Annotated in this window: 53 protein-coding genes, 1 tRNA gene and 1 riboswitch (2 of these 55 cut by a window edge); of the genes, 41 read left to right on the top strand and 13 right to left on the bottom strand. The window is 67.0% G+C overall.

Annotation, left to right across the window (positions count from 1 at the left end; genetic code table 11):
• The 4 genes from ugpE to glpD form a co-directional block, all read left to right on the top strand.
• A protein-coding gene (gene ugpE / locus FQU96_RS26395; RefSeq protein WP_146544342.1) for a sn-glycerol-3-phosphate ABC transporter permease UgpE crosses the window boundary here: on the top strand, positions 1-306 show its final stretch. Its footprint begins 543 nt before the window's first position; only the last 306 of its 849 coding nucleotides appear in the window; its start codon lies beyond the left edge, outside the window; its stop codon occupies positions 304-306.
• 115 nt (positions 307-421) lie between these two features.
• Positions 422-1,516, top strand: a complete 1,095-nt coding sequence (locus tag FQU96_RS26390) for a sn-glycerol-3-phosphate import ATP-binding protein UgpC (protein WP_146544341.1) — start codon at positions 422-424, stop codon at positions 1,514-1,516.
• Positions 1,517-1,531: 15 nt separating this feature from the next.
• Positions 1,532-2,359: an endonuclease/exonuclease/phosphatase family protein gene (locus tag FQU96_RS26385; protein ID WP_146544340.1), complete on the top strand. Its 828-nt coding sequence runs from the start codon at positions 1,532-1,534 to the stop codon at positions 2,357-2,359.
• A 51-nt stretch (positions 2,360-2,410) separates the two neighbouring features.
• Complete coding sequence (gene glpD, locus FQU96_RS26380; RefSeq protein ID WP_146544339.1) at positions 2,411-3,958, top strand: glycerol-3-phosphate dehydrogenase; 1,548 nt, start codon at positions 2,411-2,413, stop codon at positions 3,956-3,958.
• Positions 3,959-4,137: 179 nt separating this feature from the next.
• On the opposite strand, the gene FQU96_RS26375 is transcribed toward glpD, so the two are convergent.
• Complete coding sequence (locus FQU96_RS26375; protein ID WP_178130714.1) at positions 4,138-4,962, bottom strand: IclR family transcriptional regulator; 825 nt, start codon at positions 4,960-4,962, stop codon at positions 4,138-4,140.
• Between the two features lie 132 nt (positions 4,963-5,094).
• Between FQU96_RS26375 and FQU96_RS26370 the strand changes: the two genes are divergently transcribed.
• From FQU96_RS26370 to FQU96_RS26335, 8 genes are all read left to right on the top strand, one after another.
• Positions 5,095-7,419, top strand: a complete 2,325-nt coding sequence (locus FQU96_RS26370; RefSeq protein WP_146544337.1) for a xanthine dehydrogenase family protein molybdopterin-binding subunit — start codon at positions 5,095-5,097, stop codon at positions 7,417-7,419.
• A 7-nt stretch (positions 7,420-7,426) separates the two neighbouring features.
• The gene (locus FQU96_RS26365) at positions 7,427-9,508 is read left to right on the top strand and encodes a hydantoinase/oxoprolinase family protein (protein ID WP_146544364.1); all 2,082 of its coding nucleotides are present in this window, start codon (positions 7,427-7,429) and stop codon (positions 9,506-9,508) included.
• A complete protein-coding gene (locus FQU96_RS26360; RefSeq protein WP_146544336.1) occupies positions 9,505-11,187 on the top strand; it encodes a hydantoinase B/oxoprolinase family protein in 1,683 nt (560 codons plus the stop codon). The genes FQU96_RS26365 and FQU96_RS26360 overlap by 4 nt, the downstream gene beginning before the upstream one ends.
• A 26-nt stretch (positions 11,188-11,213) precedes the next feature.
• Positions 11,214-11,684 carry a cupin domain-containing protein gene (locus FQU96_RS26355; protein WP_146544335.1) on the top strand — a complete coding sequence of 157 codons (471 nt, stop codon included), beginning with the start codon at positions 11,214-11,216 and terminating at the stop codon, positions 11,682-11,684.
• 20 nt (positions 11,685-11,704) lie between these two features.
• A complete protein-coding gene (gene glpK / locus FQU96_RS26350; RefSeq protein WP_146544334.1) occupies positions 11,705-13,192 on the top strand; it encodes a glycerol kinase GlpK in 1,488 nt (495 codons plus the stop codon).
• Positions 13,193-13,320: 128 nt separating this feature from the next.
• Positions 13,321-13,935, top strand: coding sequence for a hypothetical protein (locus FQU96_RS26345; RefSeq protein ID WP_146544333.1), 615 nt, complete (start codon positions 13,321-13,323; stop codon positions 13,933-13,935).
• A gap of 183 nt (positions 13,936-14,118) precedes the next feature.
• Positions 14,119-15,108, top strand: coding sequence for a VCBS repeat-containing protein (locus tag FQU96_RS26340; RefSeq protein ID WP_146544332.1), 990 nt, complete (start codon positions 14,119-14,121; stop codon positions 15,106-15,108).
• A 174-nt stretch (positions 15,109-15,282) separates the two neighbouring features.
• Positions 15,283-16,080, top strand: a complete 798-nt coding sequence (locus tag FQU96_RS26335; RefSeq protein WP_146544331.1) for a Hint domain-containing protein — start codon at positions 15,283-15,285, stop codon at positions 16,078-16,080.
• Here FQU96_RS26335 and FQU96_RS26330 read toward each other — a convergent pair whose 3' ends face one another.
• Both FQU96_RS26330 and FQU96_RS26325 read right to left on the bottom strand, forming a co-directional pair.
• Positions 16,081-17,292, bottom strand: a complete 1,212-nt coding sequence (locus FQU96_RS26330; protein WP_146544330.1) for a GTP-binding protein — start codon at positions 17,290-17,292, stop codon at positions 16,081-16,083. It lies immediately after the preceding gene.
• Positions 17,289-18,374 carry a CHAD domain-containing protein gene (locus FQU96_RS26325; RefSeq protein ID WP_146544329.1) on the bottom strand — a complete coding sequence of 362 codons (1,086 nt, stop codon included), beginning with the start codon at positions 18,372-18,374 and terminating at the stop codon, positions 17,289-17,291. Before FQU96_RS26325 ends, FQU96_RS26330 begins: the two co-directional genes overlap by 4 nt.
• Positions 18,375-18,606: 232 nt before the next feature.
• On the opposite strand from FQU96_RS26325, the gene FQU96_RS26320 reads away from it, so the two are divergent.
• A complete protein-coding gene (locus FQU96_RS26320; protein WP_146544328.1) occupies positions 18,607-19,104 on the top strand; it encodes a MarR family winged helix-turn-helix transcriptional regulator in 498 nt (165 codons plus the stop codon).
• 14 nt (positions 19,105-19,118) lie between these two features.
• On the opposite strand, the gene FQU96_RS26315 is transcribed toward FQU96_RS26320, so the two are convergent.
• On the bottom strand, positions 19,119-19,619 hold the full coding sequence (locus FQU96_RS26315) for a YcxB family protein (protein ID WP_178130713.1): 501 nt from the start codon (positions 19,617-19,619) through the stop codon (positions 19,119-19,121).
• Between the two features lie 164 nt (positions 19,620-19,783).
• Here FQU96_RS26315 and FQU96_RS26310 point away from each other — a divergent pair, with 164 nt between their 5' ends.
• The 4 genes from FQU96_RS26310 to FQU96_RS26295 all read left to right on the top strand — a co-directional run bounded on the left by FQU96_RS26310 (position 19,784) and on the right by FQU96_RS26295 (position 22,982).
• Positions 19,784-20,836 carry an LLM class flavin-dependent oxidoreductase gene (locus tag FQU96_RS26310; protein ID WP_146544326.1) on the top strand — a complete coding sequence of 351 codons (1,053 nt, stop codon included), beginning with the start codon at positions 19,784-19,786 and terminating at the stop codon, positions 20,834-20,836.
• A gap of 179 nt (positions 20,837-21,015) precedes the next feature.
• Positions 21,016-21,522: a flavin reductase family protein gene (locus tag FQU96_RS26305; RefSeq protein WP_146544325.1), complete on the top strand. Its 507-nt coding sequence runs from the start codon at positions 21,016-21,018 to the stop codon at positions 21,520-21,522.
• Between the two features lie 54 nt (positions 21,523-21,576).
• Positions 21,577-21,783: riboswitch (cobalamin riboswitch) on the top strand.
• Positions 21,784-21,887: 104 nt separating this feature from the next.
• On the top strand, positions 21,888-22,877 hold the full coding sequence (locus FQU96_RS26300; protein WP_146544324.1) for a fatty acid desaturase: 990 nt from the start codon (positions 21,888-21,890) through the stop codon (positions 22,875-22,877).
• Positions 22,878-22,907: 30 nt separating this feature from the next.
• Positions 22,908-22,982 (top strand) — tRNA-Gln (locus tag FQU96_RS26295).
• A 159-nt stretch (positions 22,983-23,141) separates the two neighbouring features.
• Here the strand turns inward: FQU96_RS26295 and FQU96_RS26290 are convergent.
• A complete protein-coding gene (locus FQU96_RS26290) occupies positions 23,142-24,128 on the bottom strand; it encodes a methyltransferase (RefSeq protein ID WP_146544323.1) in 987 nt (328 codons plus the stop codon).
• Between the two features lie 252 nt (positions 24,129-24,380).
• Here FQU96_RS26290 and FQU96_RS26285 point away from each other — a divergent pair, with 252 nt between their 5' ends.
• Positions 24,381-26,399 (top strand): molybdopterin-dependent oxidoreductase, encoded by a 2,019-nt coding sequence (locus FQU96_RS26285; protein ID WP_178130712.1) that lies wholly within the window; start codon positions 24,381-24,383, stop codon positions 26,397-26,399.
• Here the strand turns inward: FQU96_RS26285 and FQU96_RS26280 are convergent, their stop codons facing one another.
• Complete coding sequence (locus FQU96_RS26280) at positions 26,400-27,569, bottom strand: arabinose transporter (protein WP_146544321.1); 1,170 nt, start codon at positions 27,567-27,569, stop codon at positions 26,400-26,402.
• A gap of 291 nt (positions 27,570-27,860) precedes the next feature.
• Between FQU96_RS26280 and FQU96_RS26275 the strand changes: the two genes are divergently transcribed.
• The 5 genes from FQU96_RS26275 (at position 27,861) to FQU96_RS26255 (ending at position 32,905) form a co-directional block, all read left to right on the top strand.
• Positions 27,861-28,850 (top strand): tripartite tricarboxylate transporter substrate binding protein, encoded by a 990-nt coding sequence (locus FQU96_RS26275; RefSeq protein WP_146544320.1) that lies wholly within the window; start codon positions 27,861-27,863, stop codon positions 28,848-28,850.
• Between the two features lie 180 nt (positions 28,851-29,030).
• Complete coding sequence (locus FQU96_RS26270; RefSeq protein ID WP_146544319.1) at positions 29,031-29,528, top strand: tripartite tricarboxylate transporter TctB family protein; 498 nt, start codon at positions 29,031-29,033, stop codon at positions 29,526-29,528.
• A gap of 17 nt (positions 29,529-29,545) precedes the next feature.
• On the top strand, positions 29,546-31,036 hold the full coding sequence (locus FQU96_RS26265) for a tripartite tricarboxylate transporter permease (RefSeq protein WP_146544318.1): 1,491 nt from the start codon (positions 29,546-29,548) through the stop codon (positions 31,034-31,036).
• 213 nt (positions 31,037-31,249) lie between these two features.
• Positions 31,250-31,801, top strand: a complete 552-nt coding sequence (locus tag FQU96_RS26260; RefSeq protein WP_146544317.1) for a hypothetical protein — start codon at positions 31,250-31,252, stop codon at positions 31,799-31,801.
• A gap of 60 nt (positions 31,802-31,861) precedes the next feature.
• Positions 31,862-32,905: a helix-turn-helix domain-containing protein gene (locus FQU96_RS26255; protein ID WP_146544316.1), complete on the top strand. Its 1,044-nt coding sequence runs from the start codon at positions 31,862-31,864 to the stop codon at positions 32,903-32,905.
• A 46-nt stretch (positions 32,906-32,951) separates the two neighbouring features.
• Here FQU96_RS26255 and FQU96_RS26250 read toward each other — a convergent pair whose 3' ends face one another.
• The gene (locus FQU96_RS26250) at positions 32,952-33,569 is read right to left on the bottom strand and encodes a DUF488 family protein (protein WP_146544315.1); all 618 of its coding nucleotides are present in this window, start codon (positions 33,567-33,569) and stop codon (positions 32,952-32,954) included.
• 62 nt (positions 33,570-33,631) lie between these two features.
• Between FQU96_RS26250 and FQU96_RS26245 the strand changes: the two genes are divergently transcribed.
• The 3 genes from FQU96_RS26245 to FQU96_RS26235 are packed head-to-tail and all read left to right on the top strand — an operon-like array spanning position 33,632 to position 35,037.
• Entirely contained in the window at positions 33,632-34,114 is a 483-nt protein-coding gene (locus tag FQU96_RS26245) for a PaaI family thioesterase (protein ID WP_146544314.1), read from the top strand.
• Between the two features lie 5 nt (positions 34,115-34,119).
• On the top strand, positions 34,120-34,641 hold the full coding sequence (locus tag FQU96_RS26240; protein ID WP_146544313.1) for a PaaI family thioesterase: 522 nt from the start codon (positions 34,120-34,122) through the stop codon (positions 34,639-34,641).
• A 12-nt stretch (positions 34,642-34,653) separates the two neighbouring features.
• A complete protein-coding gene (locus tag FQU96_RS26235) occupies positions 34,654-35,037 on the top strand; it encodes a RidA family protein (protein WP_146544312.1) in 384 nt (127 codons plus the stop codon).
• A gap of 127 nt (positions 35,038-35,164) precedes the next feature.
• Here the strand turns inward: FQU96_RS26235 and FQU96_RS26230 are convergent, their stop codons facing one another.
• Positions 35,165-35,920: a helix-turn-helix transcriptional regulator gene (locus FQU96_RS26230; protein WP_146544311.1), complete on the bottom strand. Its 756-nt coding sequence runs from the start codon at positions 35,918-35,920 to the stop codon at positions 35,165-35,167.
• Positions 35,921-36,126: 206 nt separating this feature from the next.
• Between FQU96_RS26230 and FQU96_RS26225 the strand changes: the two genes are divergently transcribed.
• Entirely contained in the window at positions 36,127-37,167 is a 1,041-nt protein-coding gene (locus FQU96_RS26225; protein ID WP_146544310.1) for a MerR family transcriptional regulator, read from the top strand.
• Between the two features lie 21 nt (positions 37,168-37,188).
• On the opposite strand, the gene FQU96_RS26220 is transcribed toward FQU96_RS26225, so the two are convergent.
• Positions 37,189-37,539, bottom strand: coding sequence for a DUF6285 domain-containing protein (locus tag FQU96_RS26220; RefSeq protein ID WP_146544309.1), 351 nt, complete (start codon positions 37,537-37,539; stop codon positions 37,189-37,191).
• The gene (locus FQU96_RS26215; RefSeq protein WP_146544308.1) at positions 37,540-38,589 is read right to left on the bottom strand and encodes a phosphotransferase family protein; all 1,050 of its coding nucleotides are present in this window, start codon (positions 38,587-38,589) and stop codon (positions 37,540-37,542) included.
• Positions 38,590-38,750: 161 nt separating this feature from the next.
• On the opposite strand from FQU96_RS26215, the gene FQU96_RS26210 reads away from it, so the two are divergent.
• The 11 genes from FQU96_RS26210 to FQU96_RS26160 all read left to right on the top strand — a co-directional run bounded on the left by FQU96_RS26210 (position 38,751) and on the right by FQU96_RS26160 (position 51,353).
• A complete protein-coding gene (locus FQU96_RS26210) occupies positions 38,751-40,175 on the top strand; it encodes an amidase (RefSeq protein WP_255468557.1) in 1,425 nt (474 codons plus the stop codon).
• Positions 40,176-40,192: 17 nt separating this feature from the next.
• Positions 40,193-40,633, top strand: a complete 441-nt coding sequence (locus tag FQU96_RS26205) for a MaoC family dehydratase (protein WP_146544306.1) — start codon at positions 40,193-40,195, stop codon at positions 40,631-40,633.
• A 30-nt stretch (positions 40,634-40,663) separates the two neighbouring features.
• Positions 40,664-41,632, top strand: a complete 969-nt coding sequence (locus FQU96_RS26200; protein WP_255468555.1) for a bifunctional riboflavin kinase/FAD synthetase — start codon at positions 40,664-40,666, stop codon at positions 41,630-41,632.
• A gap of 33 nt (positions 41,633-41,665) precedes the next feature.
• Positions 41,666-42,619: an endonuclease/exonuclease/phosphatase family protein gene (locus tag FQU96_RS26195; protein ID WP_146544305.1), complete on the top strand. Its 954-nt coding sequence runs from the start codon at positions 41,666-41,668 to the stop codon at positions 42,617-42,619.
• 89 nt (positions 42,620-42,708) lie between these two features.
• Positions 42,709-43,683 (top strand): endonuclease/exonuclease/phosphatase family protein, encoded by a 975-nt coding sequence (locus FQU96_RS26190; RefSeq protein ID WP_178130711.1) that lies wholly within the window; start codon positions 42,709-42,711, stop codon positions 43,681-43,683.
• A gap of 20 nt (positions 43,684-43,703) precedes the next feature.
• The gene (locus tag FQU96_RS26185; RefSeq protein WP_146544303.1) at positions 43,704-44,111 is read left to right on the top strand and encodes an Ivy family c-type lysozyme inhibitor; all 408 of its coding nucleotides are present in this window, start codon (positions 43,704-43,706) and stop codon (positions 44,109-44,111) included.
• A 266-nt stretch (positions 44,112-44,377) separates the two neighbouring features.
• Positions 44,378-47,200, top strand: coding sequence for an isoleucine--tRNA ligase (ileS, locus tag FQU96_RS26180; RefSeq protein WP_218574867.1), 2,823 nt, complete (start codon positions 44,378-44,380; stop codon positions 47,198-47,200).
• 121 nt (positions 47,201-47,321) lie between these two features.
• The gene (gene lspA, locus FQU96_RS26175; RefSeq protein ID WP_218574865.1) at positions 47,322-47,819 is read left to right on the top strand and encodes a signal peptidase II; all 498 of its coding nucleotides are present in this window, start codon (positions 47,322-47,324) and stop codon (positions 47,817-47,819) included.
• Positions 47,820-47,831: 12 nt separating this feature from the next.
• A complete protein-coding gene (locus FQU96_RS26170; RefSeq protein ID WP_146544301.1) occupies positions 47,832-48,416 on the top strand; it encodes a DUF3035 domain-containing protein in 585 nt (194 codons plus the stop codon).
• Positions 48,417-48,525: 109 nt separating this feature from the next.
• Positions 48,526-49,902 (top strand): pitrilysin family protein, encoded by a 1,377-nt coding sequence (locus FQU96_RS26165; protein WP_146544300.1) that lies wholly within the window; start codon positions 48,526-48,528, stop codon positions 49,900-49,902.
• Between the two features lie 98 nt (positions 49,903-50,000).
• Entirely contained in the window at positions 50,001-51,353 is a 1,353-nt protein-coding gene (locus FQU96_RS26160; protein ID WP_178130710.1) for a pitrilysin family protein, read from the top strand.
• Positions 51,354-51,457: 104 nt separating this feature from the next.
• Here FQU96_RS26160 and queG read toward each other — a convergent pair whose 3' ends face one another.
• Positions 51,458-52,639 carry a tRNA epoxyqueuosine(34) reductase QueG gene (gene queG, locus FQU96_RS26155; RefSeq protein WP_146544298.1) on the bottom strand — a complete coding sequence of 394 codons (1,182 nt, stop codon included), beginning with the start codon at positions 52,637-52,639 and terminating at the stop codon, positions 51,458-51,460.
• A gap of 142 nt (positions 52,640-52,781) precedes the next feature.
• On the opposite strand from queG, the gene FQU96_RS26150 reads away from it, so the two are divergent.
• Positions 52,782-53,072, top strand: a complete 291-nt coding sequence (locus FQU96_RS26150) for a hypothetical protein (protein ID WP_146544297.1) — start codon at positions 52,782-52,784, stop codon at positions 53,070-53,072.
• A gap of 13 nt (positions 53,073-53,085) precedes the next feature.
• On the opposite strand, the gene FQU96_RS26145 is transcribed toward FQU96_RS26150, so the two are convergent.
• Positions 53,086-53,694, bottom strand: a complete 609-nt coding sequence (locus FQU96_RS26145; protein ID WP_178130709.1) for a M35 family metallo-endopeptidase — start codon at positions 53,692-53,694, stop codon at positions 53,086-53,088.
• A gap of 232 nt (positions 53,695-53,926) precedes the next feature.
• On the opposite strand from FQU96_RS26145, the gene FQU96_RS26140 reads away from it, so the two are divergent.
• Positions 53,927-54,640, top strand: a complete 714-nt coding sequence (locus FQU96_RS26140; RefSeq protein ID WP_146544295.1) for a gamma-glutamyl-gamma-aminobutyrate hydrolase family protein — start codon at positions 53,927-53,929, stop codon at positions 54,638-54,640.
• A 12-nt stretch (positions 54,641-54,652) separates the two neighbouring features.
• Here the strand turns inward: FQU96_RS26140 and FQU96_RS26135 are convergent, their stop codons facing one another.
• Positions 54,653-55,735 (bottom strand): calcium:proton antiporter, encoded by a 1,083-nt coding sequence (locus FQU96_RS26135; protein WP_146544294.1) that lies wholly within the window; start codon positions 55,733-55,735, stop codon positions 54,653-54,655.
• A 67-nt stretch (positions 55,736-55,802) separates the two neighbouring features.
• Between FQU96_RS26135 and FQU96_RS26130 the strand changes: the two genes are divergently transcribed.
• Positions 55,803-56,419: the 5' portion of a DMT family transporter gene (locus FQU96_RS26130; RefSeq protein WP_146544293.1), read on the top strand. Its footprint extends 337 nt past the window's final position; 617 of the gene's 954 nt are visible here — the first part of the coding sequence; it begins with the start codon at positions 55,803-55,805; its stop codon lies off the right edge, out of view.

Below are 56,419 nucleotides of genomic sequence, written 5' to 3'. Positions count from 1 at the left end.
GGCGCCGGCCCGACCCGGTTCTTCTTCGACATTCTGCTGCCGATGAGCCGCACGAGCATCGCCGCCTTGTTCGTGATCCAGTTCATCTACGGCTGGAACCAGTATCTGTGGCCGCTGCTGATCACGACCGAGGAGAGTTTCTACACCGTGATCATGACGCTCTCGCGCCAAGCCAACGTGGTGGACGGCGTGCCGCAATGGAACCTCATCATGACGGTCGGCATGCTGGCGATGCTGCCGCCGGTGCTGGTGGTGGTTCTGATGCAGCGCCAGTTCGTGCGCGGCCTCGTGGAGACAGAGAAGTGAAAGCGAAGTGCCTGTCATTCCGAGCGCAGCGAGGAATCTTCTGCTTGCGGGGACACTGTTGCCACAAGATGTCTCGCTGCGCTCGACATGACGGACTGTACGCGGAGGAAGCGATATGGCCGGCGTGAGCCTGCGCGGCGTCAAGAAGTCGTACGATGCCAAGATCGACGTCATCCACGGCATCGACATGGAGATCACCGACGGCGAGTTCATCGTGATCGTCGGTCCCTCGGGTTGCGGCAAATCGACCTTGCTGCGCATGGTTGCCGGTCTGGAACGCATCACCGGCGGCGAGGTTGCGATTGGAGATCGCGTGGTCAACACGCTGGAACCCAAGGATCGCGATATCGCCATGGTGTTCCAGAACTACGCGCTCTATCCGCACATGAGCGTGTACGACAACATGGCTTACGGCTTGCGCATCCGCGGCATGTCGAAGGCCGAGATCGATCAGCGCGTCCAGAAGGCAGCCAAGATCCTGGAGCTGTCGGCTCTGCTACAGCGCAAGCCGCGCCAGCTGTCGGGCGGCCAGCGCCAGCGTGTCGCCATGGGCCGCGCCATCGTGCGCGAGCCGGCCGTGTTCCTGTTCGACGAGCCGCTCAGCAATCTTGACGCCAAGCTGCGCGTGCAGATGCGGCTGGAGATCAAGCGGCTGCAGCGCGAACTGGGCACCACCAGCATCTACGTCACGCACGACCAGGTCGAGGCGATGACCTTGGCGGATCGGTTGATCGTCATGAATGCCGGCCGGGCCGAGCAGATCGGCTCGCCGATGGACGTCTATGAACACCCGGCATCGACGTTCGTGGCCGGCTTCATCGGCTCGCCGGCCATGAACTTCCTGTCCGGCACGATCGGTGCCGACCGGCGTTCTGTGGAGTTGGCAACCGCTGATGCGCAGCGCGTGACTCTGTCGCTGAGCAAGGCCGCCGAAGGCGAGGCCGGCAGCGCGGTGACCCTGGGCGTGCGTCCCGAGCACCTGCTGGCCGACGGCGGTACCGGTGCCATCGCGCTGCAGATCGAGATGGTCGAGCCGTTGGGCGCCGACACGCTGCTGCATGGTCATTTCGGCGAGTCGAAGGAGGGCGTTACCGTCCGCATGCCGGGTCACGTCCAGGTGAAGGGCGGCGAGCAGCGCCGATTCAATGTCGATGCCGCCAACGTTCACCTGTTCGACGCCGGCAATGGCCGGCGCATTGCGCTGGCGTGATCCATCCGGCTGCCGATGCTTTTCGCCAGCTACAACATTCACTATGGATTGGGCCGCGACCACCGATACGACGTGGGCCGTATTGCCGACGTCGTGGCTGATGCCGACGTGATCTGCCTGCAGGAAGTCGTGCAAGGCTGGGCGTTGAACGCTTTCGCCGACCAGGCCGCGGAGATCGCCGACCGGCTGAACCGCTACGTGTGGTTCCACGGTGCCTTCGACGCCGACGCCAGCGCGGTTGGCGCCGATGGCCGGATCACCAACCGCCGCCGTACGTTCGGCAATGCCGTTCTGGCGCGCTGGCCGATCCGCGAGGCCCGCGGCCACCTGCTGCCCAAGACCATCCTGTCGGCCGAGTTCGACCTGCAGCGCAGCGTGGTCGAGGCCGTGATCGCGGCGCCGTCCGGCGCACTGCGCGTCTACAGCCTGCATCTGTCGCATCTGGCGCCGTGCCAACGGTTGCCGCAGATCGCGGCCCTGCTGGAGCTGGTGCATGGCGCCGCCCGTCGCGGCGGAGTCTGGGACAATGCCGCCACGGATCTGCTCGTCTTCAGCGAGCCGGCGCCGCCGGTGCCGGCGTCGGCCGTCGTGATGGGCGATTTCAACTTCACGCACACCGATCCCGAGTATCCGGTGATGGGCCGCGCTGTGGCCGGTGACGGTCTGGTCGATGCCTGGAGCCAGGCCGGCAATGCCGAGGATCGCGAGAGTTTCCCGGACTACGGTCGGATCGACCACTGCTTCGTGACGGCGGACCTGGCAAGCCGCGTCCGGCGGGCCTGGATCGACGACACCACGCCGGCTTCCGACCACTACCCGCTGTTCGTCGAGATCGAGGCATAATGCCACCCCGGCATCGCCGTCACGTACGGAACGCGTTACAGTTGTCTTACAATGTCGGCTGATTCTCCCAATTCACCCTTCGTGCTCGATCTGTTCGTTGTCGGCGGCGGTGTCAACGGCGCCGGGATCGCCTGCGACGCGACGGGCCGCGGACTGAAGGTCGGGCTGTGCGAAATGAACGATTTCGCCAGCGCCACCAGCTCGGCCTCGTCCAAGCTCATTCACGGCGGCCTGCGCTACCTCGAACACTACGAGTTCCGGCTGGTGCGCGAGGCGCTGAAGGAACGCGAACTGCTGCTGGCCAAGATGGCGCATATCGCCCGGCCGCTGCGCTTCGTGCTGCCGCACGAGCCGCATCTGCGCTCACGCTGGATGCTGCGGCTGGGGCTTTTCATCTATGACCATCTCGATCGGCGCATGCGGCTGCCCAAGACCGAAAGCGTGCAGTTGCGTAAGAGTCCGTACGGTGCCGGACTCAAGCCGGACTTCACCTTCGGCTTCGCCTACTCGGACGGCTGGGTCGACGATGCGCGCCTGGTGATCGGTAACCTGAAGTCGGCGCGCAATCGCGGCGCCAGCATCTTCGCCCGCCACAAATGCGTTGCCGCGCGCCGCGTCGAGAATGGCGCGCGCGGTCGTGTGTGGGAGATCGTGCTGGAGGAGGTCGGTACCGGCCAGTCCGTCACCGTGCGCGCCAAGGGCCTGGTCAATGCGTCGGGTCCCTGGGTCAAGCAGTGGTTCTCCGACGTCGGCCACGTCGAGACCAAGAAGCGCGTTCGCCTTGTGAAGGGCAGCCATATCGTCGTGCCCAAGCTGCATGATGGCGATCACGCCTTCATCCTGCAGAACAGCGACCAGCGCATCGTGTTCGTCATTCCCTACGAGCGCGATTTCTCCCTGATCGGCACCACCGACATCGAACTCGATGTCTATGCGCCGGGTCCGGTGACGATCGCGCCGGAGGAGGTCACCTACCTGTGTGATCTCGCCAACCACTACATGGAGAAGCAGATCACGCCAGCCGATGTCGTGTGGTCGTACGCCGGCGTGCGGCCACTGTTCGACGACGGCACCGATGATCCGTCGGCGGTGACACGCGACTACGTCCTGGAGGTCGACGATGTCGATGGCCAGGCGCCGCTGCTGAGCGTCTTCGGCGGCAAGATCACGACCTATCGCAAGCTGGCTGAGCAGGCGATGGACGACCTCGGGCGCTACTATCCCAGCATGGGCGGCCGGTGGACCGACCAGGAGCCGCTGCCCGACGGCGAGATCCCGCACGCCGACTTCGAGTCCTTCGTGCAGGGGCTCTTCGGCGTGCGCGCCGGCCTGCCGCAAACCTATCTCTACCGGCTGGCGCGCCGCCACGGTGCCGGTTGCGATGATGTGCTGGGCACGGCCAAGACCCCAGCCGATCTCGGCCGCCATTTCGGCGGCGACCTGTACGAGGTCGAGGTCGACTACCTGATGCGCGACGAGTGGGCGCGCGAGCCTGACGACGTGTTGTGGCGCCGCACCAAGGAAGGCCTGCACATGACCGCAGCCGAACGTCAGGCGTTCGCCGACTGGATGAACGCCCGCCGGCGCAATGCAGCGTAAGGCTTCCCGCTCGCATGGTTGTCCTCCCCAGCTTCGCTGGGGAGGTGCCCCGAAGGGGCGGAGGGGAGCTGACGTGGCCTTGATAACTGAGACCACGTCGGCTCCCCATCCGACCTTCGGCCACCTTCCCCGCAAGCGGGGAAGGGACAGGCGCCGGCGAGACGCCCGCGCTCCCAGGTTCAGCGCGGGGATGTCGATCGCTTGGCTGGCGCCTGGCGGGGTGGGGTTGCCAGGCCGCCCAGTCCGGTCGAGATCCGGGCGGCCACCGCGGCCAGCCTGGTGCGGAAGCGGGCAACAGCCGGTTCGGTGAAGCGGCTGACGGGGCCCGAGACGTTCACGACGCCGAGGAAGCCGTTGGTGTTGAAGATGGGTGCCGCGACCGATGCCGTCTGCGGATCGCTGAGTCCCGCGGTGGCAACGCACAGGTCGGCGTAGTCGACCAGGGCGTCGGGGCGGGTGGTGGTGTTCTCGTACTGCCGCAGGATGCGGCTCGCGGCGGCCTGGTCGAGGTCGAGGATCTGTCCAGCGACGATGACGTGCCGCACGGCCTGGGGCGAGTCGACGCGGAACAGGCACTGTCGTTGCGCGCCCGCGCGGACATAGAAGGCGGCACTTTCGCCGGTAGCGGCCGACAGCGCCGCCAACGCAGGCTTCATCACCTCCTCGAGCTGGAAGGAGGCGGCATAGCCCGATCCCAACTCGTGCACGATCCCGCCGATGCGGTACTGCCCATCGGCCAACCGCGTCACGTAACCGTATTGCTCGAGTGTCGCCAGGATGCGCAGCAAGGTGCTTTTGAACAGGTTCGTTTGCCGTGACAGTTCGCTGAGTGTCAGGCGGGGAGCCGTGCGGAACGCGCTCAGCACCTGCAAGGCCCGTTCGACTGCCGCGATCGGCTTGCTGTCGGCCCCGGTCCGGCGGTCATCGTCCTGCGCTGCCAACCGGGCTGCACGTCGTGATCCGTGAGGCTTGCGCTCTGGTTGTTGGATGGTTTTGCGGGGCATCGGGATGTATCGATCGAATCGCCGACAGCGCTTCGATGTCAAAATAGAACGTTGTTCTTTTTCTAGACACCCCAGTAGGCGCATGCAAGGCTCGTGGTGCCGGTCAAGCCCTGAACGTTGCGGAAGGTTCCGATGCCGGACCGCTATCTAGGACAGTCCCTGGACCGACTGGAGGATGCGCGGTTCCTGACCGGGCGCGGGACCTATGTCGCCAATCTCCCGGCGCCGGATTGCCTGCACCTGCATGTGCTGCGTTCGCCGCATGGCCATGCCCGCATCGAGAGCGTCGATATCACCGCCGCGGCTGCCATGCCCGGCGTTGTGGCGGTCGTGACGGCAGCCGATCTGGCGGCCGACGGCATTGGTGACCTACCCTGCATCACCGTGTTCGATGCCGTCGAGCCGCTGATCGTGCCGCCGCGTCCGGCCCTGGCTCGCGATGTCGTGCGCCATGTCGGCGATCCCGTCGCCTGTGTCGTGGCGACATCGGCGGCGGCGGCGCTCGAAGCCGCCGAAGCGATCGTGGTCGCCTACCATCCGCTGCCCTGTGTGACCGATGCCGCCGCGGCGCTCGCAACAGGTGCGCCGCAGCTCTGGCCCCAGGCGCCGGGCAATTCGGCGTTTCTGTTCCGCCGCGGTGATCGCGATGCCGTTGCGGCCGCGATGGCCTCGGCGGCGCACGTCGTTGAATGCACCCTGGTCAACAACCGCATCGTGGTGGCGTCCGTCGAAACGCGGGCAGCGATCGGCATCTACGATCCCGATGCTGACCTCCTGCACCTGACGCTCACGGGGCAGGCCGTGCACGGCATGCGCCGCCAGCTGGCTGATATGATCTTCCATATTCCCGTGGAGCGCATGCGGCTGACCGTGCCCGATGTCGGCGGCGGCTTCGGCATGAAGAACGTGGTCTATCCGGAGTACGTGCTGGTGCTATGGGCGGCACGCCGGCTGCGTCGTCCTGTGCGCTGGGTGGCCGAACGGATCGAGGATTTCGTCAGTTCCACGCACGGCCGGGACAATCTTTCACGTGCCCGCCTGGCGCTCGATGCGGCCGGCCGCTTCCTGGCGCTCGATATGCAGACCATCGCCAACATGGGCGCCTATCTCGCCCCCAACGGGCCGGTCAGTTCGACAAACGCCGCCGCCAGCGCCACTGGCGGCGTCTATGCCATTCCCGCGGTGTGCACCGAAGTGCGCGGCGCCTTCACCAACACGCCACCGATCGACGCCTATCGCGGCGCCGGCAAGCCGGAAGCCAACTACATCATCGAGCGCCTGGTCGATCTCGCGGCGGTTCGGCTCGGTATCGATGCCGTGGAGCTGCGGCGGCGCAATATCATCGCGACGTTTCCCTACCGTACCGCGATGGGCATGCAGATCGATGGCGGCCGGTTCGGCGCCAATCTCGACGCCGCCGCCGAGGCCGCCGACCGCGCGGGCTTCGCGGCGCGACGGGCGCAGTCGGCGGCCGCCGGTTTGTTGCGCGGCATCGGTATTGCCTGTTTCCTGGAGACCGCGCGCGGCGCGCCCAACGAGGTGGCTCGCGCCGCGTTCGAGGCCGACGGTACGGTGTCGTTGGCGGTCGGCACGCAATCGAACGGGCAGGGTCACGAAACGACGTATCCGCAGGTCGCGGCCGACATGCTCGGCCTGCCGGTGACCGCGTTCCGCTTCCAGCAGGGCGATACGCGCCTGCTGCCGGGCGGCAACGGGCACGGCGGTGCGCGATCCATGCACCTGGGCGGCACGGCGCTGGTGCTGGCGGTGGAAGGCTTGCTGGACAAGGCGCGACGGATCGCGGCGCACCTGTTGCAGGCGTCGGTCGAGCAGGTGACCTATGCCGAGGGGACGTTCACGGTGCAGGACACGGATCGCCGCATCGCCATCGCTGCCGTGGCCGAGGCGGCACGCGATGCGGCAAACCTGCCCGAGGACATGACGCCGGGGCTGGCGGCCGACGGCTCCAATGTCAGCGATGCCTATACATTCCCCAACGGTTGCCACATCGCGGAGGTGGAGGTCGATCCTGAGACCGGCGCCGTGCGGCTGGACCGCTACACGCTGGTCGACGATTTCGGCCGCCTGCTCAACCCGCGACTGACCCTGGGCCAGGTGCATGGCGGCGTGGTGCAGGGAATCGGTCAGGCGATGCTGGAGCACGTCGTGTTCGATCCCGAGTCGGGCCAGATGCTGAGCGGCTCGTTCATGGACTACACCGTGCCGCGTGCCGACGACCTGCCGGCCTTTGCCGGCGGGCTCGATGCTTCGGCGCCCACCGCCGCCAACCGGCTGGGCGTGAAGGGATCCGGACAGGCCGGCGCCATCGCCGCACCGCAGACGATCATGAACGCCGTCCTGGATGCTCTGGTGCCGTTGGGCGTGACTGCGCTCGACATGCCGGCGACGCCACACCGGGTGTGGCACGCCATCCAGGCGGCACGCCGTGCGCCGTAGGCAGTCGATGGGCAAGGCGGCGGTGCGTCTGGCGGTCGATATCGGTGGCACGTTCACCGATCTCGTGCTCGACGTGGGCGGCCGGTTCATATCGACGAAGGTGCTGACCACGCAGGAGGCTCCCGAGCGCGGCGTGCTGGACGGTACCCGCCGAATTCTGGCGCAGGCGGGCGTGGCGGCGTCGGATCTCGACCTGGTGATCCACGGCACGACGCTCGCGACAAACGCGCTGATCGAGCGCAAGGGCGCGCGCACGGCGCTGCTGACCACGGCCGGCTTCCGCGATTCGCTGGAGATCGCCTACGAACACCGCTTCGAGCAATACGACATCTACATGGAACGGCCCGAGCCGCTGGTGCCACGGCCGTTGCGTTATGAAGTTCCGGAGCGTATTGCCGCCGACGGCGATGTGATGCTGCCGCTCGACGAACGGGCGGTCGAACGGCTCGCCGAGCGGCTCATGGCCGATGGTGTCGAGGCGGTGGCGATCTGCTTCCTGCATGCCTACCGCAATGCCGCCCATGAAGAACGCGCCAGCGCGATCATCGCGCGCCGCATTCCGGCACGTGTGATTGCCATTTCCAGCGAAGTCTGCCCCGAGATCCGCGAGTATGAGCGGGCATCCACCACCGCGGCCAACGCTTACGTGCTGCCGGTGATGGAGGGCTATCTCGAACGCCTCGACCACGGCCTGAAGGCGCTGGGGTGCTCTGGGCCGCTGTTGCTGATCATGTCGTCCGGCGGCATCACCACGGTCGATACCGCGCGCCGGTTTCCGATTCGCCTGGTCGAAAGCGGCCCGGCCGGCGGTGCCATCATGGCGCTGGCGGTGGCGGCGCAGAACGGCATCGACAAGGCGCTGGCTTTCGACATGGGTGGCACCACCGCCAAGATCACCTTGATCGATGGCCTGCGCCCGCAGCAGTCGCGCCACTTCGAGATCGGCCGCGCCGCGCGCTTCGTGAAGGGCAGCGGTATTCCTGTCCGCATCCCCGTCATCGACATGGTCGAAATCGGCGCCGGCGGTGGCTCGATCGCGCGCACCGATCCGTTGGGCCGCATCACCGTCGGCCCTGACAGTGCCGGCGCGATGCCCGGACCGGCGTCCTACGGCCGCGGTGGGACGATGCCCACGGTGACGGACGCCAACCTGCTGCTGGGCTGGCTCGATCCGGCGAACTTTGCCGGCGGCCATATCGACCTGGCGCCGGCGGTGGCCGCAGCGGCGGTGGACGCGGTTGTCGGCAGCCGAATCGGACTTGATCGCACGCAGGCAGCGCACGGGATCACCGAACTGGTAACCGAGACCATGGCCAGCGCCGCCCGCGTGCATGCCGTGGAAAACGGCAAGGACATGGCCGAGCGCACCATGATCGCCTTTGGTGGTGCGGCACCGCTGCATGCGGCGCGGTTGGCGCAGAAGCTCGGCATTGCGCGCGTGATCATCCCGGTCGGCGCCGGCGTCGGTTCGGCCTACGGCTTCCTGCGCGCACCGATGGCCTACGAGGTCGTCCGCACGCGACTGGTGCCATTGAAAGCATACGATCCCGAGTACGTGGCATCGTTGTTCGCGGCCATGCGCGCCGAGGCGGAGGCGGTCGTGCGGTTGGGTGCGGCCGACACGGCGCTGGAGGAGACGCGCACGGCCTACATGCGCTACCGCGGCCAGGGTCACGAGGTCGCTGTGCCGGTCCCGGATGCGGCGCTGCGGCCCGGCGGCGTGGATCACCTCCACCATGCCTTCGAGCAGGTCTATCACGCCCTCTACGGACGCACGATCCCGTTGCTCGATGTCGAGGCGCTGACCTGGACGCTGTCGCTGGCCGAGTCGCGGGAACTGCCCGCGCGCGAACCGCCGGTGGCGGCCAGGTCGGCACCAGAGCCGGTTGCTCGCCGGGCACTCTTCGACCCCGGCCGCGGTGCCACCGTCGAGGCTGGCGTCTACGGTCGCGACAGCCTGCCGCCGGGTGCGGTGGTCGAAGGGCCAGCCATCATCATCGAGGCGGAGACGTCGACATTGATCCCTGGCGGATTCGTCGCAACGCTGAACGGTGCAGGCCAGATCGTCATCGACAGGAGGCCGCGATGAGCCATCGACTGGGCGAAATCGAGGTACAGATCCTGTGGAACCGCCTGATCGCCGTGGTCGAGGAGCAGGCCCAGACGCTGATCCGGACCGCTTTCAGCACGGCGGCGCGCGAGGCCGGCGATATCTCGGCCGGCGTCTTCGACCGGCGCGGGCGCATGATCGCGCAGGCTGTGACCGGTACGCCGGGCCATGTCAACTCGATGGCGCGGTCGGTCGGGCATTTCCTCGATGCCTATCCGCTCGACACCCTGGTGGCCGGTGATGTGTTGATCACCAACGACCCCTGGAAGGGCACCGGCCATCTTTTCGACCTGACGGTGGTGACGCCCACGTTCAAGAATGGCCACGCGGTCGGGCTATTCGCCTGCACGACCCATGTGGTCGACATCGGCGGCATCGGCCAGAGTCCGTCCGGCAGGCAGATCTATCACGAAGGCCTGCAGATCCCGATGATGCCCTTGGCACGCGCAGGCCAGATGAACGAGGACCTGCTGCGCATCGTGCGTGCCAACGTCCGCGAGCCGGTCCAGGTCGTGGGCGACATCTACGGCCTTGCCGCCTGCAACGATATCGGTGCGGCCCGCCTGGTCGAGATGATGGCCGAGTTCGGCCTCGACGATCTGGAGGAACTGTCGGAAACCATCATCAGCCGCAGCCGCCAGGCCATGGCCGACGCGATCGGCAAGCTGCCGCGCGGCACCTGGACGTCCAGCATGACCATCGACGGCCTGGAGGCTCCGGTGACGCTGGTCGGCTCGCTCACCATCGACGCCGACGTGGTTCGCGTCGATTACACCGGCACATCGGGTATATCGAGCTTCGCGATCAACTGCCCGCTTTGCTACACGGAAGCCTACACCGCCTTTGGCGTGAAATGCGCCATCGCCCCCTGGATTCCTAACAACGCCGGGACCCTGGATGCGGTGATCGTCACGGCGCCCGACTCCTGCATCGTGAACGCGCAGCATCCGGCGGCAGTCTACGCGCGGTCCATCATTGGCCACATGCTGCCCGATATCGTCTTCGGCTGTCTCGACCAGGCGATGCCGGGCACCATGCCGGCCGAGGGTACGTCCTCGTTGTGGAATCTCAGCCTGGTGGCGGCGCACGGATTGACCGGCCGTGCCGATGAGGTCCGTACCGCGTTCAACGTAACGACCTTCCACTCCGGCGGCGCCGGCGCGCGGCCGCAGCTGGATGGTCTGTCGGCGACGCCGTTTCCCAGCGGCGTGCGCAACGTGCCCGTCGAGGTGACCGAATCGATCACACCCGTCGTCGTGTGGCGCAAGGAGCTGCGCACCGACTCGGGCGGTGCCGGGCGCCAGCGCGGCGGCCTGGGCCAGGTCATGGAGGTCAGCAACCGCGATCCGTCACCGATGGGCATCTACCATCGCTTCGAGCGCGTGCGGTTTCCTGCCCGCGGGCGCGCCGGCGGCAGGGAAGGGGCCGTCGGCCGGCTGCGCCTAAGCTCGGGTACGGAGTTCCCCGACAAGGGTCTGCATATCGTGCCGGCGGGTGATCGCGTCATCATCGAGATGCCGGGTGGCGGCGGTTACGGCGATCCGCGAACCCGTGATCCCAGGCGGGTCGCGCGCGATGTTGCCTATGGGCTGGTCAGTGCGGAAGAAGCCGAAAGGACCTATGGCGTTGCGGCGGACGGCGCACCGCCAAAATCGTGATACGCTCGGCGACGAAGAGGTGAGCGATGGCCGAGACGCTGGGATTTGACCCCCTGACGGTTCCCGAGAGCAATTTCACGACCTATCCCGAGCCGTATCGTGCGGCCAACCAGCAGCGCTGGAATCGCCGGCTGGGTGAGCATATCGGGTTGACCAACTTCGGTGTCAACCTGACACGCATCGTGCCTGGCGGACAGTCGTCAAACCGTCATGCCCACTCGCGCCAGGACGAATTCGTCTATGTCCTGGAAGGCGAGGTGGTGCTGGAGACCACTGCCGGCAACCAGATCCTGCAGGCAGGCATGTGCGCCGGCTTTCCAGCCGGCACGGGCCTTGCGCACCGCTTCATCAATCGCACCGACAAGGATGTCGTGCTGCTGGTGATCGGCGATCGCACGCCGGGCGACGAGGTCAGCTATCCCGACGTCGACGTCCACGCCCGCATGGGCGCCGATGGCAAGTACCGGTATGAGCACAAGGACGGCACGCCGTACTGATCGTTTCTGGAGTTCTCATCATGCCTGCCCGCCACGTCCTTGCCATTGATCAGGGAACGACTTCGACGCGCGCGATTGTGTTCGACGCCACGGCGCGACCGGTTGCGACGGCGCAGCGCGAACTGCCGCAGATCTACCCGTCGCCCGGCTGGGTCGAGCACGATCCCGAGGAGATCTGGCGCGCAACAGTCGCGGTGTGCCGTGAAGCGCTGGCGCAGGCTGGCCTCGACGCGGCGGCAATCGCCGGCATCGGCATCACCAACCAGCGCGAGACCACCATCGTCTGGGATCGCGAGACCGGCAAGCCGGTGTACAACGCCATCGTCTGGCAGGACCGCCGTACGGCTGAGCGCTGTGCCGAACTGAAGGCAGCCGAACTGGAACCGGAGTTCACGCAGCGCACGGGCCTGGTGCTCGATCCCTATTTCTCGGGCACCAAGCTCGCCTGGATCCTGGACAATGTGCCGGGTGCGCGGGCGCAGGCCGAAGCCGACAAGCTCGCGTTCGGGACAGTCGAGTCTTTCCTGTTGTGGCGCTTGACCGGTGGCGAGCGTCACGCCAGCGACGCCACCAATGCCTCGCGCACGTTGCTCTACAACATCAGGAGCCAGCGTTGGGATCTCGACCTGCTGCGCCTGCTCGAGATCCCGCATACCCTGTTGCCGGAGGTCGTCGACTGTGCCGGCGATTTCGGCACCACGACGCCGGACCTGTTCGGCGCGCCGATTCCCGTCCTGGGCATGGCGGGTGACCAGCAGGCCGCCACGGTAGGACAAGCGTGCCTCAAGCCCGGCATGGTGAAGAGCACCTATGGCACCGGCTGCTTCGCGCTGCTCAACACCGGCACGACGGCCGTGCGCTCCAAGCACCGCCTGCTCACGACCATCGCGTATCGACTCAACGGCACCACGACGTACGCGTTGGAGGGCAGCATCTTCGTTGCCGGCGCCGCGGTGCAATGGCTGCGTGATGGGCTGAAGCTGATCGCCAAATCTGCCGACGTCGAGGCGCTGGCGGATGCCGCACGACCCGGCCATGGCGTCGTCATGGTGCCGGCTTTCGTCGGCCTGGGCGCGCCGTACTGGGATCCCGATGCGCGTGGCGCGCTGCTGGGCCTGACGCGCGACACCGGACCGGCCGAGATCGCGCAGGCGGCATTGGATTCGGTCTGCTTTCAGACTCGCGATCTGGTCGAAGCCATGAAAGCCGATGGCGCTGCCATCGATGCCTTGCGTGTCGACGGCGGCATGGTGGCCAACAGTCCGCTGATGCAGCGCCTGGCCGATACGCTGGGCGTGCCGGTCGATCGGCCCACCGTCACCGAAACGACCGCGCTGGGTGCTGCTCTGCTGGCTGGCCTGCAAGCTGGTCTGTTTCCCTCTCTGGAGGATATCGCTGCCACGTGGCAACTCGACCATGCCTTCACGCCACGCGAGGCGGCCGCGAGCCGTGACCAGCGCTATGCCGGTTGGCAGGACGCGGTGAAGCGCGTGCGCAGCGGGGCGTGAACGCATCGCATGGCGTGAAGGCTCGGTGACTGGCTGCGGACCGCGATCGCGCGTAACGCACGATATCGTCACTTCTTCCGTGCTCCGAGCGGACGTAGGCTCCGGCCGCCCAAGCAAAGGAGGTCATGATGATGATCCGTCGCGCCATGCTCGCGTCGATGGTGGCGCTGATCGCGGGCGCCGCCGTGGCGCAGCAGTCGCCGCCGCCCACCCGGGTACGGGGTGAAATCACCGGCTACAGCGATCGTGCGCTGAACGTGGCGACCCGTGAAGGGGACAAGGTGACGATCAAGCTGGCCGAAGGCTTTTCCGTGATCGGCGTCACCAAGGCCGATATCACCGACATCAAGTCCAACAGCTTCGTCGGCATCGCGGCGATCAAGGGCACCGACGGCAACTGGGTTGCGCTGGAGGTATTGGTGTTTCCCGAATCGGCGCGGGGCGCGGGTGAAGGACATTATCCCTGGGACTTGCAGCCGCAGAGCACCATGACCAATGGCACCGTGGCGACGGTGGCGGAGGCAGCGCACGGCCGCACGTTGAAGGTCGCCTACAAAGGTGCCGCGCAGCCGATCGAGATCACGGTGCCGACGGCAGCGCCGATCGTGACCTTTGCGACCGGCTCGCCCGATCTGCTGAAGCCCGGCAATCATCTGTTCGCCAGCGCGACCAAGGGCGCGGGTGGCGATCTCACGGCCGCGCGTGTGCTGGTCGGCGTCGACGGGCTGGTACCACCGATGTGAGGAACCAGTCGGCATCAATTGCCATGGACAGTGCCGGTCCGCCGCCGCAGGATCGCGTCAACGCCGGCAAGGAGTACATTAATGCGGCGGCGGAGGGAGCGTTGGCTTGGCGTATGGCCAGACGGGCTTGTGTTTGGGCTCGTGCTGGCGGTGTGTGCCTGGCCTGCCAGCGCCGAGAACGGCTTGGACGTTGGGTCGGCGCGCAGCGTCCGCATCGAGGGCAAGCCCGAGCGTTTCGTGGTTTGCGATCAGGCCGGTCGCGCACCCGTCGTCAGTGTGATGTTGGGACGGCGTGCCGTGGCCGTGGCCCATGCGTTGGGCGGCGAGACCATGGCCCTCGATCCCGGCGCCTGCGAGCCGCCGGTGTCAGCACGGCCCAGCGTGCAGTGCAGTGTCAAACGTGCACCACAACCGATGCACGTCGACGTCCGGCTCGCCGACCGCGCGCGGCGCGCCGGTAGCGGCATCTTCGGCGAACGCTGGGAATATCGCTCGCTGCGCCTGCGCCAATTGAGCGGCGACAACGTCGTGACCTGGGTCGATCATGAAGTCGAACTGCCGCTCGACGAGGTGTTCGAGGACCGTATCGTGCGCCACATCGACGAGCCCGGCGCGCCGTCGGCCGACTCCTGCGGCATCGGTTTTCTGGTCATTCGCTCCCACGTGCGTCAAGGGGCGGCACTGACGCTCTATGCGCTGTCGGCGTCAGGCTTGGAGGCGCGCGCCGTGTCAGAGCCGCTGGGCATGCGCGAGCGCTGGCGGGACGTGATCGGCGTTGCCGACGTCGTGGGCGACGGCCGGCGGCGTATCGTCGAGGTCGCCGAGCCGCACGGCGCCGGACGATTGCAGATCGACGACATCCGTGGTGCCCGAATCGAGCCCGAGTCGACCTTGGACGGCTACACCACGCATCGCCTTGGGAACAGCCGCCAAGGTATTGGTGCACTGCTGGATGTCACCGGTGATGGTGTCGCCGACATCGTGGTGCCCACCAGCGATTGGAAATGCCTGGCGGTGGTCACGGCACGCGGCGGCGTGTTGCGCGAAGCCGGTCGTCTGTCCTGTGGCACCGCCCCGATCGTGGACGTGCTGGCGGCCGACCTCAACGGCGATGAGCGCGACGATCTTGTTGCCGTGCGCGCCGACGGCACCATCGAGGCCTGGTTCCGATAGTTGGCAGCGCGCAAACTTTTCGCAGCGCGCGGACGACAATAGTCGGTGGAAACGCTGCTGCACCGAGATGCCGTTGGGCCAGCGCCATCAGCACCGTTATGATCCGGCAACGAGTCGGGATTATCCGATCACAGGCTCCGCCCACGGGCGGCACACCGTTGAAAGGATTTCATCATGACTTTTGATGTGATTGGCGGTCTCACATTGACCGTCGTTCTCGGCCTGGCCGCGGCGCCTGCCGATGCCGCATCGTTGACAGCGATCGAAGCCGTCAACGTGAGCGGTGGAGCCCAGGCCGGTCCACCGATCGCGGGCGAGAGCGACGGTCGCGTGGCCATCGACGCCGTCGCGGCGACGGCGCCGACAGCACAGGCCGACAATGCCTGCCTGCTGCGCGGTACCCTGGTCCGCACGCCGCGCGGCGACGTGCCGGTCGAGACGTTGGCGATCGGCGATGAGGTCGTCACGCTGGACGGCACGGTTCAGCGACTCAAGTGGATCGGGCAGCGCGCCTACGCGCCCATCGTTGCCAGGGTCAACCCCAGGATCGTGCCGATCCGGATCGCAGCCGGCGCGTTGGGTGATGCGATGCCGTCGCGCGATCTGCTGGTCTCACCGGCGCACGCGCTCTATCTCGACGGTGTCCTGGTGCCCGCCACGTTCCTGGTGAACGGTGACACCATTCGGCCGGCACCCGAGATCGAGGTCATCGAGTATTTCCATCTCGAACTGGACGCACCCGACGTCCTGTGGACCAACGACGCACCGACCGAGAGCTACGTCAATCACGGCAACCGCCGGATGTTCGAGAACTGGACCCAGTACGTGGCGCGATACGGCTCGGAAGACGAAGCGCCCCGCGGCGTCGACGGCCAGTACGTGCGGCGCTTCAAGTGCGTCTATGCCGGTCCGCTGCTGCAGGCGATCCGCGCCAGGCTGGCGCGGCATGCGGGCGAGGCGTTGGCCGCTTGACTAGCGCGCCTCCTCGTTCACCTGGCTCCACTTGTCGGCGCTCTCGATGAACGACGTGAAAACCTTGCGGATGGTGGCCTCGGGCAGGTCGCGGGTGATGAACACGATCCGCGTGCGGTGATCCTCGTCCGGCCATTTTTCCAGCACGGCGGGCGGATGGAAAACGTGCTGCACGCCATGCACCACCACCGGCTTGTCGCTGTCGCTGACGTTCAAGATGCCCTTGATGCGCAGCAGGTCCGGACCGCGATAGGTCACCAGCGCATCGAAGGCAGCGGCGACGGTGGCCCAGGGCAGCGGCTTGTCGAACACGATGCAGAACGAGCGGATGCTGTCGTCGTGCCGGTTGATGTCGTGCGGATCCTGGTCGCGGTGGGCATGCGCTTCATCCGGGCCGGGGCCGGCGAAGGGATCGTCAGGGGAGCCGGACGGCCGCCCGCCATCATCGTGACGGTGATGGTGGTGCTCGTGATGATGGTCGTGGCCATGACCGTGGTGGTGATGGCCGTGCGCGTCGTGCTCGGCGAGGTACGCCTCTTCATGCAGCCAGCGCTTGACGTCGGCCGTCTTGGTCTCGGGATTGTAGAGGCCGGCGTTCATCACGTCGGCGGGTGACACCTCGCCGAATTGCACCGGCATCAGTGGCGCACCGGGGTTGAGCTGGTGCAGGCGGCCGCGCAGCGCCGTGATCTGCGCCTCGGTGGCGATATCGGTCTTGGTCAGCAGCAGCCGGTCGGCGACGGCGGCCTGCTTCACCGACTCGGCGTGGTTGTCCAGCGTGCCGGCGCCGTTGACCGCGTCGACCGTGGTGACGACGCCGTCCATGCGAAAGCGCGAGGCGAGCAGGGGGTCGGTCATCAGGGTGTGGAGGATCGGGGCCGGATCGGCCAGTCCCGTGGTTTCGACCACCATGCGCTTGAACGGCGTGATCTCGCCACGCGTGCGCTTCAGATACAGCTCGCTCATGGTACGCACCAGATCACCGCGCACCGTGCAGCACAGGCAGCCGCTGTTGAGCGTGACCAGCCCGTCCTCGTCCGACTTCTCGATCAGCTGGTGATCGAGCCCGATCTCGCCGAACTCGTTGATGATGACGGCGGTGTCGCCCATCTCCGGCTTGCGCAGCAGTTCACGCAGGACCGTCGTCTTGCCGCTGCCCAGAAAGCCGGTCAGCACCGACACCGGGATTCGTTCTTCCGCCGCCTCATTCATTTCTTCTCTCCGTCCTCGTCCCGGCGCCAGAAGCGGGACGCCCGAACGAAGCGTTTGCCGGCCGCGGCCAACGCTCGCTCATCGTCACCGCCGGCCTGCGCGCGCATCGCGAGCCAGCCCGTCAGCACGCCGGCAACCCAGTCCAGCCGGCCCTTGGGACGGGCCGCGGCGCGGATGTCGGCGACGACCTTGGCCGCGACGATGCGATCGTTGGCCAATCCCAGCGCGTCCTGCAGCTTGGCTGCCGCGTGGATATAGGCGTCGGCGGCTTTGTGGTCAAAGAGCTTGGCGAGGAAGGCGGCGGCATAGCGCTGTTTCTTGACGCGCAGCCGCAGGGCGTGGCGGGCACCGCCGTCCAGCTTTCCGAAGCGGTCCAACCCTTTGCGCAGCTTGCGATCGCGCCGCCGTAGGATATCGCGCGCGAAATCCAGCGCATCCGGCAGCGGCGCCACCGCCGGCACGCCGGGCATCGGGTCGGTCGTCGGTGCCGCCGGCTGCGGCAGCACCAGCCCGCCCGGGATGGCGCTCTGCAGGGCGTTGGCTCCGGGGGCTGGCGGTTCCGGTAGTTGCAGTGGCGGTACGACCGGTATGTGGCGCACCGGCATCGCCAGCAGGCGGGCAAGGCGGCTGTCGAAGGCGGTGAAGGTCTCGCCGCTGAGCACGCGCCGGGCTGCGTCGTGACGGGTGCGGCGCAGGCGCATGGCGGCGGCCCGGAAGGCGCGCAGGTCGCGGCTGACGTCGGGATAGGGCGCCAGGCTGGCGTCGGCCTCCTTCAGCACGCCGGCCAGGAAGACGTCGAGGTCGCGTGTGGCGCCACAGGCGTCGGCCAGCACCTTGGCATCGGCACGCAGGGCGAGGATCATGTCGTCCGCCAGCGGCCGGCCGAACAGGGTCGCCGCGGCGCGCAGGCGGCGCAGAGCCACGCGCGTACCATGGATCCCGACGGGATCGCGGGCGGACAGCACGGTCTGTCGCGCCGTCAGCAGGTCGGCATGGCACGCCGCCAGGGCTTCGTGCGCCAGGGCCAGCAATGGCGGTACCGCCTCGCTGGTGAGCAAGTCTCGATGATCAGCCAAGTCCATTTGTCGGCCATCCCAGCACGGGGGCGCATGACAGACAAATGACGGTTTTGTTGCGATCGAACCGACTGCGAAAGCCCATCATCTGGTAGGAGAGCCTGCTCCAGGACTCTATTTGTTGTAGCAAGCACAATTGAGTGCCCACAAGGTAACGCGATGCAGAATGGACCTCCAGTATGCAACTATTCCGGGGTGATGCTTGACGCGTCGGCCTGGGGCTCGCGATGGTGTCGCCATGCGGCATGACGATCTCTTTGCGAAGCCAGGCCATTTGATTCGCCGCTGCCAGCAGATCGCGGTGTCGATCTTCATGGACGAGTGCCGTGCCCTTGATCTCACGCCCATCCAGTACGCCGTGCTCTCGGCGCTGAGGGCGCAGCCCGACATCGATCAGGCGACCCTGGCGGCGCTGGTTGCGCTGGACCGGTCGACCTTGGGCGAGGTGGTGATGCGACTGCAGCACCGGCGCTTGATCGACCGACGGCCCAGCGAGCGTGACCGCCGCAGCAAGGTCCTGCGGACGACCGCGACCGCGCTGCGCCTGTTGGACAGGGCCGAGGCCACGGTGCGTCGCTCCCAGGAGCGGATACTGGCGCCGCTTACGCCGGCGGAACGGCGGACGTTCATGCGCTTGCTGTCCAAACTCGTCGACATCAACAACGCGCTGAGCCGGGCACCGATGGCGGTGTCCGCCGCCAAGGCCGGCGGACGGCGACGGAGCAGCAGCACATAGGGGCTGCGAGGCCGCTATCGGCTCTCCGGCGTGGCACCGCACTGCTGCAACGCGAAGGCGCGTGCGGCTTGATAGTCCTGTTCCGACCCGAACGCGCGCCGGGGCAGCGTCACGGCTTCGCGCTTGGAGATCGCGAAGAACAGATGACGCGGCGTCTCGATAACCCGCCTGACGCTCGACCAGGCGATACGCGACTGGATGCCGGCGCCACTGCCCTCAATGCCAGCCCGGTCCAGTGACAACGTGACCTCCTGGTTGGCCAGCGCATTGCGCTTGAAGACCATCGCTGCCGTCAGTGGCGCGACGAGGTGGCCCAGCCACGGGAAGAGCAGGACGATGGCAAAAACGACGTAGAGATCCCACGGCAGGCGGCCCTGAACGGCGCCACGCACGACCAGCCAGGCGCGCTCGACGGAGCCTGCCATCACATAGAGCATGATCGCCCACAGCGCGATCAGGGCCACGGTCGCCAGCCATCGCCAGCGCCATGTGGGGCGCGTCAGGGCGTTCGTCATCGCAACGAAGTCACCCCGTTCAAACCGGAATTTGACCTCAAAAGGCGGCGTCGCGCGGTCCATGCGCCATTCTGAAGGAGGCGACGATGTCTGTGCAACCGCCGCCGTGACTCCGGCCAAAAAGTGAGTATACTCATTGATTGGCGAAAGTGATGGAGAACGGCATGGAATTCGGCATGCAATTCTTCCCCGATGTTGGTCCGGCGCAGAAGCCGGCCGACCGCTACTTCCGCGAGGCGCTGGACCTCGTGGCGCTGGCCGACCCGCTGGGCTACGGCCACGTCCGCATTGTCGAGCACTACTTCCATCCCTACGGCGGCTATTCGCCCAATCCGATCGTCTTCCTCAGCGCCGCCGCCCAGCGCACGGCCCGCGCGCGGCTGATCACCGGGGCGGTGCTGCCGGCCTTCAACAACCCGCTGAAGCTGGCGGGCGAGATCGGCATGCTCGATGCCATCTCGGGCGGCCGTCTGGAAGTCGGTTTCGCGCGCGCTTTCCTGCCGCATGAATTCAGCCGCTTCGGCGTGAAGCTCGACGAAAGCAAGGCACGCTTCGACGAAGGCATCGAACAGGTGCGCCTGCTGCTGGCCGAGGAGGACGTGGCGCACCAGGGCCGCTTCCATTCCTTTCCGAGGACGACATCGCTGCCGCGCCCCACGCAGCGGCCGCATCCGCCGTTCTGGGTCGCTGCCCTGGGCACGCCCGACAGCTTCACCAATGCCGGCCGCAAGGGCTATTCGATCATGGCGATCCCGATGGGGGGCGGCATGATGGCCGAGTTGATCGGCCTCTATCGCGAGGGTTGGAAAAGCGCCGGACATCCGGGCAATGGCCGCGTCATGCTGGCGTTCCACATGTTCTGCCATGAAGACAGGGAAGCCGCCGCCGCCATCGCCCGGGCGCCGCTGGAGCGCTATCTAAGTTCGCTGGTCGAAGCGGCTGGCGACTGGACCGAGGGCACCAGCTCGGCCGACTACCCGGGCTACGACAAGATCATCGCCGGGCTGGCACAGGAGACTTTCGAGTCCCAGGTCGAGAAGGGTGCGGCCTGGATCGGGACACCGCATGACATCCGTGAACAGATCGCCGACTACCGCAAACGCGTCGGCGGTTTCGAGAGCGCATCGCTGCAGGTGAACTTCAACACCGTGTCGGTCGAAGACGCCCGCTGTTCCACCGAACTGTTCGGCCGGGCCGTGATCCCGCACTTTGCGTAGACGACGCAACGCCGGCTGATCATCCGCCCGCCCGTCCGATTGGCCTTTCTTCCGGGTTGCTTTTTGGTGCTGTGCCGCCATGTATGCGTCACAGCCATTACATCACGGCCGGTGACAGAAGCTGCCGGTCCGTGGTTCCATGATCATCAGGATGGACGTCGTTTCAGGATGCGAGACGTATGAACATGGATACCGGGGCCTTCAAGAAAGGCATGCGCCACCTCGCGGCCAGCGTCTGTCTGATCACGACGCGGCATGGCGCTGAGCGTGGCGGCCTGACGGCGACGGCCGTGTGTTCCGTATCGGCCGAGCCGCCCCAACTGCTGGTGTGCGTCAATCGCGACGCGAGCGCCCATCCGCTGATCGTTGCCAGCCGCATCTTCGCGGTGAACGTGCTGGCGCCGTGCCACCGCTCGATTGCCGAGCGCTTCGCCGGCATGGACGGCGTCGAAGGCGATGCGCGCTTCGTCGATCTGGGCGACTGGCGGACGTTGCAGACCGGTGCACCAGTGCTGCACGGTTGTCCCGTGACGTTCGACTGCAAGGTCGTGAACACCACCGTGGCCGGCACGCACACCATCGTCATCGGCGAAATCCTCGACGTTGCGCTCGATGCCGCCAATCTGCCCCTGCTTTATGCGCAGGGTGCCTTCATGGGCAGCGAGACACTGAAGGCGGCACCCTAGGTCGGTCTGCCCGGACGGCCTGCGCGATTCTTTGACATCGGTTCGGCTTTGACGGCTAATGCCTGCCGTCACGGTCTCTCGATCGCAAGATCGAGGGCTAAGAGGGAATCCGGTGCGCTTCGCGGCAAAACCGGAGCTGCCCCCGCAACTGTTGGCGGCGAGCGTTTGTCCGACGGACGTCACTGAAGCGCCGGCTTCGGGAAGACCGGACACTGCGATAACCCGCGAGCCAGGAGACCTGCCGCGACACGTGTACGTCCTCGGGCGGGGTGTCCCGGTGGGGTCGCTTGTCATGGATGGCCCTGTGCCGCCATGGCTCAGCCGATATCCGCTTGGCCTTGGCCTCTTTCTGGGTGGGGTCATTGATGCTGGGTTTGCATCGCGTTGTTGCCGGTGGCGGTCGGTCGGATCTCGGGCGCAGGTTGGACATCCCGCAGACGGCACGGCCGCTGCACCTGATCTGGAGCTACGCGACGGCGATCGCCGCCATCCATGCGTTCGCGCTGCTGGCATTCGTGCCGTGGTTCTTCAGTTGGACAGGCGTGGTGCTGGCTGTCCTGGGCCTCTACGTCTTCGGAACATTGGGGATCAACCTCTGCTATCATCGCCTGCTGACCCACCGCGGCGTCGTCTGCCCGGCCTGGCTCGAACACGCTCTGGCGATCCTCGGCGTCTGCTGCGTGCAGGATACGCCGGCGCGCTGGATCGCCATCCATCGCCGCCATCACGCGCAGGCCGACGAACAGCCCGATCCGCATAGCCCGCGGGCCGGTTTTTTGTGGGCGCACCTGGGCTGGATCGTGGTCCGCAACCAGGACCTGGTCCGGCCGGGACTGGTGTCACGCTACGCCAAGGACATCCTGCGCGATCCGTTCTACGCCCGGCTGGAGCCGTATCCCTGCTGGGTCGGTGTGATCCTGCTGTCGTGGCTGCTCTTCTTCGTGGGCGGTTTTGTCGCCGAATGGATGCTGGGCGGCAGCGTCGACCAGGCGCTGCAGTTCGGGCTCAGCCTGCTGGTCTGGGGCGTGTTCGTCCGTACAGTCCTGGTGTGGCATATCACCTGGTCGGTGAACTCGGTGGCCCATCTGTGGGGATACCGCACATACGAGACTGGCGAATCCAGCCGCAACAATCTGCTGGTCGGCTTCATCAGCAACGGCGAGGGCTGGCACAACAACCACCATGCCGATCCACGGTCGGCACGCCACGGCCACCAATGGTGGGAACTCGACGTGACCTGGCTGACCATCCGGCTGCTGGCCGCCGTCGGGCTGGCAGGGCGGATCGCGACGCCCTCCGTCCAGCGACAACCGGGCCAGCAAGGAGCCCTTGAGCCGCCACCGGCAAAAGACTAGAACCCTGTCGCCCAAAGGGGCTGGTCCTGATGGGGCGTAGCCAAGCGGTAAGGCAGCGGATTTTGATTCCGCCATCCCCAGGTTCGAATCCTGGCGCCCCAGCCACCCTTTGGGGTTAGCGAACACCGGCCGAGAGCGGATTGCTCTACGCCCTGCTATCGCCAGACGGAGAACCTTGAGCGAAAGCTCTCGGCGCTGAAGGTTGCAAGGCTGCCCGGTTAGGGTCGGCGCCTCAGCGAGCCCCGCATCCGAAACCAACCACGATCAGCCCGCGAGGCGCGCGCGAAACAGCGTGGCGCCGTCCGGCAGGCGCGACCTGGCGATATCCCGGAAGCCGGCCTCGGTCATCCATGCGCGATACTGACCTTCAGTGTACGATTCGCCGTGGCGATAGAGGTTCAGGAAGGTGAGATTCAGAAAGACACCCTCGGGCGGGCCGAGGCGGTCGTCATCGACGACACCCGACCCTGCAATGGCGATCTCGCCGCCGGGTGTCAGACAACGCGCCGCGTTCAGGATCGAACGGCGCGCCTGGTCCGGCGGAAGGACCTGAACGACGGCCTTCAGGACCGCCAGATCGTGCCGACCGATCGATGGCGCGACGGTGATGTCCCCCGCTTCGACAACCACGTCGTCGGCACCATATTCCGACAGGATCTCTGGCGCGACCGCTGCGACCGCCGGGAGTTCCATCAGCGTCGCCGCAATCTGCGGCCACCGTTCGCGAAGTCCGACGAGAATGGTCCCGGGACCTCCGCCGATGTCGATCACCGAACCGATCGCCGAGAGATCGACCTCCCGGGCCAGATGTCGGCCGAAAATCACCCCGCCCGGTGCGAGCATGCGGCTGAAGGCTGCCGCGGCCTCGGGCCCCGCTTCGGAAAAGTCGTGCAGCGCCGCTGGCCGGTTCTGTCGCAGCGACTCTGCGGTCAACAGGTCGGCTCCCCAGAGTTCGCGCAGGAGCGCATGGTCGCCGCCGCGATAGGTCGGCTTGGACGCGTCGAGGAAGGCTGACGCTTCGGGGCCGTTGCGAAATTGGCCATCCTTGACGTCGAGGAGGCCGATGCTGGCGAGCGCGTAGAGGAGCCGCGACAGACGATCGGGCTCGACGTTGAGCGCGGCCCCAAGGCTGTCAGCCGTCATCGCGCTGCCGCCGAGCCGGGTGAAGATGCCAAGATCCAGCCCGGCGCGAAGCGCCAAGGCAGGGGGCACCGCTGCGATCAGCTTGTCGATCCGAGCAGACTCCACCATGTCACATCCCCTTCCGCGATCCAGGGCCGACTTTGAAACAGCTCGGAAGATCGGATTCGACCGCGGCGGCGCTTTCCCCACCCATCGCAGCGAGGCGCGACCAGAAGTTTGTCACGGACCGCAGAGCGTTTGAAGTCGATGGTCGACCCTGTCGTTTCGGCGGACAACCACACGCATCGCATCGTTACGGCTGGCATCCCGTCACCCGAAGCGCGTAGCATGGCGCCGGAGCGCACGCAGGGGAGGTCGGCCGTGGGCGAGACCCGCACCGTCAAAGGCTGTTGTCCGTTGGATTGCCAGGACACGTGCAGTTGGGTCGCCGAGGTGGACCAGGGCCGCGTCGTTGCAGTGCGCGGCGCCAAGGATCATCCGTTCACGCGCGGTGTTCTGTGCGCCAAAGTCAACGACTATCCGACGCGCACCTATGCCCCCGACCGTCTGTTGCATCCGCTGCGACGGGTTGGCCCCAAAGGATCCGGCCAGTTTGAGCGTATCTCCTGGGATGCGGCGCTCGATCTGATCGCCCAGCGCTTCACGGCGATCGCGGCACAGCATGGGCCGGAGGCGCTGTTGCCGCACCGCTATCTCGGCTCGATGGGCATGGTGCAATGCCGCGGCCTGATGCGGCTGTTCCACGCGCTGGGCGCGAGCCGGACGGGTGGTGGCATTTGTGCTGTCTCGTACGTGGCCAGCGCGGCCGAGGGGCTGCCGTTGGGCTTCGACCCCGAGGACGTCGCCGATAGCCGCCTGATCCTTCTGTGGGGCGTCAACATCCTCTCGACGTGCCATCACCACTGGCAGTTCATTCAGGAGGCCCGCCGGCGCCACAATGCGCGGGTCATTTGCATCGACCCCATCCGCACCCGCACGGCCCGGCAGTGCGACGAGCATGTCGCGCTGCGTCCTGGCACCGACACGGTGCTGGCGGCCGGCATGGCCCGCGTCATGCTCGAGGAAGGCCTGGCTGACCTCGACTACGCCCGTACCGTCTGCGCCGACCTGGATGACCTCGCGCGGAACGTTGCGCCGTGGACGCCGGTGCGTGTGGCCGACATTTGCGGGATTGCACCGGAAACGGTGGTGCGCCTGGCGCGTGAATTCGCCGCCGCGCGTCCGGCCGTGATCCGCGCCGGCGTCGGCGTACAGCAAACCGTACACGGCGAGTCGTTCGTGCGTGCCGTGCATGCGCTGGCGGTGCTGGGCGGCCACTGGCAGCACCGCGGCGGCGGCGTGCTGGCGATCGCCCGACCCGATCTCAATCAACTGCGTCCCGAACGCGCCGATCTGATTCCGCCCGGCAAATCGCCGCGCGTTCTCGACATGGCGCGGCTGGGCGAGACCTTGACCGATCCGACGCTCGATCCGCCCATCCACGGGTTGATGGTATGGGGTACGAACCCGGCGGTGGTGCAGCCGGACGCCGGCCGGGTGCAACAGGGACTGGCGCGCGGGGATCTGTTCACCGTCGTGGTGGAGCATTTCCTGACCGACACCGCCCGCTTTGCCGACGTGGTCCTGCCGTCGACGACGCAGCTGGAACACTTCGATGTGCTGGGCGCCTGGGGCCATCACTACATCAGCGTGAACCTGCCGGCGATCGCGCCGTTGGGCGAAGCGAAGTCGCACGGTGAGATCATGCGCTTGCTGGCGCCGCGGCTGGGGCTCGATCACCCGGCCATGCGCGAAAGCGATGAGGAGATTGCGGCATTCGCGTTGCCGCCGGGTCTCGATCTCGCGGCATTGAAGGATGCCGGATGGATCAAGACAACCAAACCACCGGTGACGCTCGCGGGCGCCGGGCTTCGCCTGGCACCGCGGGATGGTGTTTCCCTGCCGCCCGCACCGCCGTCTGCCGGGATGCTGCGGCTGATGACGCCCAAGGCCCATTTCTTCCTGAACTCGAGCTTTGCCAACCAGCCGCGCCATCGCCGCGCCGAAGGCCGGCCGACGCTCGACATGACGGCCGCGGATGCCGTGGCGCGCGGGCTGCGTGACGGTGAGGCCGTCAAGGTGCGAAACGGCCGCGACGCGTTTGGGGCGACGCTTCGGATCACGGATGCGGTTGTCGACGGCGTGGTCGCCATGCCGGGCAAATGGTGGAGCGTGCCCAAAGAAGAGGGTGCCGTGTCGAACCTGTTGTGTCCGGGCGCCTGGTCGCCGGGCGGCCAACCGGCCTTCAACGAGATCTTCGTCGAGGTCGTGCGTGCGGAGGCGGGTGCTGCCGCCGCGCAGGTGAAGAGGCCCGCTCTCGTGTCGTCGGGTGCGTCGTAGTCAGGCCGGCCGCGGTGGGACGGCCATCAGCCGTGCCGCGATGATCATCGCGCAGGCTACGACCGCGGCACCGGCCAGAAAGACCGCATCGACACCGAAGCGGTTGGCGATCAGGCCGGTCACCGGCCCGCCGACACCTAACGCGACATCGAGGAAGGCGACATAGGCGCCCATGGCCAGCGCCCGGCTTTGCGGCGGTGCGCGGCGAACGGCTTCGACGCCGAAGCCGGGAAAGGCCAGCGAATACCCGAACCCCGTCAAGGCCGCGCCGGCATAGGCCAACGGAGTCTGCTCGGCTCCCCAGATCAGAAACTGGCCGACGGCTTCGATCAGCACGCACACCAGCGCCACGCGGGCGCCGCCCAGCCGGTCGGGCAGATGACCGAAGAGCAGGCGCGCACCGATGAAGGCGCCGCCGAAAGCCGTGAAGGCCAGCGACGCATCGCCCCAGGCACGCTGGGCAAAAAGCAGCGCGATGAAGGCGGTCATGCCGCCGAAACCGATGCTGCAGAAGGCGAGGCCTAGGCCGGGCAGCCACACGGCGCCCAGCACCTTGTAGAACGGGACGCGTCGTGTCGCCGCCGGCGCGATCGGGCGTAGCACCGCAACGATGGACAGCGCCAGCAGCGGCGTCAGTGTCGTCGCGAGCGCAATGGCGCCGAAGCCGTGCCCGGCATAGAGGGCGACTCCGGCCGGTGCGCCGAGGCCGTAGGCGGCATACATCGCGATCCCGACCCAGACCATGACCTTGCCGGCGTTCTGCGGGCCGACCAGGCCGATCCCCCAGCCCAGGGAACCGGTGGCAATCAGGCTCTCGCCGCAGCCCAGCAGCAGGCGTCCCAGCAGCAGCAAGCCGACCGACAGGTCCGGCCGATCGATGAAGACCAGCGACACGAGATAAACGCCGCCCGACAGCGTCGCAATGATGCACCCGGTCACGACGGCACGCTTGGCGCCCTCGAGATCGGCCAGGTTGCCGGCCCATGCCCGCGACAGCAGGGCCGCGGCGAACTGGCTGCCAACGACGATGCCGACGATCAGGGCGCTCATGCCCAGGGTGTCGTGCACGTGCAGCGGCAACACCGGCAGCGGCAAGCCGATCGTCAGAAAACTCACGAATACGGCGAGCGTGATCGGCAGCAGGCGCCGGAAAACGTTCTCGGAAGACATGTGGAACCAAACGCATGATGGTGTTCCCGCTTGTTATAGAGGGTGAAACGCGCGCGGGAAATTCGCGTTGACGGCAGCAGGTGACGACACTGTCCGAGCGCCGCAAAAGAGCCGCGTCGAACACGTTCGCAGCGCGCATGGTCGGCACGATGCCGTAGGTCGCGGTTCGCGTTTTGGCCTGCACGGGTGCATCGCGGACCCGGAGCCGGTGAGGCCCCGACAGGAGGTTGGCTTGGCGCGGAAGACGGTCTAAGAGCAAAGGTAAGAGATCAACCAAGTGGAGGTGACGTCATGACAAGACTGACCAGACGGAGACTGTTGGGGAATGCGGCCGCTGCCGGCGCGATCGCTGGCGCAGGCCCCTCGCTGGCACAGGCGGCCTACCCGAACCGGCCCGTGACGGTGATCTGCCCATGGGCCGCCGGCGGCGGCACGGATGCGACCGTGCGGATCATCGCTTCGTTGCTGGAGAAGGAATTCAAGCAGCCGTTCAACGTCGTCAACCGCACCGGCGGCTCGGGTGTCGTCGGTCATGCCGCCATCGCATCGGCGACGCCCGACGGCTACACGCTGGGCATGCTGACGGTCGAGATCGCCATGATGCACTGGCAGGGACTGACCGAACTGGCGCCCGGCAGCTACGCGCCGCTGGCGCTGATGAACGAGGATCCGCCGGGCATCCAGGTCAACGTCAACAGCCCCCACAAGACGATCAAGGATCTTGCCGACGCGATCAAGGCCAGCCCGGCCGGCAAGCTCAAGGCGTCGGGCACCGGTCAGGGTGGCATCTGGCATCTGGCGCTGATCGGCTGGCTGGTCGCGATGGGACTGAAGCCAAACCACGTGGCGTGGGTTCCGTCCAACGGCGCGGCGCCGGCGATGCAGGATCTCGCGGCGGGCGGACTGGACATCGTCACCTGCTCGGTGCCGGAAGCGCGCACCATGATCGAGGCCGGCAAGGCCAAGAGCCTGGCCATCATGGCGCCGGCCCGCAACCCGCAGTTCAAGGACGTACCGACGCTCAAGGAAGCGCTCGGCATCGACTACGCGACCGGCGCCTGGCGCGGCATCGCGGCACCCAAGGGCGTGCCGGCCGATATCGCGCAGAAGCTCACGGCGGCATTGAAGAAGGTGAACGAGTCGGCGGAGTTCCGCGACTTCATGGCCAACCGCGGCTTCGGCGTGAAGTGGGCCGACGCACCAGGCTTTGCCACGTTCATGGCCGACAGCGATGCCGCCATGGGCAAGGCAATGGACGCCGCCGGCCTGAAGAAGGCGTGATCGTCTTCACCTCTCCCGCTCGCGGGAGAGGTCGACGGGCGCGCAGCGCCCGGCGGGTGAGGGATTAAGGACAAGACGCCTCGCCCTTAGGCCCTCACCTTCCCATCGTGCTGCGCACGATGGGCCCCTTCCTCTCCCGCGAGCGGGAGAGGAGATGAGGCACTCCCAGCGGATTCCCGCATGCATCTCCCCGACAAAGTCTCCGGCCTGTTCCTCGTCGGCCTCGGCGTCGCGGCTGCCTATGGCGGCTCGCGGTTGCCGCCGGTGCCTGGGCAGCAGATCGGTCCCGACGTCTTCCCGATGGTGGTGGGGATTGGCCTTGCGATCTGCGGCGCCTTGATCGCGCTGGGTATCGGCCGCCACTTCGAGGAAGAGGCCGAGGCTGATCTCGCCGCGCACTCCGACCAACCGGCGCCCGGGGCGACGCGCAGCAAATGGGCGGTCGGCCTCAAGGTGCTGCTGCCGCCGGCGCTGCTGCTGTTCTATGTCGTCGCCGTCGACCGTCTCGGTTTCGTGCCGACCGGTGCCGTCATGGTGCTGGCCACGGCGCTGGCGCTGGGTGCGCGGCTGAAGCTTGCCCTACCGCTGGCGCTGATCGCGCCGGTCGGCGTGCACCTGGTCTTCTACAAGCTGCTGCGGGTGCCGTTGCCGGACGGCCTGCTGCCGATGCCCTGGTAAGGCGGGACAGGCGATCGATGGACACGCTCTACGAAGCCCTACGTCTGGTCTTCCAGCCCGACGTGATGCTGGCGATCCTCCTGGCGTCGATCTACGGCCTGGTGGTCGGCTCGCTGCCCGGCCTGTCGGCAACCATGGCGACGGCGTTGCTGGTGCCGATCACGTTCTATTTGTCGCCGATCGCCGCTGTCGCCACCATTATCGCGGCCTCGGCAATGGCGATCTTCTCGGGTGATATTCCGGGTTGCCTGCTGCGCATTCCGGGCACGCCGGCGTCGGCCGCCTACACCGACGAAGCCTATGCGATGACGCGCAAGGGCCAGCCCGAGCTGGCGCTGGGCATCTGCGTCTGGTTCAGCGCCATCGGCGGCATCATCGGCACCATATCGCTGATCGTGCTGGCGCCGCCGCTGGCCAACATGGCGCTGGAGTTCTCGACCTACGAGTATTTCTGGCTCGCCTTCCTCGGCCTGATGTGCTCGACCCTGGTGGCGCGCTCCTCGCCGGTCAAGGCCATCGCCAGCATGCTGATCGGGCTGCTGATCTCCTGCATCGGCATGGAGAATCCCGCCGGCACGCCGCGCTTCACCTTCGGCGCCACCGACCTGCTGGGCGGCATCGAGCCGATCCCGGCCCTGGTCGGCGTCTTCGCGCTCTCCGAGGTGATGCGTGCGATGACCACGGCCGAGCCCCCACGCCTGCCGCGCCGGCGCTTCGGCAGCATCCTCAAGGGCATGATCGCACTCACCCGGAAGTATCCCAAGCCGCAGGTGCGCGGCAACATCGTGGGCATCATCATCGGCGTGCTGCCGGGCGCCGGCGCCGACATGGCGGCGTGGGTCAGCTACGCGATGTCCAAGCGGCTCTCCAAGGAGCCGGAGAAATTCGGCACCGGCCATCCCGAAGGCCTGATCGAAGCCGGCGCCAGCAACAACGCCAGCCTGGCATCGGGCTGGGTGCCGTCGCTGCTGTTCGGCATCCCGGGCGACACCATCACGGCGATCGCCATCGGCGTACTGTTCATGAAGGGGCTGAACCCCGGCCCGACGCTCTTCACCGAGAAGGCGTCGAGCATGTACGCGCTCTATATCATCTTCATCATTGCCAACATCCTGATGATCCCGCTCGGCATCATCATGATCCGCATCGCGAGTTTCGTGCTGCGGGCGCCGCGATCGGCGATCATGCCGGTCATCGTGCTGCTGTGCGCCGTGGGCTCGTTCGCCACCGGCAACAACCTGTTCCTGGTCATCACGCTGGCGGCCTTCGGCGTCATCGGCTACGTGATGGAGCGCAACGGCTATCCCGTCGCCGCCCTGGTGCTGGGCATCATCATGGGCACCATGGTCGAGCAGAGCTTCGTTACCTCGCTGATCAAATCAGACGGCAGCATCTGGCCGTTCTTCAGCCGCCCGGTCGCCGCCATTCTGGCAGCGCTCACGTTCGCGGCGCTGCTGTGGCCGGCGTTCATCTGGGTGAACCAGCGCCGGCGACGCGCGGCAGCCTGATCGCCGCTGCCGGCCGTGCCGGGACAACGAGGTATCCAACACAAAGCACAACGTGCGGAATCGGGATAATCGGCGGATCACGCAGCGTGGCAGGATGCCGTTGCGACAGATCATGGAACGACGGTTGTCCGGTATTCTCGAAGTCCACCGCCTCGCGGTTCGATCGGCAAGCGTCGCCGGCGTCTAATGCGACGCCCAAGGGGAACCCGGCCGATGTCAAGTAGCGTCCTGCGACGGCATGTGTTGACCGCGCCACCGCCGCCGCGCGCCCGGCTCGCATCTCACAAGTATGACGACAACTCGCGCATCTTCGCCGTCGCGTTCGTGCGGTTCTTCCAGCAGATCTGTCGGTTGCAGATGGCGTTGTTCGACGGCGATATCAGCCTTGCCCTCGTGGCCGGCACGGTCGCCATCGCCAATGTCGAAACCAGGATGCGCGACCCGGCTTTCCGCCAGGTCTTCAGCCGTGTCGACACGGTGATCGACATCGATCAGCAGCGCGGTTGCAACGTCTTGTCGGTTGCCGAGTCGACCCTGCTGCCGCGCGAGACCGCACGGCGCAAGATGAACCGGCTGGTCGAGATGGGTATTCTGGTTCGCCGCGGGGTCGGCGACTATGTGATGCACCCCCACATTCTGCAAAGCGAACCGTTCCTCGCGTTGTTCCGCGCCTTGTCCCGCGAGACGCTGCGCTTGGCGAACGACTGTCTGGACACCGAGATTTTCGCGACCACTGGCGTCTGTCGGTCGTCGTCGCCGGCGTGACCGCCTGCGCGGGATCTCCAGAAGATAACGTCTGGTCACCTCTTCATATCGTTTGTGTCGGTGACCGTATTCAGTAAGAATGTTTTTACCTTATGTGTGCATTTTTTCTGGGATGTGCCGGTGGACCAGCGGCAGCGTGGCGGCTCGGGGCAGCAGGGTGAGGCTCTTCATGTGCGTCGGGTGGCGCTCAGGAAACCTGAGATCCTGGAGGCGGCATTTGCCCGGTTGGGCCTTGGATTCCAACGGCTGAGCCACCGGGAAGGCGAGAACTGGACCGCGTTCGCGCAGCTGGAGTCCCTGGGCTTTCAGGCCACGTCGACATTCGGGTCTGGCCGGGCGTGGGGTGTTGTGCCGGCCGGCAGCATGATCATGCAAGTCGATATGGGCTCGGAGGGGCCGCGCCGCATCTCGGGCCGGATGCTTGGCGCCGACGACATTGGTGTCGCCTTCGGTGGCAGCGAGTTCGATATCGTGACCGCCGAGCGGCATCGTGCGGTGCTGTTCAGCCTGCCGCAGGCCGCGGTGGCGACCGCCATGGCGCATCGCGCGCCGGCAACGGAGGGTCGGGTCGGCGCGCAACTGATCCTCACAGGCTGTTCCGCCGAGACCGTAAGGATACGCAGGCTCGCGAGTGCGGCATTCGGGTCGACGGATGGGCCGCTGCGCTTGCCGGCACCAGGCCATGCCTATGGCGACTTCGTCGACGCGCTGATCGGTGCGCTGCTGTTGCCGTGGGAACGGCAGGCAACCGCCAGGCTCGAGACCGCCCACTATCATCGCCTGCCGATCGTGCGGCGGGTCGAGGAATTCATGCGCTCCAATCTCGGCGAGCCGCTCATGCTGCGCGATCTCTGCAACGCCGCGCGCGCCAGCGAGCGCGCGGTCGAATACGCATTCCGTGACGTCTACGGCGTTGGCGCCAAGCAATACCTGAAGTTGCTGCGACTCAATCACGTGCGGCGCGACCTGATGACGGTGTCGCCGGAAGCGGCGAGCATCGCCGACATCGCGGGTAGCTACGGCTTCTGGCACATGGGCCACTTTTCCACGGCCTATCGTCGCCTGTTCGGCGAAACGCCAGGGCAGAGACGCGGCTATCGTTGATCCGGAAGGTGGGCCTGCCTCGGGAGGGACGTCCGCGGGGCGGTCGTCAGCGCGATTCCTTTTTCGGTCTTCGCATCATCTGCTCCCAGCGGCGCCTATAGGCGAAGGCCAAACGGACGTCACGACCGTCGGCGGCCATCAGCAGATCGTCGGCTGGCGCGTGGCGCCGCAGCAATTCCGCCTCGATCGCTGTGTGCGCCACCTGCATGCCGTCGGCCAGGATGTGCATGACCGCATGGCCGCGCGCGGCGAGGTGCCGTGAAACCAGCACCGTGCGGTGGCAGTCGAGCGGCGCCTTCTCGGCACACATCAGGGCCACCCGCCGCCCATCCCCTTCTGCCGCTACGCGGCCGAGGCCGGCCGTGAACGCCGGCGTTGCCGCCATCAGCTCGTAGTCGGCCACGCCGTCCGGTCGCAACGCCGGGTCCTGTGGCTTGCCGCCCAGCGCATCGCCCAGGAACACGTATCCCAGGCCGGCGGCGGCAAGCGCCGCCTCCAGCCGCTGGCGGCCGAACTGGGGGACGTAGCGCGATTGTGGAACCGAACGCACGTCCAGTACCGCTTCGATGCCGGCATCGCGCAACAGCGCGATGAACCGCTCGATCGGGTGGTTCGAGTGGCCGATGCTATAGATGGTCGCAGGCAGCACGGTTTTGTCCGTCATCAAGGCACGCTATGTCATCGGGCAGCCAGGCCACAACTGCCCCCTGAAAGCACGAGGTCCGTGTGCCCGATCCCGTATCCATCGATCCGCCCCCCGGGTTCGTCGCGCTGCCCGCGCGCGGCGGTTTCACCGAGCGCAACGGGCCGTGGTTCGAGAAAACGGAGGCTGACGGACGGGTGTTGCGCGGCCTGCACGTGCTGCCGCGGCATCTCAACGCGCTGGGCATCGTCCATGGCGGGCTGCTGACGGCGTTTATCGATGCGGCGCTGGGCGCCGCGGCGTGGCGTGCCTCGGGCCGGCGCTGCGTGACGCTGAGCCTGAATGTCGAGTTCCTGAGCCATGGCCGTCTTGGCGACTGGATCGAGGCCGAGGCGCACTGCGCCGGCTTCGATTCCCAGGTGGCGCATGTCAGCGGCCGTCTCTATGGTCGCCGCCATTCGATCATGACCGGACAGGGGCTGTTCGCGCTGCTGCGTCCCGGCCGCGCGCTGCAGGCCCTGCCGTCCGATCCCATGCTGACCGACGACGCGACGTCGCAGGACTGAGAGACATGAACGCACCGCTATCCACGCTCGAACTGAAGACGATTCCCAACGACCCGCCGCCCGACTTCAAGCTGATCGATTTCCAGCGCAAGAGCACGGTCATCAACTTCAACACCCATGTCGGGCCGCTCTACGCCAAGTTCGGCGAGAAGGGCACGCGCGATGAGTTCGTGATGGGCCTGCGTGTGCAGCCTTACATGTGCAATCCGGCCGGCACCCTGCACGGCGGCATGCTGATGACGGTGGCCGACCTGGTCGGCGGCATGGGCGCCACGACGTTGGCCGGCATCCGCGGCAAGTTCGTACCCACCGTCAGCATGACGTTCGACTTCGTGGCGCCGGCGCGCCAGGGCGACTGGGTCGAAGGCCGGCTGGAGCTGGTGCGCGCCACGCGCTCGCTGCTGTTCTCGCATATCTACCTCACCGTGGGTGACACCAAGGTCCTGCGCGCCAGCTGCATCGTGAAGGTGCCTTCGGGCGACGGCTGGCTGGCCGACCAGGGCCGCGCGGCCAAGGAACAGGAATAGGGAGATACGTCCATGAAGACCCGTGCGATCAATTCCCCGGACGTGCCGGCGCCCGCCGGCGGCTATGCGCAGGTCGTCGAGGCCACCGGCGTGCAGCGCATCGTGCATGTCAGCGGCCAGATACCGATGGCGCTGGACGGAACCGTGCCGTCCGATTTCGTCAGCCAGAGCCGGCAGGCATGGGCCAATGTGCAGGCCCAGCTGCGCGCCGCCGACATGACGTTGGACAACCTGGTGAAGGTGACGATCTTCCTGTCCGACCGCCGCTATGCGGCGGAAAACCGGCAGGTGCGCAACGAGGTTCTCGGCACGCGCACGCCGGCGCTCACGGTGATCATCACCGGCATCTTCGATGAGGCCTGGCTGTTGGAAATCGAAGCCGTCGCGATGGCGTGAGGTGTCGTCCTGAGCGCAGCGAAGGACCCTGCGGTGTTGGTCGAGAGCACGGGCGACGATGGTGATCACCGGTGCCGCCTGCGTTCGATCGAACCACCGCAGGGTCCTTCGCTGCGCTCAGGACGACCTACGCAGCCCGTCGTGAGGCACCCAGTTCTGGGTCGATCGCGCCGAACACCTTGACCAGCGCGCGGCGACCCTCCGGCGTCAGGGTGACGATGCGGCCACGCCGGCTGCGCACGGTCCAGCCCTTGCGGAAGAACAGATCGGCGATGGCGGCACCGAAGGCGCCGGCGATATGCGGGCGCCGCTCGCTCCAGTCGAGGCACTGGCGCGCGAACTGCCGGCGTCCGGCTGTCGCGGCGGCCCGGGCGGCATCGATGTCGATCCCGACCTGCCGGCAGAAATGCTCGCCATGCGACGTCACCCGCCAGTCCTTGCCTGGCGCCGGCTCGATGACGGCCTCGTGCGTCAGGGCATCGGTGACCGCCATGCCGACTTGGCCAGCGAGATGGTCGTAGCAGGTGCGGCAGAAGCGCAGGTCAGGATCGCGCCGCCAGGCGGCGCTGGCCGGTGCCGGCGGCGGTATGCTGGCGGCACCGTGCAGGCCGGCGGCGACGACACCGATGGCTTCGATGGCCTCGGCCACGGTCGGGCCGGCCAGGCGGTAGAAGCGGTTGCGGCCCACCGGGCGCACCTCCAGCAGGCCTGCCGCCACCAGCTTGGCAAGGTGGCCGCTGGCGGTCTGCGGCATGATGCGCGCCTCCAGCGCCAGTTCGCTGGCCGGCCGGGCGCGGCCATCCATCAGGGCGAGCAGCATGCCGGCGCGCGCCGGATCGCCGATCAGGGCCGCGACCTCGGCCAGGGCGTTCGTGGAAAGCATGATTCGGCCTCCATCGAATAATGCCGGCACTATAGCGCATGCCCGATCTCAGGCCATGCATCGACGATTCGGCCATGGCCGAAGCGAGCCGGCGGACGGACTCCGCGTGGTCGAACGGCGTGCTGTTGAAATCCGCAAATACGATATTGACCCGGCCCCTGGGGCTGCCCCGATAAGATCGTGGTCGGCGAACAACGAGGTGGTTCGTGAATCACGCAGCGCAATTCCTGAACGCTTCCGAAGCGGCCCAGCGGCTGGGCGTTTCCGCCAAGGCCCTGCGCCTCTACGAACAGCGCGGTCTGATCGTTCCGCTGCGCACCGCGGCGGGCTGGCGGGCCTATGGTCCCGGCGAAATGGCCAAGGCGGCCGACGTCGTGGCCTTGCGTGCGTTGGGCCTCAGCCTTGCCCAGGTCGCGCAGGTAGTGGGAGGGGATTCCCAGTGCCTGGAGGCAGCCCTTGCCGCGCACCAGGCGGTACTCGAAAGCCGCATTCACCAACTCGCTGGAACGGTCGAGAAGGTGCAGGGCCTTCGGGCCGATCTGACCCGCGGTGAGGCGCCGGAAGCGCGACAGCTGGCACATCTGCTGGGAACGACCGCGGAGCCTCGTGTGCGGTTCGATCTCCCCTGGCCATGGGGCGGTGAGCCGTTCGAGCTGCACGACATCCGGCCGATCAACTACATCATCGGTCCGCTGGGCAGCGGCAAGACGCGTCTGGCGCGCAAGATCGCCGAGACGCTGCCCGATGCCGCCTTCCTTGGCCTGGAACGATCGGCGGATGATGGCGCCGACGCTTTGGCGCGGCTGGCGGTTGATCCGGCGCTCAAGTCCAAGGTCGATCGCGCATTGGCGTGGCTGGTCGAGGACGGCGCCACCACATCGCCAGCCCTGATCGCGCTCTTGGCGGGGCTCGAAAGCGACGGGCCGGCCGTCCTGGTCGTCGACATGGTGGAGCAGGGGTTGGATCAGGCCACGCAGGAGGCGCTGATCGTCCACTTGCGCAACAGGGCCACGGGCGCGCGGCCGTTGTTCCTTCTCACACGCTCCAACGCCATTCTGGATCTGGCCACGGTCGGTGTCGACGAGACCATTATCCTCTGCCCCGCCAATCACAGCCCGCCCACATGTGTTGCGGCCTATCCGGGGGCACCAGGCTATGAAGCCGTTGCGACGTGCCTGGCCTCTCCCGACGTGCGGGCGCGGACCGAAGGGGTCATCGCGTGGCGCCCGCCAAGCAACGGCGGCTGACTGTCAGCAAGGCCATGGGCGCTACCGCCATTTCGGGTTGGAGATCGCGATCTTGTCGGTGATGGTGGCGCGCAGGTGCGCCATCAGGGCCGCATCGGTCTCGTCGCGCATTCCGTCGCGCAGTTGGCGCGCCAGCTCGGCATTGAGCTCGGCAAGCGATCCGTCACGGCCCAGCAGCACTTTCAGACGCTCCCGTTCCGCGGTGTCAGCGGTTGGTCCGCGCGTTGCCTCGCGCTCGAGGATGGCGAGAGAGTTGATGGCCACCTTGAGATGGAATTGGGTGCGGCCCTCGAGCTTGGGCAGCACGTCGCTGCCGAGGAACTCGCGAATGGCGCGCAGCAGCTCGGGGGCGTGTGGGCGATCCTGGGACATCTATGCCTCCGCCAGCAGCTGCAGCAGGTCGACCTCGGTTTCGGCGCAGCGTCGGCCGATCGACGCCAGCTCGACCGAGTGCTCGGCGCCCGACAGATGCTTCCAGGCCTGCGCCATGCAGATGATGCCCCAGCGCGCGGTACCGAAGATTTCCCACCAATAGGCTCGCGCCTTGTCGACCGGTGGCCCACCCGCGGCTTCATAGGCAGCATGCAATTCATCGCGCTGGCCGAAGCCGCCGGCCGGATTCTCGATGGCACCGAAGCGCCACGACTTGATGCACATCCAGCCCAGATCCTCCAGAGGATCGCCGGTGTGCGCGATCTCCCAGTCGAGGATCGCCGTCACGCCGTTTTCGTCGGCGAGGAAATTGCCGGTACGGAAGTCGCCGTGCACGAAGCACGGCGTCACGGCGGCGGCGGGCAGGCGGCGCTCGAGCCAGGTCAACGCCAGCTCGAACACCGGATGCGGCTCGCCGATGGTGTCGAGCACGTGGCGTTGCTGCGCGATCGCCTCGGCCGGCGTGGTCCGTCGCAGCTTGGGCAGTTCGCCCAGCGGTACAGCATGCAGGCGGGCGAGAATGCCGCCGAGTTGGGCGGTGATCCTGCCGCGGGCTGTGGCGTAGCGCGGCTCGCGCAGCAGCTCGCGCGCAATCGCTGTCCCCGGCACGTGCCGCATGACGAAACCGTCGCCCAGCCCATCGCTGGCATCGAGATGGAACAACGGCGTGGGCACCGGCACGCCGTGTCGATCGGCCACGCGCAGCAACGCAAACTCGACACCGCGGTCCAGTGCCAGCGATGACTCGCCGCCGCCGGTCGCTGTGTCGGTATTGCGGGGCGGATCGCGGCGCAGCACCAGGGCGAGCCGTTCCGCGCCGCTGGAGCGCTCGACGATGGCATCGAAACCCCAGGTCTGGCGCGACGCGCCGCCGGAGTGACGGAACAGGCCCTCGATGTGCACCGGTGCAGCGAAATGGCGGCCACAGGTGGTGGCCAGTCGCTGTGCCAGCATGGCCATGGCGTCCTGGGTTTCCGACACGCCATCCATCACGGCGCGTTCCTTTCATGAGTGATATGAATGACCATTCAGGTCATTCCAGCACGACGGGCGGCGGTATCCAAGTCTGTTCGCGCCGGCGTGCGCGCCGCCACCTGTGGCGATCCCGCGGGCACCGTGATATGGGACGCCTCCTTTGCGAGGGGAAGAGCGTGGCCGATAGCGGACCCTACAGTCTGACCGCCGTCGAGACGGTGGACCTGCTGAAGCGCAAGCAAGTCTCGCCGCTGGAACTGATCGATGCTGCCGAAGCGCGCATCGCAGCCGTCGATGGCGCCGTCAACGCCATGGTGGTCCGCACCTTCGATCGGGCCCGGCAGAGGGCGCGATCGCTGACGCTGCCTGATGCGCAGACGCCAGGCTGGCTGGGTGGCCTGCCGTTCGCGGTCAAGGACCTCAACGACGTCGAGGGCGTGCGCACCACGTTCGGATCGCCGATCTACAAGGAAAATATCTCGCAACGCAGCTGCCTGTTCGTCCAGCACATGGAGGCGATGGGCGGCCTGGTGATCGGCAAGAGCAATACGCCGGAGTTCGGCGCCGGCGCGCAGACCTTCAACGAGGTGTTCGGCATCACCCGCAATCCGTGGGACACGCGCATGACCTGCGCCGGCTCGTCGGGCGGCTCGGCCGTGGCGCTGGCCACCGGCCAGGCCTGGCTGGCGACGGGCTCCGATCTCGGCGGCTCGCTGCGCACGCCGGCCAGCTTCTGCGGCGTGGTGGGCTTCCGGCCGAGCCCTGGCCGCGTACCCTATGGCCCCGCGCTGCTGCCGCTGAACACGTATCCGGTCAATGGCCCGATGGGCCGTTGCGTGGCTGACGTGGCGTTGATGCTGGATGCGTCCGCCCGCCATCATCCGCTCGATCCGATATCCTACGACGCACCGGCGGTATCCTACGCACAGGCGGTGGCCAATCCGGTGAAGCCGGCGAAGGTCGCGTGGGGCGGCGGCTTCAACGGTGCCTGCCCGCTGGATCCCGAGATCGAGGACATTTGCCGCCAGGCGACATTGCGGTTCGCCGAGATCGGCACCGTCGTCGAAGACACGGCACCCGATGTCAGCGGTGCGCGCGAGGCGTTCCAGGTGTTTCGCGGCCATTACATGGCGGCATCGCATGGCGGGTTGCTGCAGTCGCAGCGCGACCTGCTGAAGCCCGAGGTGATCTGGAACATCGAGTACGGCCTGTCGCTCTCGGGCGAGGATGTCCGTCGTGCCACGCTGCTGCAGGGGCAGCTCTATGCCCGCTTCGCGGCGTTCATGGCCGGGGTCGACATCCTGGCCGTGCCGACCGCGCCGGTACCGCCGTTCCCGGTCGAGCAGCGCTATGTCGAGGCGATCAACGGCCAGAAGATGCCGAGCTATATCGACTGGGTGCTGATCACGTCGATCATCACCATGACCGGCCTGCCGTCGGTCTCGGTGCCAGCCGGCTTCACCAAGGGCGGCCTGCCTGTGGGCCTGCAACTGGTCGGCCGGCCGCGCGGCGAGGCGGCCTTGCTGGCGGCAGCGAAGCTGTTCGAGGACATGACCGGCCTGCACAAGAAGCTGCCGATCGATCCGGTCGTGCGGCATTGAGCGGAGGGACGATCAGAATGAACTTCAGCGAGATGCACGGCTATTACCTCGAGGATCTCAAGGTCGGCATGTCGGCGGTGTTCGGCAAGACAGTCAGCGAGGCTGATATCGTGGCCTTCGCCGGCGTGTCGGGCGATACCAACCCGATCCATCTGCATGATGGTTTCGCCAAGACGACGCGCTTCGGCCAGCGCATCGCGCACGGCATGCTGGGCGGCAGCTTCATCTCGACCGTCATCGGCACCAAGCTGCCAGGCCCGGGTTCGCTCTATGTCTCGCAGACCCTGAACTTCCGGGCACCCGTGAAGATCGGCGACACGGTGACCGCGCGCGTCGAGATCGTCGACATCGATGCCACGCGCCGTCGCGTCCGCCTGAAGACGGAATGCCACTGCGGCGATACGGTCGTGATCGACGGCGAGGCCGTGGCGATGGCGCCCCGTCGCCCGGCGGCATAATTTCTCTCTCCCCGGAAGGGGAGGGGCAAGGTGCGTAGGTTCGCTGTGACTGACATCCCCATCTTTGATGACTGGCAAGCGGTACCCGCGGCATGGCGCGGCGGTGTGGTGCCGCTGGGCAATTTCGACGGAGTGCACCGCGGGCACCAGGTGCTGCTGGCCAAGGCCGCCGATCTCGCGCGCACCGGCTCGCTGCCCGTGACGGCGTTGACCTTCGAGCCGCATCCGCGCGCGTTCTTCGTGCCCAACACCGGGCCGTTCCGATTGACGCTGCTGCCGGCCAAGGCGCGGCTGTTGGCCGCGCACGGCGTGGGCGCCGTGCTGGCGCAGCGCTTCGACACGGCCTTCGCGGCGTTGTCTGCCGAAGCGTTCGTGCGGGACGTGCTGGTCGGCGGCCTGGGCGCGCGTCATGTCGTGTGCGGCTACGATTTTACGTTCGGTGCCCGGCGCAGCGGCAATGTCGAGCGCTTGCACGAATTCGGCGCCGCGTTTGGTTTCGGTGTCGAGGTGCTCGACCCGGTGATGCGCGAGGGCGAGATCTACTCGTCGACCGGCATCCGCGAAGCGCTGCGGTTGGGCATGGTCGGCGAAGCCGCCGACTTGCTTGGCCGGGCATGGGAAGTCGAAGGCGTGGTCGAGCAGGGAGACCGGCGCGGCCGTACGATCGGTTTTCCCACCGCCAATGTCGCGCTGGGCCAGCATCTGCGCCCGCGTTTCGGAGTCTATGCCGTGCGCGCCGGCCTCGAGGAGCAGGGCCGCATCGTGTGGCGCGACGCGGTCGCCAATCTCGGCCGTCGTCCAACGGTCGGCAAGCTGGTCGAGAACTTCGAGGTCCATCTGCTGGACTATGACGGCGATCTCTATGGCCGCACGGTGCGGGCCCAGTTCATCGACTTCATCCGGCCCGAGATGAAGTTCGCCGGTCTCGATGCGCTGAAGGCCCAGATCGCCGCCGACGCGGCCGCCGCGCGCAAGATCCTGGCTGGCGCGAGTGAATGAGGCAGCGGCGCGCCATCCGGCCCGAAGCAGCACATGGACCCTGACCTGACACTGCTTCTGCAGGTGGCGGTTCTGATGGCCGCCGCCGGTGTTTTGGTCGGCACCGTCGCCGGCTTTTTCGGTGCGCGCTACGAAGTGCTCGATCTGGCGGCGCATTTCCGTCCGCATCTGGCGATCGCCGCCGCGGTGGTCGCCGTGATGGCGATTCTGGTGCTCCATTCGCCGCCCACTGCCGGGCTGGCCGCCGTCATGGCGTTGGGCAATATCGCTGCCATGCGCGACGAGTTTCGCTATTGCGTGCGCCCTGCGGCGGCGGATGGCGAGGGAGCAACGCTCACCATCGGCGTGTTGAATGTGAATTTGAGGAACGGCCGTCACGCGCCCGTCGAGCAATGGATCCGGCAGACACAGCCTGATGTGTTGGTGGTCGTCGAGGCGTCGGCGGGCTGGATCGAGGCGCTCGATCGGTTGGCGGACGTCTACCCGTATAGGGCGCTGCAGCGCACGACGTTTGTCGCCATGATCGCGCGGCGACCGTGGACGTCCCTTGACGTCATCGCGGGGCTCCGCCCGCGGCAGCCGATGCTGGTGGCAAAGTTCGATGTCGGCGGCACGATCTTGACGGTGATCGGTGCCCATCCCGCCTCACCCAAGGGCCGGCGCCGCATGCGCGTGCGCGATGCCGAGATCGCTGCCATCGGGCAACAGGCCGTCGCGGCAGCAGGGCCGGTGGCTGCCGTCGGCGATTTCAACGCGACGCCGTGGAGCGCGCCGATGCGGCGCTTGGTGCGTACGACGCCGTTGCGCTACGCCGACCTCGTCGCCACGACGTGGCCGACCTTCCTGCCGCGCTGGCTCGGCATCAAGATCGACCACGTCATGCTGGGCAACGGCTGCACTTTGGTCGACTACGCTGTCGGACCCGATGTTGGCTCGGACCACCGTCCGGTGTTGGCGACTGTTCGTTGTGCGCCGTCGGCAACGTGACGGCGCGCGACGCAAAGCCGCGCAGGGTGCATTGGTACGGCAGATGATTTGCACGAGTCGTGCACATCGCGATGCTACAGACGGTGTGCATGCGCGCTGTACTGATTGATGCTGTGAGAGCCAGCCTGAGGGTCCTGCTGCTGTTGGCTGTGGCCGCCATCGCGCTGGCCACGGTCGCCGGTTTTTTCGGCGAGGCGAGTGCCTGGCTCGACTACGCAGCGCACTTCCGTCCGCACCTCGGCGCCGCAGCCGTGCTGGGTGTCCCGCTAGCGCTGGTATTGACCGCCGGTTGGCGCCGCAGGGGGCTGCTGGTGATGTTGGTGGCCGCGGCCTTCGGCAACATCGACGCGATGCTGGGCGAAACCCGCTACCGCGCCGCCGTGGCCGAGGAATACGTTCCCGTGCCGCTGAAGATCGCCGCGGTGAACGTCTATTTCTTCAATCGCGAGCATCACCGCGTCGAGCAGTGGTTGCGGCAGGAACAGCCCGATATCGTGGTTCTCACCGAGATCGACAGGACCTGGGCCGACACCTTCGACCGGCTCGCCGATCTCTACCCGCATCAGGCCACCCGCCGGACGGCGTTCGTCACCATGATCGCGCGTCGGCCGTGGACGTCCTTTGCCGTCGCTGCCGGACCGCGGCGCGGACAGGGTATCCTGGTCGCGCGTTTCGACGTCGCGGGCCAGCCGTTTACGGTGATCGGCGCCCATCCCGCATCGCCGATCCACCCGCTTTATGTCGAGAGCCGCAACGCCGAACTCGACATCATCGCCCAGCTGGCAGCCAGTGCGCCGGGGCCGGTGGTGGCGGTGGGCGATTTCAATGCCACGCCGTGGAGCGCACCGATGCGGCGGCTGGTGCGTACCTCGCCGCTGCGCTACGCCGATCTCGCGGCGACCACCTGGCCGACCTTCCTGCCGCACTGGCTCGGCATCAAGATCGACCACATCATGCTGGGCAAGGGCTGTGGCGTTGCCGATTATGGTGTCGGGCCGGATATCGGCTCCGACCACCGGCCGGTGGTCGCCACCATCCGCTGTGCCGCGCCGACGGCGCTGTAGGAGCCATCACCGGGGACTGGATGCGCCGACTGATCGTTGTGGCGATGGGACTATCGCTGTTCATGGGATCCGCCCGGGCCGCGGAGCCCTATCTCTACGAGCTGATCAAACAGCCGGCCTACCGCACATCGCTGGCGGCCCTGCTGCGGCCCCTGGGCGAGCGCGACGGCTACCTGGTCGAAGTCCTGAAGGAAAAGGGCAATTATCTGGCGTTTCCGTCACGGCAGGTCACCGTCGATGGGCAGCCCTATCGGCTCGTCACGGCATGCGAGCCGCGCATGGATTGCACGGAGTCCGGCAGCGCGTTCCTGTTCACCCCGGCCGGCGATCGGGCGTGGGCATTGGTCTACCGCACCGGCATGCCGGAGACCTATCTGGGCGCTCCCAGCGACGGGCAGAAGCTGGTGCTGGACGGCGCCCTGAGGTAGGCGCGGCAGGCAATCCCGCCCTGCCTTGACCCCCGGCGGCGCGGTTCGTATCTTGCGCCGATGTTGTTGCGGCGCGTCATATGCTTGCAGCCCGCCCGTGACGGGCGAATTAGCCGCCCGGCCCGCTGATCGCGGCCGGGTAATCCTCTGATTCGTCTCACTTTTTCGACGCCGCCCCGGCGCTGTGCGCCGGCCACCAACGACGAGTTCTCGCCGTGACCGCCGACTACCGATCGACCGTTTTCCTCCCCGCCACCGATTTTCCCATGCGCGGCGGCTTGCCCAAGAAGGAGCCCGAGCTGCTGGCCTTCTGGGCGCGCCTCGGGCTGTTCGAGCGCCTGCGCGCCGAGTCCAAGGGCCGCGAGAAGTTCATCCTTCACGATGGGCCGCCCTACGCCAACGGCAACATCCACATCGGTACGGCACTGAACAAGATCCTCAAGGACGTCGTCACCCGTAGCCAGCAGATGCTGGGCAAGGACTCGCACTACGTGCCGGGCTGGGACTGCCATGGCCTGCCGATCGAATGGAAGATCGAGGAGGAGTACCGCGCCAAGAACAAGGATAAGGACCAGGTGCCGGTGGTCGAGTTCCGCCGCCAGTGCCGCGCCTTCGCCGAGCACTGGGTCAACGTCCAGCGCCAGGAGTTCAAGCGCCTGGGCGTGATCGGCGACTGGGAAAATCCCTACAGCACCATGAGCTTCGCGGCCGAGGCTGCGATCGCTGCCGAGCTGGGCAAGTTCCTGATGAACGGCGGCCTGTTCAAGGGCGCCAAGCCGGTGATGTGGTCGGTGGTCGAGAAGACGGCGCTGGCCGAGGCCGAGGTAGAGTACCACGACCACAAGTCGACGACGGTGCATGTGCGCTTCCCGGTGGTCCGCTCGCCGCAGGCGGCACTGGACGGCGTATCGATCGTGATCTGGACGACGACGCCGTGGACCATCCCTGCCAACCGTGCGCTGGCGGTGGCCGGCGACGTTGAATACGCCGTCTACGTGGTCGATGCCGTGGCCGACGGTTCGCTGGCCAAGGTCGGTGAGAAGCTGCTCTTCACGCCGGCGCTGTTCGACGACATCAAGGCGGTGCTGCGCGTCGAGCGCATGTCGCGCCAGGCAACGTTCAAGGGTGACGATCTGGTCGGCACCGTGTGCGCCCATCCGTTCGCCAGGCTCGATCCATTCTACGACCGCGATACGCCGGTCTTCACCGGCGATTTCGTCACCACCGACGCCGGCACCGGCGTGGTGCACATCGCGCCCAGCCATGGCGCCGACGACTTCGAACTCGGCCGCAAGAACGGCATCCCGGCCGAGGACTACGTCACGGGCGAGGGCACGTACTTCCCGCGGGTGGCGTTGTTCGCCGGCAAGCGCGTTTACACGCCGGATGGCCGGCCGGGCGACGCCAACGGCGCCGTCATCACCAAGCTGGCCGAGTCGGGCACCCTGCTGGCCAAGGGCTCGCTGGTGCATTCCTATCCGCATTCCTGGCGGTCGAAGGCACCGGTGATCTTCCGCTGCACCCCGCAGTGGTTCATCGCCATGGATCGGCCGATCGAAGGCATCGACGGCTCGCTGCGCGAGGTGGCGCTGCGTGCCATTGAAGCCACCCGCTTCGTGCCGCCGGCCGGCCAGGTCCGCCTGCGTTCGATGATCGAGCTGCGACCCGACTGGTGCGTCTCGCGCCAGCGCGCCTGGGGTGTGCCGATCACGGTGTTCCTCGACAAGGAGACCGGCGAGCCGTTGCGCGATCCCAAGGTGATGGAGCGCATCGTGGCGGCGTTCCGTGAGGAGGGTGCCGACGCCTGGTTCGTGGATCCGCACCGCTTCCTGGGCAGCGACTACGATCACGCGCGCTACGAGGCGGTGACAGATATTCTCGACGTCTGGTTCGACTCGGGCTCCACCCACAGCTTCACGCTCGAGGGCCGGCCCGAGCTGAAATGGCCGGCGTCGCTCTATCTCGAGGGCTCGGATCAGCATCGCGGCTGGTTCCACTCCTCGCTGCTGGAAAGCTGCGGCACGCGCGGCCGGGCACCCTATGACGCGGTGCTGACGCACGGCTTCACGCTCGACGAGCAGGGCCGCAAGATGTCCAAGTCGCTGGGCAACGTGATCGCGCCGCAGGACGTGTGCGACCAGTATGGCGCCGACATCCTGCGGCTGTGGGTGGTGGGCTCCGACTATGTCGAGGACCAGCGCATCGGTCCCGATATCCTGAAGCATCACGCCGACGCCTACCGACGCCTGCGCAACACGCTGCGCTACCTGCTGGGCAGCCTGGCGGGCTTCACGGCGGCCGAGCGCGTGCCGGTGGCGGAGATGCCCGAGCTCGAGCGCTGGGTGCTGCATCGCCTGGCCGAGCTCGACGGCGAGCTGCGGCGCGCGGTCGACGACTTCGACTTCCACACGATCTCGACGACCCTGCACAATTTCTGCGCCGTCGACCTCAGCGCCTTCTATTTCGACATCCGCAAGGATGCGATCTATTGCGACCGGCCCGATGCGCCGCGACGGCGCGCCGCGCGCACGGTGATGGCCGAACTGTTCTCGTTCATCACGGCCTGGCTGGCGCCGCTCGCCTGCTTCACCGCCGAGGAGGCGTGGCTGGCGCGGCCCGGTGCCGGCACCGACGGTGGGCCGGAAAGCGTGCATCTGCGCACCTATCCCGAGATCCCGGCGGCATGGCGCGACGAGGCGCTGGGCGAGAAGTGGCGCAAGATCCGCGCCCTGCGCCGGGTGGTGACCGGTGCGCTTGAGATCGAGCGCGCCGAGAAGCGCATCGGCTCCTCGCTACAGGCGGCGCCCACGGTGTTCGCCACCGAGGACTACATCGCGGCGCTGGCTGGCCTGGATCTCGCCGAGATCTCCATCACGTCGGACGTCACCCTGAAGGCGGGGGAGGCGCCGGCCGGTGCCTTCACGCTGCCTGACGTATCGGGCGTGGGCGTCGTGTCCGACATTGCCGGCGGCAGCAAGTGCGCGCGCTGCTGGCAGGTCCTGCCCGAGGTCGGCACGTCCACACAGCACCCCGAACTCTGCCACCGCTGCGAGGACGCCGTCGAGGCGCTGCCCAAGGTGGCGGCGTGATGACGGGCAAGAATCCCTCCCCCAGCCATGCGGGGGGAGGTGGCCGTTTCGGTACTTCAACACTTTGCGTCGAAGCACCCGAGCCGGAGGGGCGCCTCCCCACTGCACGGGGGAGAGGAGCATGACCCCCCTGGTTCGTCTCGGCATGGGGCTGGCGGTTGCGGTTGCGATTGTCGATCAGGTTTCCAAGCACCTTCTGAAAGCGCTGCTGACCGAGCGCGGCGGTGCTATCGAGGTGATCCCCGGCTTTTTTGACTTGGTGACGGTGTGGAACCGCGGCGTCAGCTTCGGCATGCTCGGCGGCGACGGTATCGGCGTGCTGCCGCCCTGGATGCTGTCGGCCGTGGCAGTCGCTATCAGCATTGCGCTTTTTCTATGGCTACGGCGCATTACGTTGCGGTGGACCGCCATGGCCATCGGTCTTGTCATCGGCGGCGCCGTCGGCAATGTTATCGACCGCGCCCTCTGGGGCGCGGTGTTCGATTTTGCCGATTTCCACGTCAGCGGCTGGCATTGGCCGGCCTTCAACGTGGCCGATGCCGCCATCGTGCTGGGTGTTGCCGCATTGTTGGTGGAATCGGTATTTCGGCCGCAGGAAAGCCGGCGCAGGGACGGCTGACGAGGAACAAACATGAAAGCCAAGGTCGTACGGGGTCTCGCATTGATCGGCGCAGTGTCGGCGCTCGGCGCGTGCTCCGCCTTCCAGAATCTGGGTGGTGCCAAGAAGGTGTCGCCTGACGAGTTCCGCATCGTGGCGCACGCGCCGCTGGCCATGCCGCCCAACGCCGACCTGCGGCCACCGCAACCCGGCGCACCGCGGCCGCAGGAGCAGACGCCGGCGGACGAGGCGCGCAGCATCGTGACGGGCACTGGTGGCGGCACCGCGCCGGCGGGCGCCAGAGGCCGTGCGCCGGCCGGTGGGCCCAGCGCCGGCGAAAGCGCGTTGCTCGCCAGGACCGGCCAGAGCGGTCCTTCGGTCGACCCGGACATCCGGTCCAAGGTGAACCGCGAAAGCCGCGTGATCGCCGACAGCAACCGCTCCGTGATCGACAGCCTGATCTTCTGGCAGGACACGCCGGCACCCGGCGTCGTGCTCGACCCCGCCAAGGAGCAGCAGCGGCTGCGCGAGTCGCAGGCTTCCGGCACCGATCCCAACAAGGGTGGCACGCCCACCATCGAGCGCCGCCGGCGGGGCATGCTGGAAGGAATCTTCTAGGTCGGTCGTAAGCGTCCTCGCGCCGTGGCGCACGGGGACGCCCACGCCCTCAGTAATCCCAACGGCATCGTGATGATGATCAGGACCCGGCTCGGGTACAGTGGACGCTATGCTCACACGGCGTGATGTGCTGGCCGCCGGATCGGTGGCCTCGTTGTTCGGCCTGATGGCACCGCTGTCGGCCCGGGCCCAGACCAAGGTCTCGATGCCGGCCTTGCCGCCGGTCCCGTCGACCACCACCTTCGAACTCGCCAACGGGCTGCAGGTCATCGTGTTGCCCTCGGCGCGTGCGCCGATCGTCAACCAGATGATCTGGTACAAGGTTGGTTCCGCCGACGAGCCGGCGGGCAAGTCGGGCATTGCGCATTTCCTTGAACATCTGATGTTCAAGGGCACGCCCACGGTGCCGGCCGGCGAATTCTCGAAGATCGTCGCGCGGGTGGGCGGCAACGACAACGCCTTCACCAGCTACGACTACACCGCCTATCACCAGACCATCGCTGCCGATCAGCTTGAACTGGTCATGCGGATGGAAGCCGACCGCATGGCCAATCTGATCGTGGCCGAGCAGGAATTGCTGCCCGAGCGCGATGTGGTGCTGGAGGAACGCAGGACGCGCACCGACAACCAGCCCGCAGCGTTACTCGACGAGGTGACCCGCGAGGCGCTCTACGGGCGGCAGGGGTATGGCATCCCGGTGATCGGCTTTGCCCAGGAAATCCGCGGCCTGGGCGTTGCCGATGCTCAGTCGTTCTACGATCACCACTATGCGCCCAACAACGCCGTCCTGCTGATCGCGGGCGATACCACGGGCGATGCCGTGCGGGCGCTGGCTGACAAGTACTACGCAGCCGTCCCACGCAAGCAGGTACCGCCGCGCACGCGCAGCACTGCCATCGGCACCGGCCTGCCGCGTACCGTCGAGCGACGCGATCGGCGGGTCGCACAGGCAGAATGGTCGCGCGACTATGTGGCGCCGAGCTACCGCCTGGGCGAGACGCGCCACGCCTACGCATTGCAGGTCCTGGCGCAGGCGCTGGGAGGCGGCCAGACCGGCCGCCTCTATCGCACCCTGGTGCTGGACAGCAAGGTCGCCATAGATGCCAGCGCTGGTTATTCGGCGCAGACGCTGGGATTGACGAGCTTCGGCATCGGCGTGACACCGGCACCGCAGAAGACCGTGGCTGATGCCGCGGCGGCGGCGCAGCAGCAGGTTGTCCGGTTGCTGCGTGATGGTCTGACCGACGACGAGATCGACCGGGCCAAGCGCCGGTTGCTGGCAGCCGCCATCTATGCTCGCGATTCGCTGACGAGCGGTCCGCAGATGTACGGCTCGACCTTGACGACGGGCGGCACCATGGCCGACGTCGATGAATGGCCGACCCGCATCGTTGCCGTCACGTCGGGCCAGATCGTGGAAGCGGCGCGTGCCGTGCTCGACGAGTCCCGCAGCGTCACGTCGCTGCTGCTGCCGGAGAACGGCTGATGCGCCTTCTGTTTTGGGACCGCGCGCGTCCACGCGCGCATCGGCGCGGAAGCGCCGACAGTCGTTCGCTCTTCGCTTTGCTGCGAGCGAGTGCGGGCGTGGACGCCCGCGGTCCGAAAAGGCGCCGCTTCATCCTGGGCGGCATTGTTGCGATGATGGCCGTCCTCGTCACGTCGCCGGCGTTCGCTATCGACATCAAGACCTTGACCACGCCGGCCGGCATCAAGCTGTGGCTGGTCGAGGATCGCACGGCGCCCGTCATCGCCATCAGCTTTTCGTTCGAAGGCGGCTCGGCGCAGGATCCCGCCGGTAAGGAAGGACTGGCCCAGCTTGCCGCCTCGCTGCTGGATCAAGGTGCCGGCCCGTACGATGCAGCCGCCTTCAAGGGTCGCCAGGAAGATATTGCGGCTCGGCTCAGCTTCGGCGTCTCGGTTGATCGCTTCAGTGGCAGCGTGCGCATGCTGCGCGAGTATCGCGAGCAATCGATCGACCTGCTGCGGCTGGCCCTGACCGAGCCGCGGCTGGACGCCGACTCGATCCAGCGTCTGCAGCGACAGTTCGTGAGCGGCCTGAAGCAGGCCGAGCAGTCGCCGGGCTCGGTCGCCAACCGCACCCTGTTGAAGGCGGTGTTCGGCAGCCACCCGTACGGCCGGCCGGCCGACGGCACCGTCGCCGGCATCGAAGCCATCACGGTCGATGATCTGCGCCAGCAGGTGAAGCGCCAGTTCGCGCGCGACCGCCTGCGGCTGGCCGTGGTGGGCGATGTGACCGAAGCCGAGATCGTGGCGCTGGTCGATCGCGCCTTTGGTTCGCTGCCGGCCACCACGGGGCCGGCCGATGTCCCGAAATGGACGCCGCAGGCCAGCCGACCTGGCGGCCGCACCCTGGTGGTGGCGCGCGAGGTGCCGCAGAGCGTCGCCCTGATCGCGATGCCCAGCCTCAAGCGCGACGACCCCGACTGGTACGCTGCCACGATCATGAACCACGTGCTGGGTGGCGGCGGCTTCTCCGGCCGGTTGATGAACGAGGTGCGGGAGAAGCGCGGATTGGCCTACGGCGCCTACAGCCGGCTGTCGACCTATCGGCAGGCCGGCCTGCTGATCGCCTCGGTCGGCACCGCCAACGAACGTGTCGCCGAGTCGGTCAAGATCATCCGCGAACAGCTGGCGCTGATGGCCACGGACGGCATCACCGAGGCCGAGTTGGCCGATGCCAAGACTTATCTCAACGGTGCGCTGGCGCTGACCCTGGACTCCACCAAGTCGATTGCCGGCCTGCTGCTGTCCATGCAGGTCGACGGCCTGGCGCCTGACCACATGACGCGCCGCAAGGAACTGATCGATCGCGTGACCCTGGCGGACGTCAAGCGCATCGCCCAGCGCGTCTTGCAGCTGGATGCCACGGTGACCGCCGTCGTCGGCAAGCCGCAGGGCGTCACAGCGAGCGAATAGTAGAGTGGATCATCATCCCGAGCGCAGCGAGGGATCTTTCGGTGCAGGCGCACCCGTGCGTCACTTGCAGAAGATCCCTCGCTGCGCTCGGGATGACAGCTGTATCAGGACGCGTGCTTCCGAGTACCAGGGACAGCATCCCACTCGGCCTGTACGTCGGCATCGGATTCGGCAACCCGACGCCGCTCGCGCTCTTCCCTGAACGCCGTCGGTGACAACTGCATCAATGCCCATACCGCAGCGCCACGGACCAATGGGCTGGTGTCGTCCAACAGGTGCCGCACCGCCGGCAGGGACTGAGCATCTGCCGAATTGCCCAGCGCGATCGCGACGTTGCGCACGAAGCGGTCACGGCCGCTGCGCTTGATCGCGGTGCCGCTGAACAACCGGCGGAAGGCCGCGTCGTCGAGCGCGGCAAGGTCGGTCAGCCGCGGTGCCGCGGTGCCGGGGCGGGGTGCGAACGCTGCTTCGCGCGCGGTCTGCGCGAACTTGTTCCACGGGCAGACGGCCAGGCAGTCGTCGCAGCCATAGATGCGGTTGCCGATCGGGGCTCGAAATTCGCGCGGGATCGGGCCGGCATGCTCGATGGTGAGGTAGGAAATGCAGCGCCGCGCGTCGAGCCGCCCGGGAGCGGGGAAGGCCCCGGTGGGGCAGATGTCCAGGCACGCGCGGCAGGTACCGCAATGATCGCGCTCGGGCTCGTCGGCCGGTAGGGCCAGCGTGGTGAGGATCTCGCCCAGGAACAGCCAAGAGCCGTGCGTGCGGGAGACCAGGTTGGTGTGCTTGCCCTGCCAGCCCAGCCCGGCACGCGCTGCCGCCGGCCGTTCCATCACCGGCGCGGTGTCGACGAACACCTTCAGCTCGCGGCCCCAGCGGTTCCATATCCACAGGCCCAGCGCCTTCAGACGCGATTTCACCACCATGTGGTAGTCGCGGCCCTGGGCATAGACCGCGATCGCGGCACGATCGCGCTGCGCGAGCACGGCCAGCGGGTCGTGGGCCGGGGTGTAGGTCATGCCCAGCGCAATCAATGTCCCGGCGCGGGGCCACAACCGTGCCGGGTTCGCACGGGTCTCGGTGTCGTCGGCCAGCCAGTCCATGTCGCCGTGCCAGCCCTGGTGCACGAAGGCGGCCAGGGCGTCATGCTGCTCGGGCGGCGCCTGGGCCGCGGCAAAGCCCACGGCATCGAACCCCAGGCGCTGTGCCTCGGCGCGAATCTCCTCGCGGATCGCGCGCGGATCGCTGGGCGCGCGTCGTTTCAGGCCCGGAGCGGGATGGCGGGTCATCGGCGCAACCTGCGCTTTGCCGCGCGGTGACTCAACTCCGTCGTGACCAATTTGAGCCGTCGCGCCGTCGGTTTCCCATGCCGCGCCCGGGCCACAATTGCTGCCGACAGTGTGAATCATCGGTCAACGGTGGGAGGCCGCGATGAGACTGCTTCTATCGTCGGCTGTCGTCAGCCTGGGTTTGGTCGGTGGCGCCTTCGAAGCCGCCGCCGATTCGCGTACGGAGAAGTTCCGCGACCGCGGCTGCGATGTCGAGCGCAAGTATGACAAGGGCGGCAAGTACGAGCAGAAGGTCGAATGCAAGCCGGGCCACCAGCACGCCTTTCGCGACGGACGGCGCGCCGGCAAGGAGGAATACCGGCGCGGCCGCTGCGAGATCAAGCGGGAGTGGAAGGAAGACGGCGAGTACAAGGAAGAGGTGAAGTGCAAGTAAGCATGCCGGCCGGTCATGATTTCGGCGGCCAATGCTTCTTGTTGTAGTTGTCGCTCAGGACGGGCAGTTGCGCCAACGATGTGAGCTGAAACAGCTCGCAATAATACTGGAAATTGTCTGCGTTGATTATTTTATCTCTATCTTCGAGTTCTGAGCAGCTTTTCATGCCGTATTCGATGTCCTCAGTCCCCAGCACCAGGTGACTGATTTCGTGGATGATCGTGCCGGCGGCCGAATTGGTGCCCAGTGCCGAAAGCGTGTTCACGAGCGGTGGGCAAAAGGCGATCCGCGCGGTGAAGTCATCCTTTGAATACGACACGCAATCGCTCGTGAGCACATAGGCGTATGCGTTTTCCGAAGGATCATAGTTGATGGTCCAGTCTTGGGAGACCATCGCGATATAGATCGCATTGAGTTTTGCACTCACGGAAGCCGGACCACGCTTTCCCCAGAAGCGGGTGAAAGCAGCCTTGGCATTCTTGTAGGTCGGCGAGGTCGTCGGGAGAGACAGGAGCGATCCCGCGCTCATTGCAGCTTTGTGGACCAGCGTTTTCGCGTTCATGAACGCGGCATTGTAGAGATCCGTGGGAACCGTGCCAAAGCCGTTGAAAGTGACAGACATCGAGTCTCTCCCGACGAGGCCGATCGACGACGCGTCAATCTCAGTTGAGCAGGTGCAACTGTTCGTACGGATCAGCCGGTCCGTCGACTGGCATCCCGTATCAATTCGACTGTCATTGCGTATCAATGCCGCCCGGTGCCGAGCGGCCATGGGTGGTGACCATAAGGCGCATGCCGGTTTTGCCGGCGATGTCGTCTTTTAGCGACGATCCTCTTCCTTTAGTCTGGGCCACATGAAACGACCCCTTATCGGCGTGACACTCGATGCCGAGCAGCCTGGCGGCTACTCCAAATTCCCCTGGTACGCCGCCCGCCAGAACTACTTCGGTGCCGTGGTGGCGGCCGGCGGCCTGCCGGTGGCACTACCGCATGAGCCCGATCAGGCCGTCGACTACCTTGACACCATCGATGGCGTGTTGGTGACCGGCGGCGCGTTCGACGTCGATCCGGCATACTACGACGGTGGCGCACGCCACAGCACGGTGATCACCAAGGACCGGCGCACGGCCTTCGAGTTCGCCATCACCCGCGGTGCCATCGAGCGTGACATGCCGGTGCTCGGCATCTGCGGCGGCCAGCAACTGCTGCATGTCGTGCTGGGCGGCAAGCTGATCCAGCACATCCCCGACGCGGTGCCCGACGCGCTGGCGCACGAGCAACCCAATCCACGCGATCAGGCCGGCCACGAGGTGGCCGTCAAGCCGGGAACCCTGCTGCACCGCCTGGTCGGCGTCGACCGCCTGCCGGTCAACAGTGCCCACCACCAGGCGGCGCTCGACGAGCCCAGCGGCGTCGTGGTGAACGCCGTCGCCGACGATGGCGTGATCGAAGGCATCGAAGTCACCGGCCGGCGCTTCTGCCTGGGTGTGCAGTGGCACCCCGAGTTCCACATCAGCGACGGCGACAAGCGGATCTTCGCCGCCTTCGTCGCGGCCTGCCGCGGCTGACCACGACAGGGCTCAGGGCACGATGGTGGTGAACAGGTAGACGACAAAGATCACGAGATGCACGGCGCCCTGCAGCACTGTCGTGCGGCCGGTGCCCAGCGACAGCGTCGCCACCAGCAGCGACAGCGCCAGCAGCACCATCTCCTTGAGGTCCAGGCCCAGCACCAGGGTCCAGCCGGTGGCGAGCGCGACCATGGCGACGGCCGGTATGGTGAGTCCGATCGAGGCCAGCGCCGAGCCCAGCGCCAGGTTGAGGCTGGTCTGCAGCCGGTTGACTCGGGCTGCCTTCAGGGCCGCCAGGCTTTCGGGCAGCAGCACGATGGCGGCGATGATGATGCCGACCACAGCCTTGGGGGCGCCCGCAGCGTCGACCGCCGCCTCGATCGTGGGGGCGAGCGCCTTGGCCAGCAGCACCACGGCCACCAGGCAGGCCAGCAGCAGCGCCGCGCTGATCGCCGCCACGCGCGTACTGGGCGGCGCGGCATGCGCCTCGGCATCATGTGCCGCATGGCCTTCCGGCAGGAAGTAATCGCGGTGGCGAACGGTCTGGATCAGGACGAAGGCGCCGTAGAGCACAAGAGACACGATGGCGACCAGCGCCAGCTGGCCCCCCGAGTAGACGGGGCCGGCGACCGTTGTGGTGGCGTTGGGCAGCACGAGGGTCAGAACGGACATGGTCGCCAGCGTTGCCAGTGCCGCGTTGACGCCGTACAGGCCGAATGCCTGTTCGCCGTGACGCGAGCCACCGGCAAGCAAGCACAGCCCGACCATGCCGTTGAGAATGATCATGACCGCCGCGAAGATGGTATCGCGGGCCAGCGACGCCGTCGTCTCGCCGCCGGCCAGCATCATCGACACGATCAGCGCCACCTCGATCACCGTCACGGCCAGCGCCAGCACCAGCGTGCCGAACGGCTCACCGACGCGATGGGCCACAACCTCGGCATGATGGACTGCCGACAGCACACACGCGACCAGGCCCGCACCCAGCACCACGATGAACACCGGATGGGCAATAAACAAGGATATGCCCAGCAATATCCAGCCCGCGAGCGGGCTGATCCAGGTCCAGGGAGGCAGGTGATCGCGCAGCATGAGATGACCGATAGCGTGTGACGGACTCTGCGACACTGAAGGACGATCCTTCATTTGTCGATGACGTTTGAGTTTCGTACCGGATGCGGTGAAGGACCTTGCGGTGGTGCGCATGGTCTGTCATGTCGATCGTCGTGAGGAGCGTGCGTCACCCGCCATGACATCGACCGGTTCGAGCAGCATAGCGCGCGGCGTTGTCCTGATGATCGTCGCCATGCTGATCATCCCGCTTGTCGATGGACTGGCTAAATTCCTGAGCGCCGGCTACTCGCCGCTGTTCCTCAGCTGGGCACGCTACGTCGTGGCGTGTGCCATCGTCCTGCCGGTGGCTGCCGCCTATCGCGGCCGGCGGGTCTTCCCGGCCGAGCGTCGCGTTGCCCACGCCTTGCGCACCGTGTTCCTGGTCATCTCCATGACGCTCTATTTCATGGCGATCGCGCGCATCCCGTTGGCGACCGCGGTCAGCGCCTACTTCGTGGGCCCTATCATTGCGGTCGTGCTGTCCGTCCCGGTTCTCAAGGAGAGCCTGACCGCGCGCAAGGTGCTGAGCCTTGTCCTGGGCTTTGTCGGAGCGCTCGTCATCTTGCGGCCGGGTGCGACCATCGAGCCGGGGCTTCTGCTGGCGTTCGGTGCTGGCCTGTCTTTCGCGCTCTACATCATCGCTACGCGCCAGGCGGCACAGGA

The organism is Reyranella sp. CPCC 100927 (assembly GCF_007859315.1).
Classification (GTDB): Bacteria; Pseudomonadota; Alphaproteobacteria; order Reyranellales; family Reyranellaceae; genus Vineibacter.
This window is presented reverse-complemented; position numbering and strand designations above follow the sequence as displayed.

What these genes read in the sequence shown, in the direction of transcription:
- FQU96_RS26260 (WP_146544317.1), top strand. Translation starts at nt 31,250, where the DNA reads ATGTCAAGTAGCGTCCTGCGACGGCATGTGTTGACCGCGCCACCGCCG.
- FQU96_RS26325 (WP_146544329.1), bottom strand. Translation starts at nt 18,374, where the DNA reads ATGGACTTGGCTGATCATCGAGACTTGCTCACCAGCGAGGCGGTACCG.
- FQU96_RS26165 (WP_146544300.1), top strand. Translation starts at nt 48,526, where the DNA reads ATGCTCACACGGCGTGATGTGCTGGCCGCCGGATCGGTGGCCTCGTTG.
- FQU96_RS26150 (WP_146544297.1), top strand. Translation starts at nt 52,782, where the DNA reads ATGAGACTGCTTCTATCGTCGGCTGTCGTCAGCCTGGGTTTGGTCGGT.
- FQU96_RS26265 (WP_146544318.1), top strand. Translation starts at nt 29,546, where the DNA reads ATGGACACGCTCTACGAAGCCCTACGTCTGGTCTTCCAGCCCGACGTG.
- ileS (WP_218574867.1), top strand. Translation starts at nt 44,378, where the DNA reads ATGCGCGGCGGCTTGCCCAAGAAGGAGCCCGAGCTGCTGGCCTTCTGG.
- FQU96_RS26390 (WP_146544341.1), top strand. Translation starts at nt 422, where the DNA reads ATGGCCGGCGTGAGCCTGCGCGGCGTCAAGAAGTCGTACGATGCCAAG.
- FQU96_RS26240 (WP_146544313.1), top strand. Translation starts at nt 34,120, where the DNA reads ATGAACGCACCGCTATCCACGCTCGAACTGAAGACGATTCCCAACGAC.
- FQU96_RS26355 (WP_146544335.1), top strand. Translation starts at nt 11,214, where the DNA reads ATGGCCGAGACGCTGGGATTTGACCCCCTGACGGTTCCCGAGAGCAAT.
- FQU96_RS26385 (WP_146544340.1), top strand. Translation starts at nt 1,532, where the DNA reads ATGCTTTTCGCCAGCTACAACATTCACTATGGATTGGGCCGCGACCAC.
- FQU96_RS26220 (WP_146544309.1), bottom strand. Translation starts at nt 37,539, where the DNA reads ATGTCCCAGGATCGCCCACACGCCCCCGAGCTGCTGCGCGCCATTCGC.
- FQU96_RS26300 (WP_146544324.1), top strand. Translation starts at nt 21,888, where the DNA reads ATGCTGGGTTTGCATCGCGTTGTTGCCGGTGGCGGTCGGTCGGATCTC.
- FQU96_RS26215 (WP_146544308.1), bottom strand. Translation starts at nt 38,589, where the DNA reads ATGGATGGCGTGTCGGAAACCCAGGACGCCATGGCCATGCTGGCACAG.
- FQU96_RS26370 (WP_146544337.1), top strand. Translation starts at nt 5,095, where the DNA reads ATGCCGGACCGCTATCTAGGACAGTCCCTGGACCGACTGGAGGATGCG.
- glpK (WP_146544334.1), top strand. Translation starts at nt 11,705, where the DNA reads ATGCCTGCCCGCCACGTCCTTGCCATTGATCAGGGAACGACTTCGACG.
- FQU96_RS26315 (WP_178130713.1), bottom strand. Translation starts at nt 19,619, where the DNA reads ATGACGAACGCCCTGACGCGCCCCACATGGCGCTGGCGATGGCTGGCG.
- FQU96_RS26195 (WP_146544305.1), top strand. Translation starts at nt 41,666, where the DNA reads ATGGACCCTGACCTGACACTGCTTCTGCAGGTGGCGGTTCTGATGGCC.
- FQU96_RS26145 (WP_178130709.1), bottom strand. Translation starts at nt 53,694, where the DNA reads ATGTCTGTCACTTTCAACGGCTTTGGCACGGTTCCCACGGATCTCTAC.
- FQU96_RS26140 (WP_146544295.1), top strand. Translation starts at nt 53,927, where the DNA reads ATGAAACGACCCCTTATCGGCGTGACACTCGATGCCGAGCAGCCTGGC.
- FQU96_RS26375 (WP_178130714.1), bottom strand. Translation starts at nt 4,962, where the DNA reads ATGCCCCGCAAAACCATCCAACAACCAGAGCGCAAGCCTCACGGATCA.
- FQU96_RS26250 (WP_146544315.1), bottom strand. Translation starts at nt 33,569, where the DNA reads ATGACGGACAAAACCGTGCTGCCTGCGACCATCTATAGCATCGGCCAC.
- FQU96_RS26280 (WP_146544321.1), bottom strand. Translation starts at nt 27,569, where the DNA reads ATGTCTTCCGAGAACGTTTTCCGGCGCCTGCTGCCGATCACGCTCGCC.
- FQU96_RS26190 (WP_178130711.1), top strand. Translation starts at nt 42,709, where the DNA reads ATGCGCGCTGTACTGATTGATGCTGTGAGAGCCAGCCTGAGGGTCCTG.
- FQU96_RS26270 (WP_146544319.1), top strand. Translation starts at nt 29,031, where the DNA reads ATGCATCTCCCCGACAAAGTCTCCGGCCTGTTCCTCGTCGGCCTCGGC.
- FQU96_RS26310 (WP_146544326.1), top strand. Translation starts at nt 19,784, where the DNA reads ATGGAATTCGGCATGCAATTCTTCCCCGATGTTGGTCCGGCGCAGAAG.
- FQU96_RS26235 (WP_146544312.1), top strand. Translation starts at nt 34,654, where the DNA reads ATGAAGACCCGTGCGATCAATTCCCCGGACGTGCCGGCGCCCGCCGGC.
- FQU96_RS26170 (WP_146544301.1), top strand. Translation starts at nt 47,832, where the DNA reads ATGAAAGCCAAGGTCGTACGGGGTCTCGCATTGATCGGCGCAGTGTCG.
- FQU96_RS26330 (WP_146544330.1), bottom strand. Translation starts at nt 17,292, where the DNA reads ATGAATGAGGCGGCGGAAGAACGAATCCCGGTGTCGGTGCTGACCGGC.
- glpD (WP_146544339.1), top strand. Translation starts at nt 2,411, where the DNA reads ATGTCGGCTGATTCTCCCAATTCACCCTTCGTGCTCGATCTGTTCGTT.
- FQU96_RS26275 (WP_146544320.1), top strand. Translation starts at nt 27,861, where the DNA reads ATGACAAGACTGACCAGACGGAGACTGTTGGGGAATGCGGCCGCTGCC.
- FQU96_RS26185 (WP_146544303.1), top strand. Translation starts at nt 43,704, where the DNA reads ATGCGCCGACTGATCGTTGTGGCGATGGGACTATCGCTGTTCATGGGA.
- queG (WP_146544298.1), bottom strand. Translation starts at nt 52,639, where the DNA reads ATGACCCGCCATCCCGCTCCGGGCCTGAAACGACGCGCGCCCAGCGAT.
- FQU96_RS26365 (WP_146544364.1), top strand. Translation starts at nt 7,427, where the DNA reads ATGGGCAAGGCGGCGGTGCGTCTGGCGGTCGATATCGGTGGCACGTTC.
- FQU96_RS26205 (WP_146544306.1), top strand. Translation starts at nt 40,193, where the DNA reads ATGAACTTCAGCGAGATGCACGGCTATTACCTCGAGGATCTCAAGGTC.
- FQU96_RS26320 (WP_146544328.1), top strand. Translation starts at nt 18,607, where the DNA reads ATGCGGCATGACGATCTCTTTGCGAAGCCAGGCCATTTGATTCGCCGC.
- FQU96_RS26305 (WP_146544325.1), top strand. Translation starts at nt 21,016, where the DNA reads ATGAACATGGATACCGGGGCCTTCAAGAAAGGCATGCGCCACCTCGCG.
- FQU96_RS26290 (WP_146544323.1), bottom strand. Translation starts at nt 24,128, where the DNA reads ATGGTGGAGTCTGCTCGGATCGACAAGCTGATCGCAGCGGTGCCCCCT.
- FQU96_RS26360 (WP_146544336.1), top strand. Translation starts at nt 9,505, where the DNA reads ATGAGCCATCGACTGGGCGAAATCGAGGTACAGATCCTGTGGAACCGC.
- FQU96_RS26345 (WP_146544333.1), top strand. Translation starts at nt 13,321, where the DNA reads ATGATGATCCGTCGCGCCATGCTCGCGTCGATGGTGGCGCTGATCGCG.
- FQU96_RS26230 (WP_146544311.1), bottom strand. Translation starts at nt 35,920, where the DNA reads ATGCTTTCCACGAACGCCCTGGCCGAGGTCGCGGCCCTGATCGGCGAT.
- FQU96_RS26335 (WP_146544331.1), top strand. Translation starts at nt 15,283, where the DNA reads ATGACTTTTGATGTGATTGGCGGTCTCACATTGACCGTCGTTCTCGGC.
- FQU96_RS26135 (WP_146544294.1), bottom strand. Translation starts at nt 55,735, where the DNA reads ATGCTGCGCGATCACCTGCCTCCCTGGACCTGGATCAGCCCGCTCGCG.
- lspA (WP_218574865.1), top strand. Translation starts at nt 47,322, where the DNA reads ATGACCCCCCTGGTTCGTCTCGGCATGGGGCTGGCGGTTGCGGTTGCG.